Origin of the sequence: Albidovulum sp. (assembly GCF_008933605.1) — a bacterium.
In the GTDB taxonomy this organism is placed as follows: Bacteria; Pseudomonadota; Alphaproteobacteria; order Rhodobacterales; family Rhodobacteraceae; genus Albidovulum.
On the sequence record NZ_WBUS01000002.1, the window covers coordinates 1 to 55668 of the forward strand.

57 protein-coding genes and 1 pseudogene (1 of these 58 only partly in view) are annotated in these 55668 nt (G+C 68.7%); 33 read left to right on the forward strand and 25 right to left on the reverse strand.

Features of this window, described 5'->3' with window-relative positions:
- From F9K34_RS00410 to era, 4 genes are all read right to left on the reverse strand, one after another.
- Positions 1-957, reverse strand: a 957-nt coding sequence (locus tag F9K34_RS00410; protein ID WP_291334488.1) for an MFS transporter, incomplete at its 3' end; no start/stop codon positions are given.
- Between the two features lie 78 nt (positions 958-1035).
- The gene (gene recO / locus F9K34_RS00415; RefSeq protein WP_291334489.1) at positions 1036-1758 is read right to left on the reverse strand and encodes a DNA repair protein RecO; all 723 of its coding nucleotides are present in this window, start codon (positions 1756-1758) and stop codon (positions 1036-1038) included.
- Positions 1759-1857: 99 nt separating this feature from the next.
- Entirely contained in the window at positions 1858-2193 is a 336-nt protein-coding gene (locus tag F9K34_RS00420; RefSeq protein WP_291334490.1) for a DUF1491 family protein, read from the reverse strand.
- A 99-nt stretch (positions 2194-2292) separates the two neighbouring features.
- Complete coding sequence (era, locus tag F9K34_RS00425; RefSeq protein ID WP_291334491.1) at positions 2293-3201, reverse strand: GTPase Era; 909 nt, start codon at positions 3199-3201, stop codon at positions 2293-2295.
- Positions 3202-3377: 176 nt separating this feature from the next.
- On the opposite strand from era, the gene F9K34_RS00430 reads away from it, so the two are divergent.
- Positions 3378-3863: a thermonuclease family protein gene (locus tag F9K34_RS00430; RefSeq protein WP_291334550.1), complete on the forward strand. Its 486-nt coding sequence runs from the start codon at positions 3378-3380 to the stop codon at positions 3861-3863.
- Here the strand turns inward: F9K34_RS00430 and rnc are convergent.
- From rnc to F9K34_RS00450, 4 genes are all read right to left on the reverse strand, one after another.
- Entirely contained in the window at positions 3860-4549 is a 690-nt protein-coding gene (rnc, locus tag F9K34_RS00435) for a ribonuclease III (protein ID WP_291334492.1), read from the reverse strand. The two genes, F9K34_RS00430 and rnc, sit on opposite strands and share 4 nt — an antisense overlap.
- Positions 4546-5322: a signal peptidase I gene (gene lepB, locus F9K34_RS00440; protein WP_291334493.1), complete on the reverse strand. Its 777-nt coding sequence runs from the start codon at positions 5320-5322 to the stop codon at positions 4546-4548. The genes rnc and lepB overlap by 4 nt, the downstream gene beginning before the upstream one ends.
- 62 nt (positions 5323-5384) lie before the next feature.
- Positions 5385-5801 carry a holo-ACP synthase gene (gene acpS / locus F9K34_RS00445; protein WP_291334494.1) on the reverse strand — a complete coding sequence of 139 codons (417 nt, stop codon included), beginning with the start codon at positions 5799-5801 and terminating at the stop codon, positions 5385-5387.
- A gap of 75 nt (positions 5802-5876) precedes the next feature.
- Positions 5877-6395, reverse strand: coding sequence for a MarR family winged helix-turn-helix transcriptional regulator (locus tag F9K34_RS00450; RefSeq protein WP_291334495.1), 519 nt, complete (start codon positions 6393-6395; stop codon positions 5877-5879).
- 73 nt (positions 6396-6468) lie between these two features.
- On the opposite strand from F9K34_RS00450, the gene F9K34_RS00455 reads away from it, so the two are divergent.
- Positions 6469-7188 (forward strand): hypothetical protein, encoded by a 720-nt coding sequence (locus tag F9K34_RS00455; protein WP_291334496.1) that lies wholly within the window; start codon positions 6469-6471, stop codon positions 7186-7188.
- Positions 7189-7198: 10 nt separating this feature from the next.
- Positions 7199-7765, forward strand: a complete 567-nt coding sequence (locus F9K34_RS00460; RefSeq protein WP_291334497.1) for a redoxin domain-containing protein — start codon at positions 7199-7201, stop codon at positions 7763-7765.
- Here the strand turns inward: F9K34_RS00460 and F9K34_RS00465 are convergent.
- The 5 genes from F9K34_RS00465 to folK form a co-directional block, all read right to left on the reverse strand.
- Positions 7754-8503, reverse strand: a complete 750-nt coding sequence (locus tag F9K34_RS00465) for a pyridoxine 5'-phosphate synthase (protein ID WP_291334498.1) — start codon at positions 8501-8503, stop codon at positions 7754-7756. The two genes, F9K34_RS00460 and F9K34_RS00465, sit on opposite strands and share 12 nt — an antisense overlap.
- 76 nt (positions 8504-8579) lie before the next feature.
- On the reverse strand, positions 8580-9266 hold the full coding sequence (locus F9K34_RS00470) for a DUF2062 domain-containing protein (RefSeq protein ID WP_291334499.1): 687 nt from the start codon (positions 9264-9266) through the stop codon (positions 8580-8582).
- A gap of 19 nt (positions 9267-9285) precedes the next feature.
- Positions 9286-11409 carry a RelA/SpoT family protein gene (locus F9K34_RS00475; protein ID WP_291334500.1) on the reverse strand — a complete coding sequence of 708 codons (2124 nt, stop codon included), beginning with the start codon at positions 11407-11409 and terminating at the stop codon, positions 9286-9288.
- 29 nt (positions 11410-11438) lie between these two features.
- The gene (gene rpoZ / locus F9K34_RS00480) at positions 11439-11792 is read right to left on the reverse strand and encodes a DNA-directed RNA polymerase subunit omega (RefSeq protein ID WP_291334501.1); all 354 of its coding nucleotides are present in this window, start codon (positions 11790-11792) and stop codon (positions 11439-11441) included.
- An 80-nt stretch (positions 11793-11872) separates the two neighbouring features.
- On the reverse strand, positions 11873-12454 hold the full coding sequence (gene folK / locus F9K34_RS00485; protein ID WP_366557748.1) for a 2-amino-4-hydroxy-6-hydroxymethyldihydropteridine diphosphokinase: 582 nt from the start codon (positions 12452-12454) through the stop codon (positions 11873-11875).
- Between the two features lie 111 nt (positions 12455-12565).
- On the opposite strand from folK, the gene F9K34_RS00490 reads away from it, so the two are divergent.
- From F9K34_RS00490 to F9K34_RS00515, 6 genes are all read left to right on the forward strand, one after another.
- The gene (locus F9K34_RS00490) at positions 12566-13138 is read left to right on the forward strand and encodes a LabA-like NYN domain-containing protein (RefSeq protein WP_291334503.1); all 573 of its coding nucleotides are present in this window, start codon (positions 12566-12568) and stop codon (positions 13136-13138) included.
- 104 nt (positions 13139-13242) lie between these two features.
- Positions 13243-14193, forward strand: a complete 951-nt coding sequence (gene ispH / locus F9K34_RS00495; protein WP_291334551.1) for a 4-hydroxy-3-methylbut-2-enyl diphosphate reductase — start codon at positions 13243-13245, stop codon at positions 14191-14193.
- Positions 14190-14786, forward strand: a complete 597-nt coding sequence (locus F9K34_RS00500; protein ID WP_291334504.1) for a class I SAM-dependent DNA methyltransferase — start codon at positions 14190-14192, stop codon at positions 14784-14786. The genes ispH and F9K34_RS00500 overlap by 4 nt, the downstream gene beginning before the upstream one ends.
- 52 nt (positions 14787-14838) lie before the next feature.
- Positions 14839-15441: a LysE family translocator gene (locus tag F9K34_RS00505; RefSeq protein ID WP_291334505.1), complete on the forward strand. Its 603-nt coding sequence runs from the start codon at positions 14839-14841 to the stop codon at positions 15439-15441.
- Positions 15442-15502: 61 nt separating this feature from the next.
- On the forward strand, positions 15503-15982 hold the full coding sequence (rnhA, locus tag F9K34_RS00510) for a ribonuclease HI (protein ID WP_291334506.1): 480 nt from the start codon (positions 15503-15505) through the stop codon (positions 15980-15982).
- The gene (locus F9K34_RS00515; protein ID WP_291334507.1) at positions 15969-16589 is read left to right on the forward strand and encodes a trimeric intracellular cation channel family protein; all 621 of its coding nucleotides are present in this window, start codon (positions 15969-15971) and stop codon (positions 16587-16589) included. The genes rnhA and F9K34_RS00515 overlap by 14 nt, the downstream gene beginning before the upstream one ends.
- A gap of 10 nt (positions 16590-16599) precedes the next feature.
- Here the strand turns inward: F9K34_RS00515 and F9K34_RS00520 are convergent, their stop codons facing one another.
- The 4 genes from F9K34_RS00520 to def (F9K34_RS00535) all read right to left on the reverse strand — a co-directional run bounded on the left by F9K34_RS00520 (position 16600) and on the right by def (F9K34_RS00535) (position 18892).
- Entirely contained in the window at positions 16600-16842 is a 243-nt protein-coding gene (locus F9K34_RS00520; protein WP_291334508.1) for a GlsB/YeaQ/YmgE family stress response membrane protein, read from the reverse strand.
- Between the two features lie 58 nt (positions 16843-16900).
- On the reverse strand, positions 16901-17797 hold the full coding sequence (fmt, locus tag F9K34_RS00525) for a methionyl-tRNA formyltransferase (protein WP_291334509.1): 897 nt from the start codon (positions 17795-17797) through the stop codon (positions 16901-16903).
- A gap of 73 nt (positions 17798-17870) precedes the next feature.
- Positions 17871-18374, reverse strand: coding sequence for a peptide deformylase (gene def, locus F9K34_RS00530; protein WP_291334510.1), 504 nt, complete (start codon positions 18372-18374; stop codon positions 17871-17873).
- Positions 18371-18892, reverse strand: coding sequence for a peptide deformylase (gene def / locus F9K34_RS00535; RefSeq protein WP_291334511.1), 522 nt, complete (start codon positions 18890-18892; stop codon positions 18371-18373). The genes def (F9K34_RS00530) and def (F9K34_RS00535) overlap by 4 nt, the downstream gene beginning before the upstream one ends.
- A 250-nt stretch (positions 18893-19142) precedes the next feature.
- On the opposite strand from def (F9K34_RS00535), the gene F9K34_RS00540 reads away from it, so the two are divergent.
- Entirely contained in the window at positions 19143-20315 is a 1173-nt protein-coding gene (locus F9K34_RS00540; RefSeq protein ID WP_291334512.1) for a MalY/PatB family protein, read from the forward strand.
- A gap of 57 nt (positions 20316-20372) precedes the next feature.
- Here F9K34_RS00540 and F9K34_RS00545 read toward each other — a convergent pair whose 3' ends face one another.
- The gene (locus F9K34_RS00545; protein ID WP_291334513.1) at positions 20373-20723 is read right to left on the reverse strand and encodes a hypothetical protein; all 351 of its coding nucleotides are present in this window, start codon (positions 20721-20723) and stop codon (positions 20373-20375) included.
- Between the two features lie 203 nt (positions 20724-20926).
- Between F9K34_RS00545 and F9K34_RS00550 the strand changes: the two genes are divergently transcribed.
- The 6 genes from F9K34_RS00550 to F9K34_RS00575 all read left to right on the forward strand — a co-directional run bounded on the left by F9K34_RS00550 (position 20927) and on the right by F9K34_RS00575 (position 28337).
- Positions 20927-22105 carry a lytic murein transglycosylase gene (locus F9K34_RS00550; RefSeq protein WP_291334514.1) on the forward strand — a complete coding sequence of 393 codons (1179 nt, stop codon included), beginning with the start codon at positions 20927-20929 and terminating at the stop codon, positions 22103-22105.
- 330 nt (positions 22106-22435) lie between these two features.
- On the forward strand, positions 22436-22912 hold the full coding sequence (locus F9K34_RS00555) for a formate dehydrogenase subunit gamma (protein ID WP_291334515.1): 477 nt from the start codon (positions 22436-22438) through the stop codon (positions 22910-22912).
- The gene (locus F9K34_RS00560; protein ID WP_291334516.1) at positions 22909-24426 is read left to right on the forward strand and encodes a formate dehydrogenase beta subunit; all 1518 of its coding nucleotides are present in this window, start codon (positions 22909-22911) and stop codon (positions 24424-24426) included. The genes F9K34_RS00555 and F9K34_RS00560 overlap by 4 nt, the downstream gene beginning before the upstream one ends.
- The gene (fdhF, locus tag F9K34_RS00565; protein WP_291334517.1) at positions 24423-27305 is read left to right on the forward strand and encodes a formate dehydrogenase subunit alpha; all 2883 of its coding nucleotides are present in this window, start codon (positions 24423-24425) and stop codon (positions 27303-27305) included. Before F9K34_RS00560 ends, fdhF begins: the two co-directional genes overlap by 4 nt.
- A 2-nt stretch (positions 27306-27307) precedes the next feature.
- Complete coding sequence (fdhD, locus tag F9K34_RS00570; RefSeq protein ID WP_291334518.1) at positions 27308-28129, forward strand: formate dehydrogenase accessory sulfurtransferase FdhD; 822 nt, start codon at positions 27308-27310, stop codon at positions 28127-28129.
- Complete coding sequence (locus F9K34_RS00575; RefSeq protein WP_291334519.1) at positions 28119-28337, forward strand: formate dehydrogenase subunit delta; 219 nt, start codon at positions 28119-28121, stop codon at positions 28335-28337. Before fdhD ends, F9K34_RS00575 begins: the two co-directional genes overlap by 11 nt.
- Positions 28338-28453: 116 nt before the next feature.
- Here F9K34_RS00575 and F9K34_RS00580 read toward each other — a convergent pair whose 3' ends face one another.
- The 6 genes from F9K34_RS00580 to F9K34_RS00605 form a co-directional block, all read right to left on the reverse strand.
- Positions 28454-30496, reverse strand: coding sequence for an FAD-dependent oxidoreductase (locus F9K34_RS00580; protein WP_291334520.1), 2043 nt, complete (start codon positions 30494-30496; stop codon positions 28454-28456).
- Between the two features lie 12 nt (positions 30497-30508).
- The gene (locus F9K34_RS00585) at positions 30509-31993 is read right to left on the reverse strand and encodes a trimethylamine methyltransferase family protein (RefSeq protein ID WP_291334521.1); all 1485 of its coding nucleotides are present in this window, start codon (positions 31991-31993) and stop codon (positions 30509-30511) included.
- Positions 31994-32250: 257 nt separating this feature from the next.
- Positions 32251-32469: a hypothetical protein gene (locus tag F9K34_RS00590; protein ID WP_291334522.1), complete on the reverse strand. Its 219-nt coding sequence runs from the start codon at positions 32467-32469 to the stop codon at positions 32251-32253.
- Positions 32470-32551: 82 nt separating this feature from the next.
- Positions 32552-33817, reverse strand: a complete 1266-nt coding sequence (locus tag F9K34_RS00595) for a glycerate kinase type-2 family protein (protein WP_291334523.1) — start codon at positions 33815-33817, stop codon at positions 32552-32554.
- A gap of 4 nt (positions 33818-33821) precedes the next feature.
- Positions 33822-34799 (reverse strand): HpcH/HpaI aldolase/citrate lyase family protein, encoded by a 978-nt coding sequence (locus F9K34_RS00600; RefSeq protein ID WP_291334524.1) that lies wholly within the window; start codon positions 34797-34799, stop codon positions 33822-33824.
- A 100-nt stretch (positions 34800-34899) separates the two neighbouring features.
- Positions 34900-35502, reverse strand: coding sequence for a response regulator transcription factor (locus F9K34_RS00605; protein ID WP_291334552.1), 603 nt, complete (start codon positions 35500-35502; stop codon positions 34900-34902).
- Positions 35503-35847: 345 nt separating this feature from the next.
- Here F9K34_RS00605 and F9K34_RS00610 point away from each other — a divergent pair, with 345 nt between their 5' ends.
- The 13 genes and pseudogenes from F9K34_RS00610 to F9K34_RS00670 all read left to right on the forward strand — a co-directional run bounded on the left by F9K34_RS00610 (position 35848) and on the right by F9K34_RS00670 (position 50829).
- A complete protein-coding gene (locus tag F9K34_RS00610) occupies positions 35848-37095 on the forward strand; it encodes an aminotransferase class V-fold PLP-dependent enzyme (protein WP_291334525.1) in 1248 nt (415 codons plus the stop codon).
- Between the two features lie 22 nt (positions 37096-37117).
- Positions 37118-38314 carry a malate--CoA ligase subunit beta gene (locus F9K34_RS00615; protein WP_291334526.1) on the forward strand — a complete coding sequence of 399 codons (1197 nt, stop codon included), beginning with the start codon at positions 37118-37120 and terminating at the stop codon, positions 38312-38314.
- Positions 38314-39207 carry a succinate--CoA ligase subunit alpha gene (gene sucD / locus F9K34_RS00620; protein WP_291334527.1) on the forward strand — a complete coding sequence of 298 codons (894 nt, stop codon included), beginning with the start codon at positions 38314-38316 and terminating at the stop codon, positions 39205-39207. The genes F9K34_RS00615 and sucD overlap by 1 nt, the downstream gene beginning before the upstream one ends.
- Positions 39208-39220: 13 nt before the next feature.
- Positions 39221-40189 (forward strand): 2-hydroxyacid dehydrogenase, encoded by a 969-nt coding sequence (locus tag F9K34_RS00625; RefSeq protein WP_291334528.1) that lies wholly within the window; start codon positions 39221-39223, stop codon positions 40187-40189.
- A 60-nt stretch (positions 40190-40249) separates the two neighbouring features.
- Positions 40250-42856: a phosphoenolpyruvate carboxylase gene (locus F9K34_RS00630; protein WP_291334529.1), complete on the forward strand. Its 2607-nt coding sequence runs from the start codon at positions 40250-40252 to the stop codon at positions 42854-42856.
- A 193-nt stretch (positions 42857-43049) separates the two neighbouring features.
- Positions 43050-43353 (forward strand): annotated as a pseudogene (gene glyA / locus F9K34_RS19095) (serine hydroxymethyltransferase); the annotation flags it as partial.
- Between the two features lie 131 nt (positions 43354-43484).
- Positions 43485-44429 (forward strand): ABC transporter permease, encoded by a 945-nt coding sequence (locus F9K34_RS00640; protein WP_291334530.1) that lies wholly within the window; start codon positions 43485-43487, stop codon positions 44427-44429.
- A complete protein-coding gene (locus F9K34_RS00645) occupies positions 44426-45238 on the forward strand; it encodes an ABC transporter permease (RefSeq protein ID WP_291334531.1) in 813 nt (270 codons plus the stop codon). Before F9K34_RS00640 ends, F9K34_RS00645 begins: the two co-directional genes overlap by 4 nt.
- Positions 45235-46839, forward strand: a complete 1605-nt coding sequence (locus F9K34_RS00650) for an ABC transporter ATP-binding protein (RefSeq protein WP_291334532.1) — start codon at positions 45235-45237, stop codon at positions 46837-46839. The genes F9K34_RS00645 and F9K34_RS00650 overlap by 4 nt, the downstream gene beginning before the upstream one ends.
- Entirely contained in the window at positions 46823-48283 is a 1461-nt protein-coding gene (locus F9K34_RS00655) for an aldehyde dehydrogenase family protein (RefSeq protein WP_291334533.1), read from the forward strand. Before F9K34_RS00650 ends, F9K34_RS00655 begins: the two co-directional genes overlap by 17 nt.
- Positions 48284-48292: 9 nt before the next feature.
- Positions 48293-49033: an SDR family oxidoreductase gene (locus F9K34_RS00660; RefSeq protein WP_291334534.1), complete on the forward strand. Its 741-nt coding sequence runs from the start codon at positions 48293-48295 to the stop codon at positions 49031-49033.
- 61 nt (positions 49034-49094) lie between these two features.
- Positions 49095-50090, forward strand: coding sequence for a P1 family peptidase (locus F9K34_RS00665; RefSeq protein WP_291334535.1), 996 nt, complete (start codon positions 49095-49097; stop codon positions 50088-50090).
- Positions 50083-50829, forward strand: a complete 747-nt coding sequence (locus F9K34_RS00670) for a class I SAM-dependent methyltransferase (RefSeq protein WP_291334536.1) — start codon at positions 50083-50085, stop codon at positions 50827-50829. The genes F9K34_RS00665 and F9K34_RS00670 overlap by 8 nt, the downstream gene beginning before the upstream one ends.
- A 3-nt stretch (positions 50830-50832) precedes the next feature.
- Here F9K34_RS00670 and F9K34_RS00675 read toward each other — a convergent pair whose 3' ends face one another.
- Positions 50833-51621, reverse strand: coding sequence for an alpha/beta hydrolase (locus tag F9K34_RS00675; RefSeq protein ID WP_291334537.1), 789 nt, complete (start codon positions 51619-51621; stop codon positions 50833-50835).
- Positions 51622-51706: 85 nt separating this feature from the next.
- Between F9K34_RS00675 and F9K34_RS00680 the strand changes: the two genes are divergently transcribed.
- The 4 genes from F9K34_RS00680 to F9K34_RS00695 form a co-directional block, all read left to right on the forward strand.
- Positions 51707-53185, forward strand: a complete 1479-nt coding sequence (locus F9K34_RS00680) for an NAD-dependent succinate-semialdehyde dehydrogenase (protein WP_291334538.1) — start codon at positions 51707-51709, stop codon at positions 53183-53185.
- A 96-nt stretch (positions 53186-53281) separates the two neighbouring features.
- Positions 53282-54712, forward strand: coding sequence for a PAS domain S-box protein (locus F9K34_RS00685; protein ID WP_291334539.1), 1431 nt, complete (start codon positions 53282-53284; stop codon positions 54710-54712).
- A 77-nt stretch (positions 54713-54789) separates the two neighbouring features.
- The gene (locus F9K34_RS00690) at positions 54790-55323 is read left to right on the forward strand and encodes a peptidoglycan-binding domain-containing protein (RefSeq protein WP_291334540.1); all 534 of its coding nucleotides are present in this window, start codon (positions 54790-54792) and stop codon (positions 55321-55323) included.
- A 90-nt stretch (positions 55324-55413) separates the two neighbouring features.
- Positions 55414-55668, forward strand: partial view of an RNA polymerase sigma factor gene (locus F9K34_RS00695; protein ID WP_291334541.1) — the start only. Its footprint extends 285 nt past the window's final position; 255 of the gene's 540 nt are visible here — the first part of the coding sequence; its start codon is at positions 55414-55416; its stop codon lies off the right edge, out of view.

The window sequence follows — 55668 nt, forward strand, 5'->3', positions numbered from 1 at the left end:
GAAGATCGACCCTGCCAGGAGCGCCAGGACGGCGACCGGCGGCCAGACGTGACCGAAGCCGGCAAGCGCGAAGCAGAGCGCGCCCCAGCCGAAGGCGGTGCGCACCGCGCGCCGGAGGCCCCGGCCGCGCATCCAGCGCATGATGAAGGGCGCGGCAAGAAGGAGCGCGTTCGACACCGAGAAGGCGACGCTCGCCACCCGGTCGCCAAGCCCCGCCTGGATGCAGAACATCGGCAGATAGACGACATAGACCCACCAGCCCGACGAGCGGAGGACCGCGAAGAGCCAGCCCGAGATCAGCCGCGGCTGGCGGAAGAAGCGGCCGAGATAGGCCAGGGGGTTCGGCGCCGGCGCGCGGGCCCGAGTGATGAGCCGCCCGTTGCCGAGCCGGAGATACCAGAAGGTCGCCAGCAGGAGCGCGGCGAAGCCGATCGCCATCAGGAAGGGCATCGCCGGCCACCACTTCCAGAGGAAGACCCCGGCCATCGGGCCGATCGCCCAGGAGATGCCGCTGTAGAGAAGCTTCTGCGTCTCCACCCGGCCGAGTTCATGTCGGGCGATGAAGTCCATGATGTAGGCGTTGGTGCAGATGAAGACCGTGACGGTTGCGAAATTCGCCAGCACCATGGCGACCGGCGTCGCCACCGCCCCGCCCCGGATCGCCAGGAGCGCGCCCGCGACATAGAGGCCCGCTCCGAGCGTATAGAGCCAGCGGCGCGGGACGCGGCGGTTGAGCCAGGGGACCATCAGTCCCCAGGAGAGCGAAGCGATTCCGACGGCGAAGTAGACGAGGCTGACGTGGGCGGCATTCTCGCCCAGCGCCTGATACATGACGAGCGGCCAGACCGAGACCAGGGTCCCGCGCAGCGAGGCTTCGATCCCCGCGAGGACGGCGAAACCGGTCACGCCCGGCGTGGGTGCGTGACGCAGATAGTCAGGGATGTAGCGGCTGATCATGAAACCTCTCGTCCGAGACATCGCGCGCGACCCGGGAGGGCGTCTGAGACGTTTCCGACAGGCGGAGTCGGATTGGACCTATCCCGCGCGGGCGATGAGCGCCACGAGGCGGCGCCGGGCCTCGGGCATCGGCCGGGAACCGAGGTCGGGAAAGAGCCGGTGCTCGAGGAAGTGCCCTGTGGTCCTGAGCGCCTCGGCGATCTCGTCCGCACCGGCCGGACCGTGGCCGAGCAGGCAGGGCGGCAGCGGCAGGAGCCGGTCCGCCCAGTCCCCCGCCGCGCCGCGCGCCACGGCGCGCCCGGATTTCGGGCTGACATAGGCAAGGTCTTCGCGGGCGCCCGTGACGGCGCAGGACGCCAGGTCGAGCCCGTAGCCGAGGTCCTCGAGGAGGCCGAGTTCCCAGCGGACGTAGGCGAGCGGCCAGTCCGGATCCTCGCCCAGCCGGTCGAGCAGGCCGATCGTCGCGGCGTAGAGCCCCGGATGCGGCTCCCGCTCCGGCAGCGCCTGGTGCAGGAGCGCACAGACCGCGTTCAGCGCGGCAAGCGCCCCGCGATCTCCAAGAAGGCCCGCCCGCGACCGCAACGGCTCCACCGTGAAGGTGCCGATATGGTCTTCGAGCCGCGCCCGCCAGGTCAGATCCAGCTGCACCCCCGGCTGGAGAAGCGGCGCGAGCCTGCGCGAGGCGCCGCCGGGCACGACACCGGCATGACGTCCATGCCCGGGCGTGAAGACCTCGATGATGGCGGCATTCTCGCCGTGCCGCCTGACCGCCAGAAGGGCGCCTTCGTCCCGCCAATCCATGCCGTTCCTCCGGGACGCGACTATCGGCCGCGGCGTCGGCGATGTCCACCGGCGGCGGGAACGTCGCCCCCCTGACGCACCACTCGCGAGCGAGAGGGGTCAGTCGGCGAGCCCCTCCTCGTCCAGAAGCGTCCGCCCCTCGCGGCTCTCGATCTCGATCACCCAGAGGTCGGGGTCCATCCGCCGCTGGCGGGCGACGGTGGCATCGACCTCGGTCTCGGCCCCGTCGGCGAGAACGACCCAGGTGCGCCCGCCGGTCATCAGGTCGACGCTGCGCTGAAAAAGCCGAGCCCGGCCGTCGAGCGTGGCGAGCTTCACCAGCACCGCGCCCGCCGTAGGATCGCCCCTTGCGGTGACATAGGCCGGCAGATGCGCCGCCTGAAGCCGGGCGAGATAGGCGCGCACCCAGAACTCGGCGGTGAGCCGGGCACTCATGCCCCCGGGCTTTCATCGTGGCGGGAAACACTCGCGCCGGAGGCTCCCGCAGGCTCCGACCGCGCAAGGGCGCGGACGTGGCGCGGCGTGGAGGTGAGGTCAGTCGCCATCCTTGAAGTCGAGCCCCATCTCGGTATAGCGCGCGCGGTCCTCCTGCCAGTTCTCGCGCACCTTCACCTGCAGGAAGAGATGCACGGGTCGGCCGAGGAACTCAGCGATCTCGCCCCGCGCCTCGCGCCCGACCGCCTTGATAGTCTCGCCGCCCTTGCCGAGGACGATCCCCTTGTGGCCGTCGCGGGCGACGTAGACCACCTGGTCGATGCGGGCGGACCCGTCCTCCCGCTCCTGCCAGTGCTCGGTCTCCACCGTCAGCTGATAGGGAAGTTCCTCGTGGAGCCTGAGCGTCAGCTTCTCGCGCGTGATCTCGGCTGCGATCATCCGCATCGGCAGATCGGCGATCTGATCCTCGGGGTAGAACCAGGGGCCTTCGGGCAGCTCGGCGGCAAGCCAGCGCTTCAGGTCCTCCACCCCGTGGCCGCGTTCGGCCGAGATCATGAAGGTCTTCTCGAAGGGGAAGGCCGCGTTCAGCTCCTGCGCCAGCGCCAGCAGCGCCTCGGCCTTCACCCGGTCGATCTTGTTGATGGCCAGCGCGACGCGGGTCCTGGCGGGCAGCTTTTCGCGCAGCGCGTCGAGGATCGCCCGCACCCCGTCGGTGAGACCGCGATGGGCCTCGATGAGCAGCACGACGATATCGGCGTCCGCGGCGCCACCCCAGGCGGCGGCCACCATCGCCCGGTCCAGTCGGCGGCGGGGGCGGAAAAGCCCGGGCGTGTCGACGAAGACGATCTGCGCATCGCCCTCCATCGCGATGCCGCGGATGCGGGCGCGGGTCGTCTGCACCTTGTGGGTGACGATCGAGACCTTGGCGCCGACCATGCGGTTCAGAAGCGTGGACTTGCCCGCATTGGGCTCTCCGATCAGGGCGACGAAACCGGCGCGGGTGGTCATGTCGTGTAGCGATCCTATGATTGATCTCCGCCCCATACGGGAAAGTTGCGGGATTTGCCAATTGGCAATTGCGATGCGGCGGACCATGGTAAGGGAATTGAACGAACGAGTCGCTTGCCATGGGTCTTTTCCGTTTACTGTTCCGCGCCTTCTTTCGCTCTAGCCGGCCCATATTGGTGGAGATCCGGCACGAGACGACGGTTCTGGAGGACGGAAGTCCCTGGCGCCGCCGGGTCGCAGTCGGGCAGTCGGCCGACATCAGGATCGTCGAGGTCACCGAGCTTCGCGGCCGGCCCTGGGTAATCGACGGTGACACCCTGGACATTGGCGGAATGCGCATCCGGCTCGCCGGGATCGACGCACCGGAGATGGACCACCCCTATGGCAGGACCGCCAAGTGGGCGCTCGTCAATCTGTGCAAGGGGCAAGAGATCAGGGCCGTCTTCGATGGCGATCTTTCGCATGACCGGACCGTGGCAACCTGCTACCTCCCGGACGGGCGCGATCTGTCGGCCGAGATGGTCGCCGCCGGGATGGCGATCGACTGGCCCAAGTTCTCGCGCGGGAAGTATTCCCGGCTTGAGCCGCAGGGAATTCGCAGGAAGTTCTGGCGCTGCGATGCGCGCCAAAAGGGGCGCATGCCGCCGCGTCGGCCTGACTAGAGGCTACTGCGTTCCATCCGCGCCAGCAGCGCCTTGGCCGCCGCCTGTTCCGCCTGCCGCTTCGCGCCGGCCTGCGCCACTTCCGCCTCGCCGGTGGCAAGCCGCACCTCGACGGTGAACATCGGCTGGTGGTCCGGCCCCTCGCGTTCCAGTTCGCTGTAGGCCGGGGGCGGCAGGCCGCGGCCCTGCGCCCATTCCTGCAAGGCCGTCTTGGCGTCGCGGGCATCGGCCTTGACGGTTCCGATCCGCGCATCCCAGAGTCTCAGGACGACGGCCTTCGCGGTCTCGAAGCCGGCGTCGAGATAGACCGCCGCGATCACCGCCTCCATCGCATCGGCAAGGAGCGCCTCCTTGCGCCGGCCGCCCGACATCATCTCCGACCGGCCGAGCTTCAGGACCTCGCCGAGGTCCGTCTCGCGCGCGACGGCGGCGCAGGTCTCCTTGCGGACGAGGGCATTGAAGCGCGGCGCGAGCTGGCCTTCGCTGGCCCCCCTGTCGGCGGCCAGAAGCGCCTCGGCCATGACGAGGCCGAGCACGCGGTCGCCGAGGAATTCGAGCCGCTGGTTGTCGGGGCGTGCCGGCGTGGCGATGGAGGAATGCGTGACCGCGCGCAGAAGAAGTTCGGGCCGGCGGAACTCATGCCCGATGCGGGCCGCGAAGGCCTGGAGGTCCGACGACAGTCTCACTCCACCGCCGTGAAGAAGCGGTCGGACCGCCAGGTCCAGAAGAAGAAGAGCGAGCGGCCGGCGGAGGAGAACATGATCCGGTCGGCCCGGCCGATGAGGTATTCGGCCGGCAGCATTCCCACCCCACCGGAGTTCACCGCGAAGCGGCTGTCCTGGCTGTTGTCGCGGTTGTCGCCCATGAAGAAGTAGTGCCCAGCGGGCACGGTGTAGATCGGCGTGTCGTCGGCCGGCACGTTGGCAATGTTGAGGACATCGTGGCGCACGCCGTTCGGCAGGGTTTCGATGAAGCGCTCCTTGACGCAGGTGCCGCCGATGCCGACGGGGTCGTTGGCACAGCGCGGCATGTTGCCCTGCGAACCCTGCGGCGCCTTGATCTCCTCGAAGGTGCCGGCGGCTTCCTGCGGCACCGGTTCGCCGTTCAGCCAGAGCTGGCCCGCCTTCATCTGCAGGGTATCGCCCGGCAGGCCGATCAGCCGCTTGATGAAGTCGGCCCCCGTGCCGGGATGGCGGAACACGACGACATCGCCGCGTTCGGGTTCCGAACCGAAGAGACGCCCGGTGATCGGGCAGGCCGCGAAGGGGCAGGAATAGCGCGAGTAGCCGTAGGCCATCTTGTTGACGAAGAGGAAGTCGCCGATGAGGAGCGTGTCCTTCATCGAACCGGAGGGAATCCAGAAGGGCTGGTAGAAGAGGGTCCGGAACACCCCCGCGATGAGAAGCGCGTAGACGATCGTCTTCACGGTTTCGACGATACCATCCTGCTTTGCCGCCACGATGCGCCCTGCCCTGTCCAGTTTCTTGTGCCCGCGCTACATGCGGCGGCGGCAGGGCCGAGTCAAGTTTCGGCTGCGCCCGCACGCGGCCGCGCCTCGATCACCACGAAGGCCTGCGCCCAGGGGTGATCGTCGGTCAGCGTAACGTGGACAATGGCCTCGTGCCCGGGCGGCGTCATCGCGGCGAGCCGTTCGGCCGCCCAGCCGGTCAGGTGCATGACGGGCTGGCCCGAGCGGAGGTTGGAGACGCCCATGTCCTTCCACGAGATCCCCATGCGCAGGCCGGTGCCGAGCGCCTTGGAACAGGCCTCCTTCGCCGCCCAGCGCTTGGCATAAGTGCCGGCCGTGTCGCGACGCCGTTCGGCCTTCCGCTGCTCGACCTCGGTGAAGACGCGGTTGCGGAAACGGTCGCCGAACCGGTCGAGCGTCGCCGCGATGCGGTCGATATTGGCAAGGTCCGTGCCGATGCCGAGGATCATCTGGGGTCGGCTCCACGCCGGGTTCCGGTCTCGCACAGGTATCGCATCGGCACCGGCCTTTTTCCAGACGCTCGCTCAGGCGGCATGCTCGCGGCAGATGCGGGTGGTTTCCGGAACGGCGAGCGCAAGGCCGAGCAGGCCGCAACGGTGGCTGCCATCCTCCAAGACCTGGTGGAAGCGGCAGGTGCCACAGATGCCGAAGCTGCGCCCGCCGCGCGCGGCGATCATGCGTGCGACCAAATCGCCCAGCGCGGCCTCGAGCGTGCCGCCATGATCGGCAAGCTCGGTCCGCGTCCGCAGCATGGCCCGGCCTTTCGCGGTCAGGTCATAGCGCAGGCTGCGGCGGTCGGCCGGGTCTTCCGCCGCCACGATCAGGCCCTTCCGCGCCAGGGCGCGCAAGGTCTGCGACACCGTGCCCCGCGTTGCGTCTAGATAATCCGCAACGGCGGAGGGACTGCGCGAGAAGGCGTTCGCCTGGTCGAGATAGTCGAGCGCGGAGAGTTGCGCATCGCTCAGGCCGGGCCGCCGGCGCGCGGCGGCATGCAGGCGCGACAGCCGGTCGATGAGGGAACCGAGGCGGGACGAGGCGGGCATGGACGAAAAATGCTTGCCAGATCGTAGCGAGTCAATATCAATAATCGTATCGAGTCGCTATCAGGAGTCCACCATGCCCCGCCCCTCCGTTTCCCTCTCGCTTGCCGCAATGCTCGCCGCCCCGGCCGCGTTCGGCGCCGGGATCACCTCGCCCGCCGACCCGGCGAAGCGCGCGACCTTCGACATCCTCGCCGCCGAGGCAAGCCGCGACGGCGACGCCGTCACCTTCCGCATGACGCTGGCCGCCACGGCGGGATCGGAGCAGCCGGCCCCGGTGGGCGCGCTCGCCGGGGCGCCGGTCCACGCCTATGTCTGGCCGACCTCGCTCGACCCCGCCACGGTCGGCTTCGAGGGCGGCACCGGCGTCCTGGCCCTGGCCGCGACGAGCCATCCGGATTTCGACGACACGCCGCTCGAGGACGAGGACGGCGATGGCGACCCCAAGAACGACGGCGGCCCCTGGCACAGCCACTGGGTCGTGCTGACCCCGTCGGAGGAGTGCGGGCCGGGCGCGCTGTCGGTCCGCGACATCCCCGAGGGCGAGACCCCCGCGCTGCCGAAGACCTGGCCGGGCCTGCCGCTCTTCATCGACAGCCCCGGCTATGTTCCCGCGCTCGATGCCGATACGGTGGCGGTGACGGTCACGCTGCCGGGCGCACCGGCGGATATCGGCTTCGACGGCGTCACCTCGGCGCTCCGCGTCAACGCCAATGTTCATGCGCCACTTCTCTGCGTCACCGACGTCTTCGACGTGGCCTCGGGCGACCTTTCCCTGCCCGGCAAGGTGGAATGAGAGGGCGGAGATGACGACGGAACGCCTCGACGACACCGCGCTCAGGCCAGCGCCGGAATGGTCGGTCAGCCAGTGGTTCAACACCGAGGGGCGCCCGACCCTTGCAAGCCTGCGCGGGCGCGTCGTGATGATCGAGGCGTTCCAGATGCTGTGCCCCGGCTGCGTCGCACATGGACTGCCGCTGGCGCAGGCGGTCCATCGGCTGTTCCCGCAGGATCGGGTGGCGGTGATCGGCCTGCATACGGTGTTCGAACATCATGCGGCGATGACCGCCGTCTCGCTGGCGGCATTCCTGCACGAGTACCGCGTGACGTTTCCCGTCGGCATCGACGACCCCGGCACCGGCGCGCTGCCGGTCACGATGGAGCGCTACGGCATTCGTGGCACCCCCAGTCTCATCCTGATCGACCGCATGGGCCGTCTCAGGGCGCATCACTTCGGCCAGGTGTCGGAACTCAGGCTCGGGGCCGAGATCGCGACGCTTCTGGCTGAAGAGGGTCCCGTCGCCGAAGAACTGTCCGCCGGCGCGCGCTACACCGGCGTGCACCGCACCCCATACGGCAAATCACGCGGATGATACCCGCGCCCTGTCCATCTGCCGGCGCATCCCGGCGATCGCCTCCTTCAGCCCGACGAAGATCGCCTCGCCGATGAGGAAATGGCCGATGTTGAGCTCGCGCACCTCGGGGAAGGCCGCGACGGGGGCGACGGTGTCGTAGGTCAGCCCGTGGCCCGCGTGTACCTCGAGGCCGAGCGAATGCGCAAGCCGCGCGCCTCCGGCCAGCGCGGCGAGTTCGGCGTCGCGGTCGGCAAGGCGCCCCTCGGCGTGGAGGTCGCAGTAGTGGCCGGTGTGAAGTTCCACCACTTCCGCGCCGATCCTCGCCGAGGCCTCGATCTGGCGCGGGTCGTGGCCGATGAACATCGACACGCGGCAGCCGGCGTCGCGGAGGGGCGCGATGTAGTCGGTCAGGCGGGCGACGTCGGCGGCGACGTCGAGCCCGCCCTCGGTCGTCCGCTCCTCGCGCTTCTCGGGGACGATGCAGACGGCGCGCGGCCGGTGGCGGAGCGCGATCGCCTGCATCTCGGCCGTCGCCGCCATCTCGAAGTTGAGCGGTCGTGTCAACGTGGCCATGAGCCGGTCGATGTCGCCGTCGGTGATGTGCCGGCGATCCTCGCGCAGGTGCGCGGTGATGCCGTCGGCGCCCGCGTCCTCCGCCAGCTTCGCGGCGCGCACCGGGTCCGGATAGGCCGACCCGCGGGCGTTGCGCACGGTGGCCACATGGTCGATGTTCACGCCGAGCCTGAGATGGGTCACCTGGGTCGCCTCCGTTCCGGTCGGCGCGGAGCCTAGCGGCAGGGGCCGTGACTGTGAACGGGACAAATCGTGCCGGTCACAATTTGCCGGAGGAGCTCTTGCCGGCCAGCGATTTCTCCGCGACCTGCTCGGCGCGGGCATGGAGCTTTGCCTTCAGCTTCTCGAAGCGTTCCTTCAGCCGCTTGCGGCGGTGCTTCTGGTAGGCGGCGATGACCGGCTCGGAGAGGTAGTACGCGACGACGCCGGCGACGATGCCGGGAAGGAAGCCGCCGACAAGGTAGGGCAGGAAGATCTCGTTCCAGAAGTTGTAAAGGTTCGTCCAGTGGGCCGTGTCGTCGGTGAACATTGCAGTGAAATTGTGCCTGAGATCCTCGCTCGCGCCGACAAACTTGCCGAAGATCGTCGCATGCTGGCTTTCGTCGAACTCCGTGCCCAGAATCCAGTGACCGAACTTCATCGAAGAGACGGCGATGATCGGGAATGTGAGCGGATTGCCGAAGAACGTGCCAAGGAGCGCCGCCAGCACGTTGCCGCGCACGATCCAGGCGGAAATGGCGGCCGAAATGAAGTGAAGCCCGAAGAACGGGGTAAAGCTCACGAACACGCCGGCCCCGACACCACGCGCGATCCGGTCCGGACGGTCCGGCAGGCGGCGGATGCGGTGTTTCACGTAGTGGAAGGCGCGGGTCCAGCCACCGCGCGGCCACAGGGCCTCCACGAACGTCCGGAAATAGGACCGCGGGTTGCGCCGCTTGAAGACCACGTCCGTTCCTTCCCACCCCTCAGGGCTTGCGGCTCAGGTCACGGTAGCGTTCGACCTGCGCCACATCGCTTTCTGCCTCGAGTGCTGTCAGCACCATATGGAGATGCTCGGCATCCCTCAGATCAACTTCCACGATAAGACGGTAAAAATCCGGCTTTCGATCGACGAAAGTGAGATCGGAGATATTGGCCTTCTGCTCGCCGATCAAGGTGCAGATGCGGCCGAGCACACCTGCGTCATTGGCGATCGTGAGGTTGAGCCCGATGGTATAGACCGGCGCGTGGCGGCCCGAATGCCAGTGCAGGTCGACCCAGCGTCCCGGCTGGTCCTCGAACTCGGCGAGGGCCGGACAGTCGATGGCATGCACGACCACGCCCTGGCCGCGGTAGGTGATGCCGACGATGCGTTCGCCCGGGACCGGCTGGCAGCAGTTGGCGCGGCGGAAGGACTGATCGGCCGTCAGCCCGACGACGGGCCGTCGGGCATCGACTTCCTCGACGGAGGCCTGGGTGGCAAGCTCGGGGTAGATCGCCTCGATCACCTCGCGTGCCGTGAGCTCGGCCGAACCGAGCCGGGCGAGCACGTCCTTCTCGTCGGCGAGGCCGAGCGTCCTCGCCGCGGTCCTCAGCGCCTTGTCCGTCGCCTTGCGGCCGATATGCTCGAAGGCCACGCGGGCGAGTTCCTGGCCGAGCTTGACGAACCGCTCGCGGTCCTCCTCGCGCAACGACCGCCGGATCGCGGCCTTGGCGCGGCCGGTGACGACAATGTCGATCCAGGTCGCCTGCGGGCGCTGGCCGGTGGCGGTGATGATCTCGACCGACTGGCCGTTCTTCAGCCGCGTCCAGAGCGGAACGCGGATGCCGTCGACCTTGGCGCCGACGGTGGAGTTGCCGATGCGGGTATGGATCGCATAGGCGAAGTCGAGCGGCGTCGCCCCCTTGGGCAACTGCACCACGTCGCCTTTCGGGGTGAAGCAGAAGACCTGGTCGGAATACATCTCCAGCTTCACGTTCTCGAGGAAGTCCTCGTGGTCCTCGCCGGTGTCGAACCGTTCCGTGAGCGTCGCGATCCAGCGCGCCGGGTCGACGGCGAAGGGGTTCTGCGCCCGCTCGCCGTCGCGGTAGGACCAGTGCGCGGCCACGCCCGCCTCGGCCACCTCGTGCATCTGGCGGGTGCGGATCTGCACCTCGACCCGCTTGCCGTCGCGGCCCGAGACCGTGGTGTGGATCGACCGGTAGCCGTTCGACTTCGGCTGGCTGATATAGTCCTTGAACCGCCCCGGAACCGCGCGCCAGCGACGGTGGATCGCGCCGAGGATGCGGTAGCAGTCACGCTCGTCGGAGCAGATCACCCGGAATCCGTAGATGTCGGAGAGGCGCGAGAAGGCAAGCTGTTTCTCCTGCATCTTGCGCCAGATCGAGTAGGGCTTCTTGGCGCGGCCGAAGACGTCGGCCTCGACCCCGTCCTTTTCCAGTTCCGTCCGGATGTCGGTGGTGATCTTGGGGATCACGTCGCCGGATTCCTTCTGAAGGATCACGAAGCGCCGGATGATCGAGGCGCGTGCCTCCGGATTCAGGACCTTGAAGGAAAGGTCCTCAAGTTCCTCGCGCATCCACTGCATCCCCATGCGGCCGGCGAGCGGCGCGAAGACATCCATCGTCTCGCGCGCCTTGCGGGCCTGCTTCTCGGGCGGCAGCGAGCGGATCGTGCGCATGTTGTGAAGCCGGTCGGCGAGCTTCACCAGGATCACGCGCAGGTCCTTCGACATGGCCATGAAGAGCTTGCGGAAGTTCTCCGACTGCTTGGTCTCGGTCGAAGAGAGCTGGAGGTTGGTGAGTTTCGTGACCCCGTCCACCAGTTCGGCGATCTCTTCGCCGAACGTCGCCGCGATGTCGGCCCAGGTGGACTTCGTATCCTCGATCGTGTCGTGCAGGAGGGCGGTGATGATCGTCGCGTCATCGAGCCGCTGCTCGGTCAGGATCGCGGCGACGGCAACGGGATGCGTGAAGTATGGCTCCCCCGAGCGGCGGCGCTGGCCCTCGTGCATGTGCGCGCCGTAGTCGTAGGCGCGGCGGATCAGCGCGGCATTGGTGCGGGGATTGTAGTTGCGGACCAGCGCGATCAGGTCTTCGACGTCGATCATTCCGGTCCGCGTGCCTTCGTCTGGCGGGCTCAGCCCTGGCCCTGAGCTTCCATGAGTGCCCGGAGGAGTTTTTCCTCGGACATGTCGTCCTCGCTCGGGCGGTCGACCTCGGCGCCCATCAGGAGGGCCATCGCGTCGTCCTCGGCCTCGTCGACCTCGATCTGCGTCTGCTGGCTCTCGATCATCCGCTCGCGCAGGTCGGAAGCCGCCTGGGTCTCGTCCGCGATCTCGCGCAGCGCCACGACAGGGTTCTTGTCGTTGTCGCGGTCCACCGTGAGGCCGGAGCCGGAGGCGATCTCGCGCGCCCTGTGCGCGGCGAGCATCACGAGCTCGAACCGGTTCGGGACCTTGTCAACGCAATCTTCGACCGTCACGCGGGCCATCGGGAACTCCAATCGGAATGGGAGGCATGGAGACCGCTATTTAAGTGCTCGGTCTGCTATTGACAAGCGAAGAATCCCTGTCAGAGCGGGCAAACCACGGCTTTCTCGGCCTTGGGGAGCGCCGCTGCCATCTCGGCGACCGTGCGACCGGTCAGCGGGTGGCGCCAGTCCGGCGCGATCTCGGCCAGGGGAATCAGCACGAAGGCGCGGTCCTGCAACCGCGGATGGGGCAGGATCAGACGGTCGGGCGCGCGATCGCGCTGGTCTGCGGCCGGAAGATCCATCCACTGCCGCAGGGTGGCGGCGTCGGGCAGCACGCGCTCTCCCATCGAAAGCAGGTCGAGGTCGAGCGTCCGCGCGCCCCAGCGCACCTGGCGCACACGGCCAAACCGGGCCTCGATACGGTGCAGGACATCCAGGGTCTCGGCAGGTTCGAGCGTCGTGGCTGCCACCACGGCCGCATTGACGAAATCCGGGCCGCTACCCGGCGGGTAGGCAGGTGTCCGGAAAAAGCGGGAAACCGCGACAATCGGGCCGATGTCCCGCGCAATGTCCGCGAGAGCAGCCGCAATGGTTTTGGCCGGATCACCTGCGGGAGAAGTTGAATTGCCGCCGAGGGCGATCGCTGCTAGCCTGTCTTTTTGGATACATAGGAAATCCACTGGCAATTTGCCAAGTCCCTGCTACCACACCCGAACGCCCGTCGACTTTTCAGTTTGCCCACCCAAACACAAGAAGGAATTTCGACGGTTCATTTCTGGAAGGAACAATTGATGTTCTACAAGGACGAACGGCTCGCGCTGTTCATCGACGGGTCGAACCTCTACGCAGCGGCAAAGGCGCTGGGATTCGACATAGACTACAAGCTTCTCAGGCAGGAATTCGAGCGCCGGGGCAAGCTGTTGCGTGCGTTCTACTACACCGCGCTGCTGGAGAACGACGACTACTCGCCGATCCGACCGCTTGTCGACTGGCTTCACTACAACGGCTTCTGCATGGTCACGAAGCCGGCGAAGGAGTACACCGACAGCCAGGGACGCCGGAAGGTCAAGGGCAACATGGACATCGAGCTTACCGTCGATGCCATGGAGCTTGCGCCGCGGCTCGACCATATCGTGCTCTTCTCCGGCGACGGCGATTTCAAGCCGCTCGTCGAAAGCCTGCAGCGGCAGGGGGTGCGCGTCTCGGTCGTCTCCACGATCCGCTCGCAACCGCCGATGATCGCCGACGAACTGCGCCGCCAGGCCGACAACTTCATCGAGCTGGACGCGCTGCGCGAGGTGATCGGCCGCCCGCCGCGGGAAGCCCGGGTCGAGCGCGAGGAAGAGACGGCGAGCGGCAAGTAACGCCGCCACGCAGCGAGTCGGACCGCAGGCGCCCGGGGGCGCCTGCGTTCGGTTGTCCACACCCGGGCATTCGACTACCGTGCCGCCGCGACGCGAGAGGACCGATCATGCCCCAGCCCCTGACACTCTATCTCGCCGCGCCGCGCGGTTTCTGCGCCGGCGTGGACCGCGCGATCAAGATCGTCGAGATGGCGCTGGTCAAGTGGGGGGCGCCGGTCTACGTGCGCCACGAGATCGTGCACAACCGCTTTGTCGTCGACGGCCTGCGCGCCAAGGGCGCGGTCTTCGTCGAGGAGCTGGACGAGGTGCCCGGCGACCGGCCCGTGATCTTCTCGGCCCATGGCGTGCCGAAGGCCGTGCCGGCCGAGGCGGCGCGGCGCAACATGATCTACGTGGACGCAACCTGCCCCCTCGTCTCCAAGGTCCATATCGAGGCCGAGCGGCATCACCAGAACGGCCTCCAGATGGTGATGATCGGCCATGCCGGCCACCCCGAAACGCTCGGCACCATGGGGCAGCTGCCGGAGGGAGAAGTGCTCCTGGTGGAGACGGTCGCGGACGTGGCGACGCTTGCCCCACGCGACCCCGAAAGGCTCGCCTTCATCACCCAGACAACGCTTTCGGTCGATGACACCGCCGGCATCGTCGCCGCGCTGAAGGCGCGGTTCCCGGCCATCGTCGGTCCGCAAAAGGAAGACATCTGCTACGCCACGACGAACCGGCAGGAGGCGGTGAAGGCCATTGCACCCAGGATCGAGGCGCTCCTCGTCATCGGCGCGCCGAACTCGTCGAACTCCCGGCGCTTGGTCGAGGTCGGGCGCGCCGCCGGCTGCGGATACGCCCAGCTTGTGAGCCGCGCGACCGACATCGACTGGCGCGCGCTCGGGGCGCTGAAAACGGTCGGTGTCACCGCCGGTGCCTCAGCCCCGGAAGTATTGGTTAACGAGGTCATCGACGCCTTCCGCGCGCGCTTCGACGTCACGGTCGAGATGGTGGAAACGGCGCGCGAGAGCGTCGAGTTCAAGGTCCCCCGCGTCCTTCGGGAACCGGTATGAGCGCGGATGCCCGCACCATTGCCGCCTATGACGCGCACGCGGGCGACTACGAGGAGCGGTTCCACAGCGACGGCCCCGGCCGCCATCTCCGCAGCTTCATCGCGGCGCTGCCCGAAGGTGCCCGGGTGCTCGACCTCGGTTGCGGGCCCGGCGAAGCGTCGGCCTTCCTGCGTGCCGCCGGGATGCGGCCCGAACCGGTCGATGCCTCGGCGGCGATGGTTGCGCTTGCGAACGAACGCCACGGCCTCGGTGCCCGGCTCGCAACGTTCGACGATATCGAGGCCCTGGCCGAATATGACGGCGTCTGGGCGAACTTTTCGCTGTTGCACGCGCCGCGCAAGGACCTGCCCCGGCACCTTTCAGCGCTGCACCGTGCGCTGAGGCCCGGCGGTCTGCTGCATCTCGGCATGAAGACCGGGGTTGGCGAGGGGCGCGACGCGCTCGGCCGCTTTTACTGCTACTACGAGGTCGATGAGTTGCACGGGCTGCTGGCCGATGCCGGCTTCACCGCACTCTCCGAACGGCGAGGCGAGGAAAAGGGCCTGGCCGGAACGCTCGATCCTTTCGTGATACTCCTCACCCGGCGCGCTTGACCGGACCCGGCCGCGCGGGCACCCTCTCCGAATCCGCTGCCGAAGGTTCCCCATGTCGCCCGAGTACCTGCTGACCACGTTCGTCGTCTGCCTCGCCCCCGGGATCGGCGTCGTCTACACGCTGTCGGTCGCGCTGGCGCAGGGTATGCGCGGCGGATTCTGGGCTTCGGTCGGCTGTACGCTGGCGACCATCGTTCACATGGCCGTCGCCGTGGCGGGCCTTGCGGCGATCCTGCATTCCTCGGCCGTCCTCTTCCAGACGGTGAAGTTCGCGGGCGTCGCCTACCTGTTGTGGATGGCCTGGGGCACGCTGAAGGGCGCGGGCGGACTTTCCCTCCAAGCCGCCGTCCCGCAACCGGCGGGCCGGATCGTCTGGCGGGGAATCGCGCTAAACCTTCTCAACCCCAAGATCCCGATGTTCTTCCTGGCCTTCCTGCCGCAGTTCCTGTCTCCCGGCGACGGAACGCGCACCATCTTGGAACTGGGTCTAGGCTTCGCCGTCATGACCTTCGCGGTCTTCCTCGGCTACGCCGCGCTCGCCGCCTCGGGGCGCGAGGCGGTCCTGTCCCGCCCCGCCGTCATGGCCTGGCTGCGCCGCGCCTTCGCCGCCTCCTTCGCGGCCCTCGGCCTCCGCCTCGCAATGGAGCGCGCCTGAGGATCGGTTGACCGCCCCCGCCCCCCAGCCTATCCCCTGAACGAACCGAATGGGGGGGCAGATGCCCGAGCTTTTCGCCTATACCGACGGAGCGTGCTCCGGCAATCCCGGCCCCGGAGGCTGGGGCGTGCTGATGATCGCGCGCGAGGGCGACGCGGTCGTCAAGACCCGCGAGCTGTCGGGCGGCGAGCCCGACACGACCAACAACCGGATGGAGCTTCTGGCCGCGATCTCGGCGCTGGAAGCCCTGAAGCGTCAGAGCGCGATCACCATCGTCACCGACAGCGCCTACGTGAAGAACGGCGTCACCACCTGGATCCACGGGTGGAAGCGGAACGGCTGGAAGACGGCCGACCGGAAGCCCGTCAAGAACGTCGATCTCTGGCAGCGCCTCGACGCGGCACAGTACCGCCACGAGGTGACCTGGGAATGGATCAAGGGCCATGCCGGCCACCCCGAGAACGAACGCGCCGACGAATTGGCGCGGGCGGGCATGGCGCCCTTCAAGCCGAAGAAGGCGCGGGCCGATGACGCTGCTTGACGCGCTCGACTATGCCTCGGTCTTCGTCTTCGCGCTGACGGGTGCGCTCGCCGCCAGCCGGGCGCAGCTCGACATCGTCGGCTTCGCCTTCGTCGCTTCGCTGACCGCCGTCGGGGGCGGCACGGTCCGCGACGTGATCCTCGACCGCAATCCGGTCTTCTGGGTGGCCGAGCCGGCATTCATCGGCGTCGCCGTGACCGCGGCGGTCATCGTCTTCTTCACCGCGCACCGTTTCGAAAGCCGGCTCACGGTCCTTACCTGGCTCGACGCGCTGGCGCTCTCGATCGCGGTGCCGGCCGGCGTGGGCGTGGCGCTCGCGGCCGGCCAGCCCTGGGGCGTGACGCTTCTGATGGGGATGGTGACTGGCGCCTTCGGCGGGCTCATGCGCGACGTGGTCTGCAATGAGGTGCCGCTGGTTCTGAAACAGGGCGAGCTTTACGTCACCGCGGCCTTCGCCGGGGCCGTTGCCGCAGTCGCGGCGCTTTTCGTGCTCCCGGCGGGCCCGGCGTTGCTCCTCTGCGCGGGCGTCACCTTCGCGCTCCGCGCCGGCAGCCTTCACTTCGGCTGGCGGCTGCCGGTCTACCGCTCGCGCCCGCCGCGCCGCTGACCCGCCGCCGTCAGCGGCGCTTCGGCCCGTAGGTCTCCCACAGCCAGATCAGCGCCATGGCGCCGAGGATCGCGCCGACGAAGCCAACCGCGAGGCCGGTGATCGCCAGCAGGAACCGCAGGACGAGACCGCCCACGAGCGCACCGAGCACGCCGATGGCGATAGTGGTCACCAGATCGGTCTGAAGGTTCATGAGACGCGTGGCGATGAAGCCCGCCGCCGCGCCGATGATGATGAGGGCGAGAATGGCCATGTCTGACTCCGGGTTGCCACCCGGCCAATATGGCCCCCCGCACGGCATTTGGGAACGCTCAGCCGAGCCTTTCGGGCAGGACGAGTCCGCGCAGCACCTCGTCCGCGGGCATCGGCCGCTTGCCCTCGCGCTGTGCCTCGGTGATCTGCACCGCACCGGAGCCGCAGGCGACGGTGAAACCCGCAAGCACCGCGCCCGGCTGGCCTTGCCCCTTGGCAAGGCGGGAGCGCAGGAGTTTCACCCGCTCGCCGTCGATCTCCACCCAGGCGCCGGGAAAGGGCGAGAGCCCCCGGATCAGCCGGTCCACCTCCTCGGCCGGCCGGGTCCAGTTCACCCGGGCCTCGGCCTTGTCGATCTTGGCGGCGTAGGTCACGCCGGCCTCCGGCTGCGGTACCGGAACAAGCCCGTCGAGCCGGCGGAGCGCCTCGAGGATGGCCGCAGCCCCCATTGCCGCGAGCCGGTCGTGCAGGGCGGCCGTGGTTTCCTCCGGCCCGATCCGTGTCCGCTCCGTCAGAAGCACGGGCCCGGTGTCGAGCCCAGCCTCCATCCGCATGATCGAGATGCCTGTCTCGGCATCGCCCGCCATCACCGCGCGATGGATCGGCGCCGCCCCCCGCCAACGCGGCAGGAGCGAGGCATGGATGTTGAGACAGCCCCTGGCCGGCGCATCGAGGACCGGCTGCGGAAGGATGAGCCCGTAGGCCACCACGACCGCGACATCGGCCTTCAGCGCCGCGAACTCCGCCTGTGCCTCGGGCGTTTTCAGGCTCGCGGGATGGCGGACCGGCAGGCCCAGCGCCTCGGCCCGCGCCTGCACGGGGCTTGGCCGGTCTTTCTTTCCGCGCCCGGCGGGTCGGGGCGGCTGGGTATAGACGCAGACGATCTCGTGCGCGGCATGGACCGCGTCAAGGGCGGGAACCGAGAACTCCGGCGTTCCCATGAAGATCACGCGCATGTCGTCCCTCCGCCTGCTTCTTCGTTGCCCAAATGCCCCGCAGGGGCTCCGGGGACGCGAAGTCCCCCGGCCGCTATCCGCGCTTGCGCAGCTTTTCCGCGCGCGCAACCAGCATCCGCCGCCGCACCGGCGAGAGATGGTCGATGAACATCCGGCCGTTCAGGTGGTCGATCTGGTGCTGCACCGAGGTCGCCCAGAGCCCGACGAAGTCGCGGTCCTCGACCGCGCCCGCCTCGTTGAGGAAGCGCACCGTCACCGCCCGGGGCCGCTCGATCACCGCCGAGACGCCGGGCAGGTTCGGGCTCGCCTCCTCGTGCCGGCGCATCTGTACCGAGGCGTGAAGCACCTCGGGATTGGCCATCCTGACCGCCTGCCCGCGCCGGTCGGAACAGTCGACGACGGCGAGGCGCAACATGATCCCGATCTGTGGCGCGGCAAGGCCGTAGCCCGGCATCGCGTCCATCGTGTCCACCATGTCGTCCCAGACCATGCGGACCGTCTCCGTGACCTTGGCCACGGGCTCGGCCGGGGTCCTCAGCCGCTTGTCCGGATACGGGACGAAGGGCCGTACCGTCACAGCCGCGCCCGCTCGCGCTTCAGCTTCTCCATCTTGCGAGTGATCAGCTGGCGCTTCAGGGCGGTGAGATAGTCGATGAAGAGACGCCCGTTCAGGTGGTCGATCTCGTGCTGGACGCAGGTCGCCCAGAGGCCGGCGAACTGTTCCTCCTGCGTCTTGCCGTCAAGGTCCATCCAGCGCACCTTCACCTCGGCGGGCCGCGTCACCTCGGCGTACTGGTCGGGGATCGAGAGGCAGCCCTCCTCGTAGGTGTTCATCGCCTCGGAGGTCCAGGTGACCTCGGGGTTCAGTAGCACCATCGGACGCGGCGGGGCATCCTTGTCCTTCACGCAATCCATCACGATGATGCGCGACATGAGGCCGATCTGGGGCCCCGCGAGCCCGATTCCGGGCGCGTCATACATGGTCTGCAGCATGTCGTCCGCGGCTGCGCGCAGGTCCTTCGTGATTTCGCTCACGGGGTCGGCGCGCTTCTTCAGCCGGGGGTCAGGGTGGATGAGGATCGGTCTCAGCGTCATTGCGCCGATTTAGGCGAAGGCCTCGAATCTTGCAATGGCGCTGCCCGGTTTGTGCATGATGGAACAATTTTCTATCGTAACTTATGATATCATTACAATGTTCCCGCTAATATGCAAACTTCAGGATGATGTTCCGATCTTGTGGCGCGATATGGAACGATATCACGAACGCCCCGAAAACGGCCGGGATGACCGCACTTGCGCGGCGGCAATCGCTGGAACAGGGTCGGTCAAGTCCAAGGGAGACGCCATGAATTTCGACGAGATCATCGACCGGACCGGAACCCATTCCTCGAAATGGGACATGATGGAGCCGCTCTACGGGGTGGGTCCGAAGGACGGGCTTGCCATGTGGGTCGCCGACATGGATTTCCGCCCGCCGCAGAGCGTGCAGCGGGCGCTGGAGGCGATGACGGCACATGGAATCTACGGCTATTTCGGCGATGATCGCGCCTATCTGGAAGCGATCTGCTGGTGGATGCGCGAACGCCACGGCTGGCAGGTCGATCCGAAATGGATCTTCACGGTCCACGGCCTCGTGAACGGGACCGGGCTCTGCGTCGAGGCCTTCACCGCGCCGGGCGATGGCGTCGTGCTGATGACCCCCGTCTATCATGCCTTCGCCCGTGTCATCAAAGCCGCAGGCCGCCGCGTCGTCGAATGTCCGCTGGCCAATGAAGACGGGCGTTACGGCCTCGACATCGCGGCCTGGGACGCGATGATGACGGGTTCGGAACGGATGCTGATCCTCTGTTCGCCGCACAATCCCGGCGGCCGGGTCTGGACGGCCGGCGAACTGCGCGCCATCGCCGATTTCGCCAAGCGCCACGACCTCGTCCTCGTCTCGGACGAGATCCACCACGACCTCGTCTTGCCGGGCGCCCGGCACCGGGTGATGGCCACGGCCGCACCCGACATAGCCGACCGCCTGGTGACGATGACCGCGTCCACGAAGACCTTCAACATCGCGGGCGCCCACATCGGCAACGTCATCATCGCCGACGAGACGCTGCGCGCCCGCTTCGCCGCGAAGGTGAACGCGCTCGGCATCTCTCCGAACAGCTTCGGCATGCACATGGCGACGGCCGCCTATTCACCGGAGGGCGCGGCTTGGGTCGACGCGCTGGTGGCCTATCTTGACGGCAACCGACAGGTCTTCGACGCCGGGGTTGCCGCGGTCCCTGGCCTCGCATCGATGGCGCTCGAGGCGACCTACCTCGCCTGGGTCGACTTCGCCGGCACCGGCATGGCGCCCGCGGAGTTCATCGCGCGGGTCGAGAAGGACGCCGGGATCGCCGCCAACCACGGCGCGACCTTCGGCAAGGGCGGCGAAAGCTTCCTGCGCTTCAACCTCGCCACACCGCGGGCACGGGTGGCCGAAGCGGTGGAGCGGTTGCAGTCGGCCTTCGCCGACCTCCAGTAGGGAACCGGCGTGCCGGCCGGCCCGCCCGGTCGTCGCGTCCAGCGGTGAGGCCCCGGCTCAGGTGCGGGGCAGATAGCCCACCGGCGCGTCCTCGTCGCGGACGTAGTCGAGCGGCGCCCTGTCCTGCGCCGCCGTGGAGCGTTTCATCGTGCAGATGAGCTCGCCCGCCTCCACGCCCGATGCGACGATGAGCGACTGCCAGAGATGGCGGCCGCCGTCGTAGATATCCACAAGCCCGCGCAGATGCTGCACCTGATCGGCATCGAGCGCGAAGCCCGTGCCCCAGAACCGCAGGATCGGGTAGACCTCGTCCCCGGCCAGGACCCTGAGCCGCGAACGCCGCCTCAGGTCGCGCTTGCGCGCAGCGTCGAGCCCCTCTTGCACGTCCTTCGGCAGAAAGTCCGTCATCACACACCTCTTCCCCATCCCAAGCATGTGCCTTTGTTGGGAAAAATCAAGTTGACCCTGCCGACAGGGCCTCCGGCGTGGCAGATCAGCACCGCGCAGGCCGCATTCCGGACGGACCGGCGACAATCCCGCGGGCCACCCCCGGCGCGGTTGCCTCTGCCGGAGGGGGCGTTAGTGTCGGCTTGACGCCACCGGAGGTTCCCATGGCCCGCACCGCCGCCCTCGCCCGCCTGCTCGCGCTTGGCCTTGCCGCCCTGCCCGTCCCGGCCGTCTCCTGCGGCGGCGACTTTGATGCCTTCGTCGCGGGACTGGCGGAGGAGGCCCGGACGCGCGGCATTCCGTCCGAGGTGGCGAAGGGCTTCCTCACCGGCGCCCGACAGGACGGGCGCGTCCTGAAGGCGGACCGGGCGCAGGGCGTGTTCCGCAAGGACTTCATCGAGTTCTCCCGTTCGCTCATCAGCGCGGGACGGCTGGCCAACGGTCAGGCCATGGCGAAGAAACACGCCGAGGTGTTCCGCCGGATTGACCGCGACTACGGGATTTCACCGGGGGTGCTCCTCGCCTTCTGGGCGTTCGAGACCGACTTCGGAGCGGTGCAGGGGGACTTCAACACGCGCGACGCGCTGGTGACGCTCGCCCACGACTGCCGGAGGCCCGGGCTTTTCCGGCCGCAGGTCTTCGCCGCGATGGAGCTTTACGCCCGCGGCGATTTCGATCCGGCGCGAACCCAGGGTGCCTGGGCCGGCGAGATCGGGCAGGTGCAGATGCTGCCGGAGGACATCCTGCGCAACGGCGTCGACGGCGACGGCGACGGGCACGTGCGGCTGAAGACCTCGGCCGCCGACGCGCTGACGAGTGCCGCGAAGATGCTCCACGGTCTCGGCTGGCGGGCGGGCGAGCCCTGGCTGCAGGAGATCACGGTTCCCGACGATCTCGACTGGTCGAAGACCGGTCTGAACCACGCCCGCCCGGTGGCGGAGTGGGAGGCGGCCGGGGTGCGTGGACGGTCCGGGCCCCTTGCCCGGGGGCTTCAGGCGGCGGTCCTTCTGCCGATGGGGCGGAAGGGTCCGGCCTTCCTCGCCTATCCGAACTTCCGCGTCTACTTCAGCTGGAACAAGAGCTTCGTCTATGTGACGACGGCGGCTTACTTCGCCACCCGTCTGGAAGGCGCGCCGGTCTATGACCCGGGCGCCCCGGAGGTGGGGCTTTCGGCGAAGGAGATGGTGGCGCTGCAGAAGAAGCTTGCCGCGAAGGGCTATGACGTCGGCGCCATCGACGGGATCCTCGGCGAGAAGACGCGCGAGGCCGTGCAGCGGGAACAGGCGCGGCTCGGTCTGCCGGCGGACGCCTGGCCGACACGGGCGCTGCTCGGCCAGCTATGACGGGCTGCGAGAGCCGGTCAGCAGCCGGCCGAGAAGAATTCGGCGACGGCACCGGCCTTGCAGGTTTTCGCGGCCTGCGCATGGCCCGGTTCGAGTCCGGCGAACGCGAGCAGGAGGAACATGGCGGCGAGGGAGACAACTTCACGCATGGGACGTCCTTTCGGTTTGTTCACGTCCCGTTCTAGTCGTTAACCATTAAGCGCGGGTTATCGGGCCGGTTGGTTCCCGCACCCGTATTGATAGACTTTCTCGATCAAACGACGAAAATAGAATATTGATTGCCTATCGAAACCCGGGCATCCATCGCACCAGACCAGCGGGAGGCCAGCCATGTCCCATTCTACCGCGGAGGCCCCCCAAGGGGATCTCTCTGCGCTGATTTCCGAGCATTCGGGCGGCGAAGGTCCGCTTTTGCCGATTCTGCATGCCATCCAGGCGGCCTACGGGCACATTCCGCAGGCGGCGATTCCTGTTATCGCCGACGCGCTGAACCTGACGAAGGCGGAGGTTCACGGGGTTGTGACCTTCTACCACGACTTCCGCGAGAAGCCCGCGGGACGACATGTCATCAAGCTCTGCCGCGCCGAGGCCTGCCAGTCGGTCGGCGGGGCGGAACTGGGCGAACGGGTATTGGCAAGGCTCGGGCTGGACTGGGGCGGCACCACGGCAAACGGCGCCGTGACGGTGGAGCCGGTCTACTGCCTTGGCCTTTGCGCCTGCGGGCCGGCCGCGATGGTGGACGGCAAGGTCGTGGGCCGCGTCGATGACGCGCGGATGGCGAAGATCCTGACGGAGGCGGGCGCATGAAGATCTACATCCCCCGCGACGCGGCCGCCAAGGCGCTTGGCGCCGACGAGGTGGCGTCGGCCGTGGCGACGGAGGCCGCGAAGCGCGGTCTCGACGTGCAGATCATCCGGAACGGCACCCGCGGCATGATCTGGCTGGAGCCGCTTGTAGAGGTTGACGACGCGCGCGGGCGGCACGCGTTCGGTCCGGTCGCGCCGGCCGATGTGCCCGCGCTCCTCGACGGCAAGCTCGAAAGCCTCGGTGCGGTAGAGGACATCCCGTTCTTCGCCCGCCAGACCCGGCTCACATTCGCGCGCTGCGGGCTGATCGACCCGTTGAGCCTTTCCGACTACGAGGCGCATGGCGGGCTTGCCGGCCTGCGCCGCGCGCTCGGGATGGCGCCGGGCGAGATCGTGGCGGAGGTCACGGCCTCGGGGCTGCGCGGCCGGGGCGGCGCGGGCTTTCCCACCGGCATCAAGTGGAAGACAGTGGCCGAGGCAACGGCCGACCGGAAATACATCGTCTGCAACGCCGACGAGGGCGACAGCGGCACCTTCGCCGACCGCATGATCATGGAGGGCGACCCCTTCACCCTGATCGAGGGCATGGCGATCGCCGGGGTCGGCACCGGGGCGACGAAGGGGTATGTCTATATCCGTTCCGAATACCCGGACGCCATCGCGGTGATGGAGGCGGCAATCCGCATTGCCCGCGTCAGCGGGCTGCTCGGGGCGTCCGTCCTGGGCTCGGGCCACCCCTTCGACATGGAGGTGAGGGTGGGCGCCGGCGCCTATGTCTGCGGCGAGGAAACCTCGCTTCTCAACTCGCTCGAGGGCAAGCGCGGGATCGTGCGCGCAAAGCCGCCGCTGCCGGCGCTCGAGGGGCTTTTCGGCAAGCCCACCGTCGTCAACAACGTGCTCAGCCTCGCCACCGTGCCGGTGATCTTCGAGAAGGGCGCGGCGCATTACGCGGGCTTCGGGCTCGGCCGGTCGAAGGGCACGATGCCGATCCAGATCGCCGGGAACGTGAAGCATGGCGGGCTTTTCGAGACGGCGTTCGGCATGCCGCTCAGCGACCTCGTTATCGACATCGCCGGCGGCACCGCCTCGGGCCGGCCGGTGAAGGCGGTGCAGGTCGGCGGACCGCTTGGCGCCTATATTCCGGTGTCGCAGTTCGACACGCCCTTCGGCTACGAGGAGTTCGACCAGAAGGGCGGGCTGATCGGCCACGCCGGGATCGTCGTCTTCGACGACACGGCCGACATGCTGAAGATGGCGCGCTTCGCGATGGCGTTCTGCGCCGTGGAAAGCTGCGGCAAGTGCACGCCCTGCCGCATCGGTTCGGTCAGGGGGGTCGAGACGATCGACCGTATCGCCGCGGGCGATCCGGCGGCGACGGTGATTCTCACCGACCTTTGTGATACAATGCGCGACGGTTCGCTCTGCGCGCTTGGCGGATTCACCCCGTTTCCGGTCATGTCTGCGCTGAGGCATTTCCCGGACGATTTCGCACGCCGGAAGGAGGCCGCGGAATGAAGGACTTCATCATCCCCTGGGACGACCGCGACATGGGAACGCCGGAAAGGCAGGGTGCGCCGGTCACGCTTTCAATCGACGGGTTCGAGGTGACGGTGCCCGAGGGCACGTCGGTCATGCGCGCGGCGGCCGAAGCGGGCATCGAGGTGCCGAAGCTTTGCGCGACCGACAGCGTCGACGCCTTCGGATCGTGTCGCCTCTGCCTGGTGGAGATCGAGGGGCGCAAGGGCACGCCCGCCTCCTGCACCACGCCGGTGGCCCCCGGCATGGTCGTGCACACGCAGTCCGAAAAGGTGAACCGCCTGCGCAAGGGCGTGATGGAACTCTACGCCTCCGACCATCCGGCGATCGGGCTGACCGACGCCGCCAACGGCGACAGCGAGTTGCAGAAGATGGCGGCGCGCGTGGGCCTGCGCGAGGTGCGCTACGAGCCGCTCGCCGACCATGTCCACCGGCGGCTGGCCGATGGCACGGCGAACCCCGACTGGCGCCCCGTCGACGACTCCAACCCGTATTTCACCTACGATCCGGCGAAATGCATCGTCTGCTCGCTCTGCGTGCGCGCCTGCGACGAAGTCCAGGGCACCTTCGCGCTGACGATCGAGGGGCGGGGCTTCGACAGCCGGATGTCGGCCGGAACCGGTCTTGACGACTACCTCTCCTCCGACTGCGTGTCCTGTGGCGCCTGCGTCCAGGTCTGCCCGACAGGCAGCCTGCAGGAGAAATCCGTGGCCGAGATGGGCCTGCCCGAGCGGAGCGTCATCACTACCTGCGCCTATTGCGGGGTCGGCTGCTCGTTCAAGGCCGAACTGCGCGGCGATGAACTCGTCCGCATGGAGCCCTACAAGGGGGGCAAGGCGAACCGCGGCCATTCCTGCGTGAAGGGCCGTTTCGCCTGGGGCTATGCGACCCACAAGGACCGCATCCTGAGCCCGATGATCCGCGAGACGATAAACGAGCCTTGGCGCGAGGTAAGCTGGGACGAGGCAATCGGCTTCGCCACAAACCGGCTGAAGGCGATTCAGGAACGGTACGGTCGCAAGTCCGTGGGCGTCATCACCTCGTCGCGCTGCACCAACGAGGAGACCTATCTCGTCCAGAAGCTGACGCGCGCGGTGTTCATGAACAACAACACCGACACCTGCGCCCGGGTCTGCCACTCCCCCACCGGCTACGGGCTCGGCCAGACCTTCGGCACCTCGGCCGGAACGCAGGACTTCGACAGCGTCGAACACACCGATGTCGTCATCGTCATCGGTGCGAACCCGACCGACGGGCACCCGGTCTTCGCCTCGCGGCTGAAGCGACGGCTCAGGCAGGGTGCGCAGCTCATCGTGATCGACCCGCGCCGGATCGACCTCGTGAAGTCGGCCCATGTCCGGGCGGCACACCACCTCCAGCTCCGCCCCGGCACCAACGTGGCGGTCGTCTCTGCACTCGCCCACGTGATCGTGGCCGAGGGACTTGCCAACGAGGCCTTCATCCGCGAGCGCTGCGACTGGGACGAATACCTCACCTATGCCGAGTTCATCCGCGATCCGCGCCACAGTCCGGAGGCGACCGAGGCTCTGACCGGCGTTCCGGCGGCTGAATTGCGCGCGGCCGCGCGGCTCTTCGCCAAGGGCGGCAACGGGTCGATCTACTACGGGCTCGGCGTGACCGAGCACAGCCAGGGCTCCACCGCCGTCATGGGGATCGCCAACCTCGCGATGCTCACCGGCAACATCGGCCGCGAAGGCGTGGGGGTGAACCCGCTCCGCGGCCAGAACAATGTGCAGGGTTCCTGCGACATGGGGTCCTTCCCGCACGAACTGCCGGGCTACCGCCATGTGAAGAACCCCGATGTGCGGGCGATCTTCGAGAAGGCCTGGGGCGTCGCGATCGACCCCGAGCCGGGCCTGCGGATTCCCAACATGCTCGACGCCGCCGTGGACGGCTCGTTCAAGGGCCTCTACTGCCAGGGCGAGGACATCCTGCAGTCGGACCCCGACACCAGGCACGTCGCGGCCGGCCTCGCGGCGATGGATTGCGTGATCGTCCACGACCTCTTCCTGAACGAGACGGCGAACTATGCGCATGTCTTCCTGCCGGGGTCGTCGTTCCTCGAGAAGAACGGGACCTTCACCAACGCCGAGCGGCGCATCAACATGGTGCGCAAGGTGATGGCGCCGAAGAACGGCTACGAGGACTGGGAGGTGACGCAGCTTCTCGCCAACGCGCTCGGCGCCGGCTGGAATTATACGCATCCTTCCCAGATCATGGACGAGATCGCGGCCACCACGCCGTCGTTCGCCGGCGTGACCTATGACCTCATCGACCGCATGGGATCCGTCCAGTGGCCCTGCAACGAGAAGTCGCCCGAGGGCACGCCGCTGATGCACGTCGACGGTTTCGTGCGCGGAAAGGGCCGGTTCATCGTGACCGAGTATCTCGCCACGGATGAAAAGGCCGGGCCGCGCTTCCCGCTCCTGCTCACGACGGGGCGAATCCTCAGCCAGTACAACGTCGGCGCGCAGACAAGGCGCACGGCGAACACCGTATGGCACGATCAGGACCTGCTGGAGATCCATCCCCACGACGCCGAGAACCGCGGCATCAAGAACGGCGACTGGGTGCGGCTCGCCTCGCGTTCGGGCGAGACGACGCTCAGGGCGAAGGTGACGGACCGGGTTGCCCCGGGCGTGGTCTACACGACCTTCCACCACCCCGACACCCAGGCCAACGTCGTCACCACCGACTTCTCCGACTGGGCGACGAACTGCCCGGAATACAAGGTGACGGCGGTGCAGGTGGGCCGGTCGAACGGGCCGTCCGACTGGCAGGAGGACTACGCAGCGCAAGCCGCCAACTCGCGCCGCATCCTGCCCGCGGCGGAGTAGCGATGGCGTTTGCGCCGACGGTCAGCGCGAAGGGCGTCGCCGTCCATCCGGACGGCACATGCGCCGTGACGCGAACCTTGCCGGAGGAGGTGCCGGTTGCCTTTGTCTTCGACGGCACCACCCAAGCGGTGATGATGGCGACCCCCGCCGACATCGAGGACTTCGCGGTCGGTTTCGCGCTGTCCGAAGGCATCGTGGCACATGCGGCCGAGATCACCGAGATCGAGGTCGTCGAGCACGGACCGGGCATCGAGGCGCGGATGTGGCTCACCGACGACCGGGCCGAGGCGCTGGCCAGGCGCCGCCGCGCGGCGGCCGGGCCGGTCGGTTGCGGGCTCTGCGGTATCGACAGCCTTGACGAGGCCGTCCGCCCGCTGCCGCGGATCGCCGCCGGGCCGTCGGTGCTGACAGCAGCCGAGCTTGCCGGTGCCGCCGATGTATTGCGCGCGCGCCAGCCGCTCCACGACCAGACCCGCGCCGTCCATGCCGCGGCCTTCCTCGCCCCCGGCGAAGGCATCGTCGCGGTACGGGAGGACGTGGGCCGGCACAATGCCCTCGACAAACTGGTCGGCGCGATGGCGCGGGCGGGACGCGCCATGGCCCGCGGCGCAGTGGTGATGACCTCGCGCCTTTCGGTCGAACTCGTGCAGAAATGCGCGCTCGCCGGATGCCCGGTCATCCTTTCCGTCTCCGCCCCCACCGCGCTTGCCCTCAGGCAGGCGGAAGCCGCCGGGATCACGCTTGCAAGCTTTGCCCGCACCGGCGGGTTCGACCTTTATTCACATCCTGAACGCATCAATGCCGGAGCCGCCGATGTCGCCTGAGAAGATGGTCCACATGGCCAACCAGATCGCCGCCTTCTTCAAGAGCCAGCCCGGCGCCGACGCGGCCGAGCGGGTCGCCGCGCATCTTTCCGATTTCTGGGAACCGCGGATGCGGGCGCAGCTTCTGGCCTACATTGCCGAGGGCGGGGCCGGGCTCGATCCCGTGGCTATCGCGGCGGCGCAACGGCTGAAGCCCGTCGCGGCCTGAGCCTGCCAGGCGCCGTTCACGCGCTCGCACGCCGGCTGCGATCCGGGGAGTATGCGACGGTCTGACCGGAAGCCGGCTTCCCGTGCACCGCGACATGCCCCGGCGACGTGCGGCGCCTATCGCTGCGATGCACCCGTCCCGCCAACGACCACGTGTTCGCGCCAGATCATGAGATCCTGCGGCCGGGCGAGATGGGCGCGCCCGGCGCGGTGGCCATCGTGGACGGCATGGGCGATCAACCCCGGCGCACGCGCGTCGCCCACCCGTTCCAGAGTTGCAAGTCCTGCATCCCTGAGTGCCAGCCACAGCCCGTCGCGCGGCTCGCGCGAGGTGACGGGGACGAAGCCCGCGCAATCGATCTGCGACCGCTGCCCGGTGAACGCGCAGGCCAGTTCGGCCACGCCCGGCGTCAGGCCCGTGACGATGCTCGACGTTACGATCCGCACCCCGCGCTCGAGCAGCAGAGCCTGGAGCCGCGGCTGTTCTGTGGTGAAGACCGACCATTCGGCCGCGACCCCGCCCGGCGTGACATAGGTCACTTCCAGCCCCTCGCCCGCCAGCAGCACGGCGATGGCGGCCGCGATATGGTACTGCTCGTCGTCGAAGATCACCGCCGGCCCATCCGGCCGCGCGCCGCGCAGGATCTGGTCGGGCGTGAGGGTGCGCGGGCCGGCGAAGCTTGCGACCCCGGCCGGATGGCTGCGGCCGCGCCCGTCGGCGCGCCAGAGGCTGCCGGTCGCCACCAGCACGTGCCGCACGCCCGTCTCCAGCACCGCGGTGCGGTCCATCTCGGAGGCCCGGTAAAGCTCAACCTGTGCCAGCTTGCCGATCTGGTGGACGCGCCAGTCGCGGACCCGCGCCCATTCGGAAAGCCCCGGCAACGAGGATTCGAGCGTTACGCGCCCGCCCGGTTCGTCCGCCGCCTCGGCCAGCATCACCGGCACGCCGCGGCGACCGAGCGTCAGCGCCGCCTCGAGCCCCGCAGGCCCGGCGCCGACAACCAGCACCGGATCGGCACGACCCACCGCCGCGGGCGCCTTCTCCGGGTGCCAGCCGCGCCGCCATTCCTCGCCCATCGTCGGGTTCTGGGTGCAGCGGATCGGTGCGCCGAGCCAGTCATGCGCATAGCAGATATTGCAGCCGATGCATTCGCGGATGTCGTCGAGCCGGCCCTCGCGGATCTTGGCCGGCAGGAACGGATCGGCGATCGAGGGGCGCGCGGCGCCGACGAAGTCGAGGATGCCGCGGCGGACCTGGCCCAGCATCGTCTCCGGGCTGGTGAAACGACCGACGCTGACCACGGGTTTCCCAGTCACCGCCCTGACATGGGCCACGTGGTCCTCCAGCGTCGCCTCCTTCACGAAGCGCGACGGACCCATCTCGTGCCCGTAGTCCGGAACCGTGACGTCGAAGAGGTCGACGAAGGGGGCGATCTGCGCGAGGAGGGCGGAGCGTTCCTCCTTGCCCACGCCGGCCTCGTCATAGACCTCGATCCGCGTCGCAAGGGCGGCGCGATCGCCAAGCACCTCGCGGGTCTCCGCCACGAGATCGAGATAGAGACGCGCCCTGCCCGCCGCGTTGCCGCCGTAGTCGTCCGTCCGCCGGTTGGTCGAGGCGTCGAGGAACTGGGTCACCAGATAGGTGTGCGCGGCATAGACATAGATGATGTCGAACCCGGCCGCGAGCGCACGCCGCGCCGCCGCCCGGTGCCAGTCGCGGAGGTTCGTAATGTCCTGCCGGTCCATCCGCTGGCATTGCCAGGGATTTCGCTCGGCCATCGTGCTGTCCGGACCGAGCGGAGTCTCGCGGGTGAGCGCGTTCGACGACCGCTGGCCACCGTGCCAAAGCTCCACTCCCGCAAGCGCGCCATGCGCATGGACCGCCTCGGTCATGGCAGCGTGGTTTCTCACGTCGCCCTCGTCCCAGAGCGAGGCATAGGGTGCGTGCGTGTCGTCCGATGTGGGATGGATCGAACAGTATTCGCTGTTCACCACGCCCCAGCCACCCTCGGCCTTCAGCCCTCGCATGGCGGCAAGAGTGTGCGGGTGGATGTTGCCCATGCCAGTACAGTGCGGCACCTGGTAGAAGCGGTTCGGCGCGGTGACGGGGCCGATCCGCACCGGCTCGAACAGGATGTCAAAGCGAGGGTCGCGGGTCATCCGGTTTCCATTCTAAGGTGTCGCATGCGCTTCGTGGATCATGCGGAGCCGGGCGAGCAGACCGGCCGGCAACGGTTCCGGCCCCGGCGCCGAAAGCCGCTGCCTCAGGTCGCGGTCGATCCGCTGAAAGAGGGTCTCGTCGGGCTTGTCCGAACTTGAAACCGGTTCGTTTCCGGCGAAGTACCGGCTGGCCCAGAGGTTCTTCCGGCAATGCCGTGCGGTATGCTCGTGGCCAAGCACGGTGCCCGTCAATCCGACCTCACGCAGAAGGTCGAGCGCCAGCGTGTCGTCGCTGACCTCGGTCCCCGTCCAGAGGGTTCGCAGCATCCCGGCGTAATCGTCGCAGAGCAGGAGCGCGTGCAGCGAGTACGTGATCCCCTGATCGAGCGATCCGAGGTAGTCGCAGGTCGCCGGCCGGGTGTGGAAGAACTGGCCCATCAGCGTGGCGATCTCGAAAACCGCATCCTGGCCGAAGCGGCGCGCCCGCGCCTCGCCGCCGATCCCGGTGAGGGAGGGAAGGCCCAAGTGCCGGCGCGCCTGGCAGATGAGTTGCTCGGCCAGCATCGTCTGCGGCATATTGCCGATGCCGCCCGTCGCCGGCTCCATGAAATAGGGGTTGGTGGAGCCGATGCAGAAGCTGCCCTCGCGCGCCGCCTGACCCAGCACCATCCCCGCGAAATCGGTGGCGAGGCACTGCACGACCGTGCCCGCCGTGGTTATCGGCGTCGAGGCTCCGCCGATGGCGAGTGAGCCGACGCTCAACGGCACGCCGGCGCGCGCTGCGAGGATCACCTGCTCGACATGAGTCTCGGCGTAGTAGAGCGGCAATGGCGTGACGATGTGCAGGAAATAGGGCATCTCTGCGAGCCTGTCGTGCCCGCCCCTGAGCGCCGCCGCCATCTCGATTGCGGCTTCCAGCGAGCGGGTCCATTCGCAGAGGTATTCGAGCGGCTTGGTGGTGTGCTCCATCATGCAGAGGAATTCGCCGATCTCGCCCCGGAGGGTCGACTCCGGAACGTCCTTGCAGGCCACGCAAACCGCGTCGATGTTGTCGAGCCCATCGGCGATGCGGCTGATCGTGGCGAGGTCCGCGCGCGTGCTGTCGCGCGGTTCGCCGGTTGCCTCGTCGAACACCTTGATGCAGGTCATGCCGGGCATGAACCAGGTATGATGCGCGTCGATGTCGATGGCGCGGGTTCCGTCACGGTTCCAGAGCTGGACGGCCTTCGCCACGGTCGCAAGCGCCCGCCGGACGACGACCGCAGGCATTCGCACCACGCCGTCGGGCAGGACCGTGCATCCGGCCTGCGCGAGCAACGCGTCCGCCTCGGTGCCCGGCTCGAAGCGCAGGCCGATTTCGGCAAGCAGCGTCAGGGCGGCATCAACGACCCGCTCCGTGTCTGCAGGCGCGATCGTGTCATACGGGCGGCTCGAAATCGAATGGAGGCCGCGAACATGTGTTGCAGCGGCTTCCGGCGCGTTGCGTTGGCGTTGCATGGCGCGGCGCATGACTCGTCCCTCCATCGGGTTGCAGTCATGTTGATTATCAGGTCAGTCAAAATATAACAATCCACATCGTTGCGGGCCGCAGACGCGTCGTCCGTTCAGTGTGCCACACGGGAATCTGGGCCAGTCGTCTCCGCCGCGGCTGCATGGACAGCCCGCCGACCGCAGTCGAGGCCAGCGCACAGCGCGCGCCGGACCCTTCCGCTGGCTGGGTCGATAGAGCATCCCCAACCCCACCGGGGAGGATTTCACATGCCGTCTACCGCTCGGGTCCGGCTGAACCTGCTGCCGCTGTCGAGCCGAGGGGTCGTGGAACCGTTGCCGAACCGCGGCCCATTCGTCGCCTCGCTCACGGTTGAAATGGCGCGCGCGATGATCGAGCCGAATGTCGCCCGGCCAGCCGCCGAGCGCGCGACAGCAAGAAGGCTGCCACGCCGGTGGCGCTCCACCTCGTCGATATCCAGCACTACCTTGAGCTCGGCAGTCGCGCGATGCGCCGACAGACCGCGCCCCGATATGCCGCAGGCGGAGCTGGTATCGCGGGACCGATCATCGGTCTCGCGGCGACATCCCGGGCGGTCCGAGGAGCAGGATCTGAACGTCGGCCACGTTCGTTCCCGTCGGTCCCGTGACCAGCAGGTCACCCGCCAAGGCCAGTGCCCGGTGGCTGTCGTTGTCGGCCAGGAGGGCATCGACATCCGCGCCGGAACCGGCGATCCGCGCCAGCGTGCCCGCATCGACGACCCCGCCCGCGGCATCGGTCGGCCCGTCGCGCCCGTCGGTCCCGCCAGAGAGGAAGACCCAGTCGCGTCCGAGATCGGGCATCGCCCGCGCGACCCTGAGGGCCAGTTCCTGATTGCGGCCGCCCTGCCCGGTTCCGCGCAGCGTCACGACGGTTTCGCCGCCGAAGATGAGACAGCGCGCCTGCCCCGCCTCGCGGGCCGCAGCGACGATCGCTTCGGCGGCATCGCCAACGTCCCCGGTGAGGGAATCGGAGCAGATTGCGGCCCCCGGTCCGGCGGCGCGCACCGCCTCGAGGCTCTTCAGGTTCGACCCGATCAGGACATTGGTCAGAGCGGGCAAGGGCTCGGCCGGGTCGGGCCGGCTCAGCGCGGCCTGCACGCTGCGGGGCAGGCCGGACCAGAGGTCGTGGCGCCGCAGCATCGCGCGCGCGTCGGCCCGGGTACCAATGGGCGATACCGTCAGCCCCGAGGCGATGACGCGCAGGTCGTCCCCGATCACGTCGGAGAGGATATAGGCCGTGACCGGGGCCGGCGCGGCGACCCTGAGGAGCCCGCCGCCCTTCAGCCGCGAGAGTGACTGGCGCACCATGTTCATCCCGGCGATGTCGAGCCCGCCCGCCAGAAGGAGGCGGCTCGCCGCCGCCTTGTCGGCCAGCGACACCCCCGCGACCGGCGCAGGCAGGAGCGCCGAGCCTCCGCCGGAAATCAGTGCCACCACGCGGTCGGCCGCCGATGCCCCCCGCAGCAGCGCCTCGACCGCCTCGGCCGCCCGCGCGCCGTTCTCGTCGGGCACCGGATGGCCCGCCGCATGAACCTCGGCCCCGGCGACGGGTCGGGCGTTCTCGTAGTTCGTGACGACGATCGCCGCGACTTCGGTGCCGCCGCAGGCCCGAAGCAGGGTTTCGGCCATCGGCACGGCCGCCTTGCCGACGGCGATGACAAGCAGCCGCCCGCCCGGGTCCGGGCGGGGCAGCGGCGTCTCCTCCAAAGCGCGGGACAGCGCGACACCTGGATCGGCCGCCCAGCAGGCGACCGAAAAGAGTTCGCGTATCCTGGCGCGCAAGTCCTCCATCGGCTCAGGCCCCGGCGATCTGGCGGGCCTTCTGGACCAGCACCTCCGCCTGCCGGATCGAGGCATAGTCGATCAGCCGGCCGTCGAGCGAGACCGCTCCCTTGCCCTCGGCCGCAGCCTTTTCCATCGCCTCCAGGATGCGCTTGGCCCGTGTGACCTCGGCCTCGGACGGGCTCATCACCTCGTTCGCTAGCGTGATCTGGCTGGGATGGATCGCCCATTTGCCCTCGCAACCCAGCACCGCCGCGCGCTTCGCCGCCGCGCGGTAGCCGTCGGGGTCGGAGAAATCGCCGAAGGGGCCGTCGACCGGTCGCAAGCCGTTGGCCCGCGCCGCGACGACCATGCGCGCCAGCGCATAGTGCCACATGTCGCCCCAGTGCACGGCCCGGCTGCCGTCGGCCAGCGGATCGGTCAGCACCGTGTAATCCGGGTTCACGCCACCGATGATCGTCGTCCGCGCCCGAGTCGATGCCGCATAGTCGGCCACCCCGAAATGCAGGCTTTCGTTGCGTGGCGAGGCCGCGGCGATCTCTGACACGTTCTGCATGCCGAGCGCGGTCTCGATGATGTGCTCGAAGCCGATGCGCTTCTTCAGGCCCATGGCGTCCTCGATCTGCGTCACCAGCATGTCGACGGCATAGACATCCGCGGCGGTGCCGACCTTCGGAATCATGATTAGATCAAGCCGCGCCCCGGCCTCTTCCACCACTTCGACCACGTCGCGGTACATGTAGTGCGTGTCCAGCCCGTTGATTCGGACCGACATGGTTTTCGTGCCCCAGTCGATCTCGTTCAGGGCCTTGATGATGTTCTTGCGGGCCTGCGGCTTGTCGTCCGGGGCGACGGCATCCTCGAGGTCGAGGAAGATCACGTCGGCGTCCGATTTCGCCGCCTTCTCGAACATCTGCGGGGCGCTGCCGGGAACGGCGAGTTCACTCCGGTTCAGGCGCGCGGGCGCCTGCTGGATCACGTGGAAAGACATTCATGGCTCCTGTCAAGTCGAGGAGCTGCACCCGGACACAGGCATCGACCAGACGGGACGGTCCCGTCAAGTGCCAATTCGCCTTCGCCTGCCGCCGGTGTCAGGGTTCTCCGCGCATGGCCCGGCTCGCGTAGAAGAAGGCGATGGCTTGCGCGCGGTTCTTGACCGACAGTTTCTCGAAGAGGTTCGACAGGTGGAACTTCACCGTGTTGGTGCTGATCCCGAGCTCGCGCGCCAGTTCGCGGTTCGTCAGACCCTTCGACAGCGCCTCCAAGAGCGTGCGCTCGCGCCTCGACAGCTGCTCGATCGGATCCTGCCTCAGGCTGCGCACGTCCAGGAAGGGAAACGCCATCTGCCCATTCGCCACCGCAAGGCAGGTCTCAAGCAGACGCTCGACCGATTCGGACCTTGCGGTGAAGCCCGCAGCACCCGCCGCCATCGCCTTGCGCGCCGTATCGCCGGTGTCGTCGGCATAGACCACCAGCCGCGGGGCGCTTGGCTGGGCGCGCAGGACGTCGATCAGCCGCGCCCCGCCGAGGGCCGGCAGGTTCCAGTCGATGACGCCGATCAGCACCGGCATCCGCATCGCGGCGCCCAGGAAGCCCTCGGCCGTCGCCGAGGTGGCGACGAGCGAAAACCGCGGATCCCGTTCGAAAATCTCGGACATGGCGGTCAGCATCAGCGGATTGCCGTCGGCGACCATGACCGTGACGGGGCCTTCCTTCGGTCGCGGTGCGGGTGCGGCCATTTCTCCTCCTCCCTACCCGAATTGGCGGGTCACACTTCGCTGCATCGCGGCGAGACCACCCATTAGGGTGGGATATTCCCCGCCAGAATAGATTTCCAAAAGCAGGATATAGGAGTGTTGCGACCCGTGTCCAGAACCGCTTTCCTCAGCGCCAGGACAGCCGGTTCCGGTATGATCCGCGACCGGTTCTCCGCTGCACCCGGGCCGGTCGCGGCACCTGCCCAGGCGGCCGTCCGGCCCGATTCCGGCCCCGTCCGGTGGGGGCCAGGCGCGAGATTCTTGACCAGCAAGGGTTGCACGATGACCGAGTCCGATATCTTCCCGCAACTGACGATCCCGGAAACCCTCGCCGCGGGCCCAGGCCCCGGAAACACCGATGCGCGGGTGCTGGCGAGTTTCGCCAGTGCCGGCCTTGCGGACCACATGCAGGCCGACGTTCTGCGCGGAATGATCGAATGCAAGCTGATGCTCCGCAGGGTCTGGGGCACGCGGAACGTCCATACCTTCGGCGTCGCCGGCACCGGCTGGAGCGGGCTCGACAGTCTCTTCAGCGCGATCCTGCCGGGCGACACGGTCGTGGCCTTCGTCAACGGCACCTTCAGCGGCATCGACGCGCTTACCGTGCGGATGAAGGCGGCCGGTCGCGCCGACCTTGCCGCCGCCCCGCTCGACCCGCGGCCCGCCAACGTCACCGTCATTACCGTGCCGCACGGCCAGTCCGTGACCGCCGATGTGATCGAGACGGCGCTGGCCGACAGGAAGCCGACCTGGGCGGTCATGGCGCATTGGGAGACCGGCTCGGGCCGGATCAACGACCTGCGCGCCTTCTCGGACGCCTGCGAACGGCACGGTGTCATGGGACTTGTCGATGCGGTCTCCTCGCTTGGCATCGCCGATTTTGATATCGACGACTATCCCGGTGTCGCGGGCTGGGCATCCTGCCCGCAGAAGGGTGTGCTCTGCCTGCCGCTCACCTATGCGCCCGTCAGCTTCACCGACCGCTACATCGCGCATCTGCGGGCGAACGGCTGCCACAGCTACGTCCACCACCCCGTCCTGGAGGCCCGTCACTGGGGCATTCTCGACGGCAAGGACGCCGCCGCGGGCACCTATCACCGCACCCATTCCGGCTACGCCGTGGCCGCGTTCCACGAGGCGCTCAGGATCAACCTGCAGCACGGCAAGGCGCAGAAGGCGCGAGACTATGCCTGGCACGAAGCGGCTCTCACGAAGGCGGTGAAGGCGCTTGGCTGCAACGTCACCTCCAACATGACGAGCCTTGTCGTGCTGAACCTTCCGCCGGCGCTTGCGGGGCGCGAAAAGGAGCTTGTGCAGATGTGCCGCGCCCGGGGCTTCGGCATCTGGACGACCCTGTCCGAGCCGGTGCAGATCAGGATCGGCATCCTCAACCAGCTCAGCGAGGCCGCCATCACCGACATCGTCGAACGCTTCGCCGCGGCGATGAACGCGATGGGCGCGGGCGCCGACACTGCCGCCGCGCGAGAGGCGCTGCGCGGCCACTACCTGACGAGAATGGCCGCCGAGTGAGCCGGGGCCGAGGGAGGCGAGAATGGACATTCACGAATACCAGGCCAAGGAAATCCTGGCGAAGTTCGGCGTTGCGGTACCGCCAGGTGCGCTCGCCTACAGTCCCGAGCAGGCTGCCTACCGTGCCCGCGAACTTGGAGGAAACCGCTGGATCGTGAAGGCGCAGGTCCATGCCGGCGGCCGCGGCAAGGCCGGGGGCGTCAAGCTCTGCCGGTCCGAGCACGAGATCCAGGACGCCACGAACGAGATGTTCGGCCGAAAGCTGGTGACGCACCAGACGGGAGCCGAGGGCAAGGGCATCTACCGGGTCTATGTCGAGGGCGCCGTCGAATTCACCCGCGAGATCTACCTCGGGCTGGTGCTCGACCGTTCATCGCAGCGGGTGATGATCGTCGCCTCCTCGGAAGGCGGGATGGAGATCGAGGAAATCTCGGCCAAAAGGCCCGACTCCATCGTCCGGTCGACCGTCGAACCGGCCGTGGGTCTGCAGGAATTCCAGGCGCGCGAGATCGCCTTCTCGCTCGGGATCCCGGCCGCGCTCATCCCGCAGATGGTGCGGACCCTGCAGGGCTGCTACCGCGCCTTCCGCGACCTTGACGCCACCATGGTGGAGATCAACCCGCTGGTGATCACCGCCGACAACCGCATCCTTGCGCTCGATGCGAAGATGACCTTCGACGGCAACGCGCTGTTCCGTCACCCCCAGATCGCCGAACTGCGCGACAAGAGCCAGGAAGACCCGCGCGAAAGCCGGGCGGCGGACAGGGGGCTGGCCTACATCGGCCTGACCGGCAACATCGGCTGCATCGTCAACGGCGCGGGCCTTGCCATGGCGACGATGGACACGATCAAGCTGGCCGGGGGGGAGCCCGCCAACTTCCTCGACATCGGCGGCGGCGCCACGCCGGAACGGGTGGCCAAGGCCTTCCGTCTCGTCATGTCGGACGAGAACGTCGAGGCGATCCTCGTCAACATCTTCGCCGGCATCAATCGCTGCGACTGGGTGGCGGAAGGTGTGGTGCAGGCGCTGACTGCGAACCCGGTGGACGTGCCGGTGATCGTGCGCCTCTCTGGCACCAACGTCGAGGAAGGCCAGAAGATTCTCGCCAAGTCCGGCCTGCCGATCATCCGCGCCAACACGCTGATGGAAGCGGCGGAGCGCGCCGTGACCGCGTGGAAGAACGACCGCAAACAGAACACCAGGATGAGGGCCATCTGATGAGCATCCTTCTCGACCGATCCAGCCGCGTCGTGGTGCAGGGCATCACCGGCCGCATGGCGCAGTTCCACACCAAGGAGATGCTCGACTACGGCACCAATGTCGTCGCCGGCGTGGTGCCCGGCAAGGGCGGCGAAACGGTCTTCGGCGTGCCGGTCTTCAATACGATGAAGGAGGCCGTCGCCGCGACCGGCGCCGATTCCAGCCTGGTCTTCGTGCCGCCGCCCTTCGCCGCGGACAGCATCATGGAGGCGGCCGACGCCGGCATCCGCTACTGCGTCTGCATCACCGACGGCATCCCGGCGCAGGACATGATCCTGGTGAAGCGCTACATGTTGCGCTATCCGCGCGACCGCCGGATGGTGCTCACGGGGCCGAACTGCGCCGGCACGATCAGCCCCGGCAAGGCGCTTCTGGGCATCATGCCCGGCCACATCTACCTCGCCGGCAATGTCGGCATCGTCAGCCGCTCGGGCACGCTCGGCTACGAGGCGGCACAGCAGCTGAAGGACCGCGGCATCGGCGTCTCGACCTCGGTCGGGATCGGCGGCGACCCGATCAACGGATCGTCCTTCCGCGACATCCTCGAACGCTTCGAGACCGACCCCGAGACCCGCGTCGTCTGCATGATCGGCGAGATCGGCGGGCCGCAGGAGGCCGAGGCCGCCGCCTATATCCATGAGCACATGACGAAGCCGGTCATCGCCTATATAGCGGGCCTGACCGCCCCCAAGGGCCGCACCATGGGCCACGCCGGCGCGATCATCTCGGCCTTCGGGGAAAGCGCCTCGGAGAAGGTCGAGATCCTGACCGCGGCGGGCGTCACGGTGGCCGAGCATCCATCGGTCATCGGCGAGACGGTGGCGCGGGTACTCGCCAAGCGGGCAGCCTGAAGGGGAGGACGCGATGACGAAACCCAAGGTCCTGGTGACGCGGCGGTGGCCCCGGGCGGTCGAGCGGCGGATGGAAGAGGTCTTCGACCTCGACCTCAACACCTCCGACGCGCCGCTGACAGAGGCCGACCTGTGCGCGGCGCTGGGCCGCTACGACGCGATCCTGCCGACCGTCACCGACCGCCTTCCGGCGGCGGTCTTCGACGCCGCGCCGCGCACGCGGATACTGGCCAATTACGGCGTGGGCTTTTCGCACATCGACACCGAGGCCGCAAAGGCGCGCGGCATCGCCGTGACCAACACGCCCGACGTCCTGTCGGAATGCACCGCCGACATCGCGATGACGCTCCTGCTCATGGTCGCCCGCCGCGCCGGCGAGGGCGAGCGGGAACTCCGCGAAGGCCGCTGGACCGGCTGGCGACCGACGCACATGATCGGCACCAAGGTTTCCGGCGCGACGCTCGGCATCATCGGGTTCGGCCGCATCGGGCAGGCGATGGCGCAGCGGGCGCATCTCGGCTTCGGCATGAAGATTCTCGTGCAGAACCGCTCTCCGGTCCCGGCCGAAATGCTGGCGCGTTACAGCGCCGTGCAGGTTCCGACGGTGGAGGAGCTCTTGCCCCAGTGCGATTTCGTTTCGCTGCACTGCCCCGGCGGCAAGGCCAATCGGCACCTGATCAATAGTCGCCGGCTCGACCTCATGCGCCCCGGCGCCTTCCTCATCAACACCGCGCGCGGCGAGGTCGTGGACGAACACGCACTGGCGCAGGCGCTGTGGTTCGGCACCATCGGCGGCGCCGGTCTCGACGTCTTCGAGCGCGAACCGCGAATTCCCGAAGAGCTTCTCGGCGCCGACAACGTCGTGCTGCTGCCGCATCTCGGCTCGGCCACGCGCGAAACGCGCGAGGCGATGGGCTTCCGCGTGCTGGAGAACCTGACCGACTTCTTCGGCGGCCGCGCACCGCGCGACCGGGTCGCCTGAACCGTGCTCGCCGTTTCGCAGCCGGCGGAGCTGCAGGGGACCGGCGCCGGGGACCATGGCATGGCGCTGCGCGGCGAGATGCGCCGGCTCTGGCGCCGGGTCATCGAACGGCGCGCCCCGCAGGTGCTGGACCTCGTCCTGGACGCCACAGCGTCGCTGCCGCCCGGGGAAGCCGCGATCCCCTGCCTACAGGCGGCCAACATCTGGTTCCAGCTCGCGCGCATCATCGAGGAGAACTCGGCCATGCGCGCCCGCCGCATGGTGGAGGCCGCCGAGGGCCCGGAAGCCATCGAGGGCAGCTTCGCCCGCGTCATGGCCGAGTTCGACCCCCAGATGACTCAGGCGGATTTTGCGGCGCTTGCGCGCAAGCTTGCCGTCGGCCCGACGATCACCGCCCATCCGACCGAGGCCAAGCGGGTGACGGTGCTGGAAATCCACCGCCGCATCTACCGGCTGCTCGTCTCGCTGGAAACCGAGCGCTGGACGCCGCGCGAACGGGAGGACATCCTCTGCGAAATCGAAGGCGAGATCGATCTTCTCTGGATGACCGGCGAGCTGCGGCTGGAACGTCCGAGCCTTCAGGACGAGATCGAATGGGGCCTGCAGTTCTTCCGTGATGCCGTCTTCGACGCCGTGCCCCAGCTTTTCGAACGCTTCATCGCGGCCGGCACGTCCCGCTTCGGCGCGGGGGTGGAGGCCACACCCTGCGTTCGCTTCCATTCCTGGATTGGCGGCGACCGCGACGGCAACCCCAACGTCACGGCCGCGGTGACGCGCGAGGCGTTGGCGCGCGCGCGCCGCGCCATCCTCGGCCGCTATCTCGACGCCATCGACGCGGCGGCGGCCCGGATCAGCATCACCTCCAGGATCGTGCCGCTTCCGCGGGCCGAGGCCGGGCGCGTCGCGGCGATCATCGCCCGGAGCCCGCGCGCCGAGGCGCTTGCTGCGCGCCATCCGGGCGAGGTCTTCCGCCAGGCCCTGACTGCCATCGGCGACCGGCTGCGCGCCATGCGTGACAATGGTGCCGGCGGATATGTCTCGGTCGGCCACTTCATCGCCGACCTGCGGGCGCTGGAGGAGGCGCTCCTGGCCATCGGCGCCGACCGGCTCGCCCTGCGGTTCCTGGCGCCGCTGCGCTGGCAGGCCGAAACCTTCGGCTTTCGCACCGCGACACTCGACATCCGCCAGAACTCCACCGTGACCACCGCGGTGCTCGCCCGCATCTGGGGCCTCGGCGGCCCGGCGCCGGCCCCCAGCTCGTCCGGATGGTCGCGCCGCCTGCGCGCGGAACTGGGCCGGCCCGACCTTCTCCATGTCGACCGGAGCCGGCTTGACGGCGAGGCACGCGAGCTTCTCGACCTGCTCGGCGTCATGCATGAGGCGCGCCTGTCGGACGACCCCGAGGCCGTCGGCCCGTTCATCCTGTCGATGACGCGGTCGGCGGACGACCTGCTCGGCGTCTACCTGCTCGCCCGTTACGCCGGCTTCGGCGCGGAGAAGCTCGACCTTCGGGTGGTGCCCCTGTTCGAGACGATCGAGGACCTGCGCCGCGCGCCCGAGGTCTTCGACGACCTCCTGCAGGTTCCACTGGCGGAGCGCAGCCTCCGCACCCGCGATGCCGCCGTCGAAGTCATGCTGGGCTATTCCGACAGCAACAAGGACGGCGGTTTCCTGTGCTCAACATGGGAGCTGAACAAGGCGCAGCGGCGGATGACGCAATCGCTGGCGCGTCACGGCCTGCGGCCGGTCTTCTTCCACGGCCGCGGAGGTTCGGTCAGTCGCGGCGGCGCGCCAACCGGCCGGGCCATCGCCGCTCAGCCGGTGGGAACCGTTCAGGGGCGGCTGCGCGTGACCGAACAGGGCGAGGTCGTCTCGTCGAAATACGCCAACCGCGGCACCGCGGTGAACCAGCTCGAGCTTCTCGTCTCCTCCGTGCTCGGCCACCTACCGGTGCATGCCGAACCGGTGGCCGACCCGGAACAGGTCGACGCGCTGGAGGCGCTGTCGGGCCTGTCGCAAACGGCCTACTGCACCCTTCTCGCGCAGCCCGGTTTCATCGACTACTTCCAGCAGGCGAGCCCGGTCGAGGAACTGGCGATGCTCAGGATCGGGTCGCGTCCGGCCCGCCGGTTCGGTGCCCGCTCGCTCGCCGACCTGCGTGCCATTCCCTGGGTCTTCGCGTGGTCGCAGAACCGGCACATGATCTCCGGCTGGTTTGGCTTCGGGTCCGCGATACGGGCCTTCCGGCGGGTGCGGGGGCCGGCCGCGGACCGGCTGCTGGCCGGGATGTTCACCCGTCACCCGCTGTTCCGCCTGATGGTGGACGAGGTCGAGAAGTCGCTGATGCTCACCGACATGGAGATCGCCGCGCTCTATGCCGAGCTTGTCGCGGATCACAGCATCCGCGAGACGATCCTCGGCCGGATCCGCGACGAACACGCCGCCTCGGTCGCGGCGGTCGCCGCGCTGACCGACTCCGTGACGCCTGGCGCCCGCTTTCCGATGATGCGCGAAAGATTCGACGCGCTGCGACCGCAGCTCGACAGGATCAACCGGCTTCAGGTGGCGCTTCTCCGCCGGGCACGGAGCGAACCGGGGGCAAGGACCACCGTCCCCCTCATGCAATCCATGAACTGCATCGCCGCCGGTCTGGGATGGACCGGCTGACCGAAGGACCCGACCATCAACGCCCCGCACGGCGACGCCGGTTCCTTCACCGAAGCGCTCGCCAGCCGCGACCCCGAGCTTTTCGGCGCGATTGAAAGGAGCTCGACCGCCAGCCCCACGAGATCGAGCCGATCGCCACCGAGACCATCGTGATCCGCGCCGTGATGGAGGCCCAGGGCCCGGTGATGACCAAATCGCCGACGGCATCGGCACCCCGCTGCTCTTGGGCATGGCACATTTCGCCGGGCTGGTCGTGGCGGGGCTTTGCCCCTCGCCCTTCGCGCATGCCCATGTCGCCACCGCCACCACCCACAAGACCCTGCGCGGCCGGCGCGACGGCATGATCCTGACCCACGACGAGGAGATCGCCAGGAAGGTCAACGCCGCTATCTTCCCCGGCATCCAGGGCAGCCCCCCTGATGCTCGTCATCGCCGCGAAGGCGGTGGCCGTCGGCGAGGTGCTGCGGCCCGAGGTCCAGGGTGCCGTCGCCGGGATCGACCTGCGGCGGCGGTCGGGGTTCGGTTTCCGCCGTCGCGGCCTTGTCGAGGCGAGCTTGCCCCGCGTTCGCCCCCCCTCTGGACCGCCGCGCCCCTTCGCCCTAGCCTCGGCGCCAGGAAGGGGCCCGGCATGCTGCGCTATCTCCTCGGACGTCTCGTCTCGCTCGCCCTCAGCCTTGTAGCGGCGAGCCTCGTCATCTTCGCCGTGATCGAGATCGTTCCGGGCGACCCGGCTTCCTACATGCTCGGACTGAACGCGAGCGCGGACACGGTGGCCGCGCTGCGCCACCGTCTCGGCCTGAACGAAGCCCTGCCGCTTCGCTACCTCCATTGGATCGCCGGCATGGCAACGGGCGATTTCGGCCAGTCCTACACCTACAAGGTACCGGTGGCGGACCTCGTGGCCCAGCGGCTCGCCGTCTCGCTGCCGCTCGCCCTCTATGCCCTCCTGATGGCCGTGCTGATCGCCTTCCCGGCGGGGCTCCTGGCCGCCGCGCGCCGGGGACGATCGGCGGATGCGGCGGTGATGGGGGCGACGCAGATCGGCATCGCGCTGCCGAATTTCTGGTTCGCCATGCTCCTCGTCCTCGCCTTCGCACTGCACTGGCAGCTTTTCCCGGCCGGCGGCTTCCCGGGATGGGGCGACCCGCTGGCGGGCATCAGGGCGTTGACACTTCCGGCCGTGGCGCTTGCCTTGCCACAGGCCGCCATCCTTGCCCGCGTCCTGCGGTCGGCGCTGATCGAGACGCTCGGGCAGGACTATATCCGCACCGCCCGCGCGAAGGGCCTTACGGTGGGCCAGACGATGCTGCGCCATGCCTTGCGCAACGCGATGATCCCGGTCCTCACGATCATGGGCATGCAGTTCTCCTTTCTCCTTGCAGGCGCGATCATCATCGAGAACGTCTTCAATCTGCCGGGCCTCGGGCGGCTGATCTTCCAGGCGATCACCCAGCGCGACCTGATCGTGGTGGAATCCGTGGTGATGATCCTCGTGTTCGCGGTGATCCTCATGACCTTCCTCGTCGATCTCGCCTATGCGGCAATCGACCCCCGGCTGAGGAAGCGGGCATGAGGGTCTCGTTCGCGCTCGGTCTCGCGCTGACGCTCGCGGCGCTTGCGGCGGCGCTCCTCTCGCTGGTCTGGACGCCCTACGATACCGCCACGCTCGCCATCGCCGAGAAGCTGCGGCCGCCCTCGGACGCCCACTGGCTCGGCACCGACCACTTCGGCCGCGACATCGCCTCGCTGCTGATGGCAGGGGCGAAGACCTCCATCGCCGTCGCCCTGGTGGCGGTGGGCATCGGCATCGGCGCGGGCGTCCCGCTGGGACTGCTCGCCGCCGCCACGCGGGGGAGCCTTGCGGACGAGGTGGTGATGCGCGGCAACGACCTCGTCTTCGCCTTCCCCTCGCTCGTCATCGCCATCCTCATCACCGCGGTCTTCGGGCCGTCGGCGACGAACGCGATCATCGCCATTGGCATCTTCAACATCCCCGTCTTCGCCCGCGTGACACGCGGCGGCGCGCTCAGCCTCTGGACGCTCGACTTCATCCGCGCGGCGGAAGTCGCCGGCAAGGGGCGGGTCCGCATCTCGATCGAACACATCCTGCCCAACGTCCTCAACCTGCTGATCGTCCAGGGAACGATCCAGTTCTCGCTGGGCATCCTCGCGGAAGCGGGGCTTTCCTACGTCGGTCTCGGGGCGCAGCCTCCGACGCCATCGTGGGGACGGATGCTGGCCGAGGCGCAGACGATGGTGACGCTCGCCCCCCATGTCGCGATCTTCCCCGGCCTTGCCATCGTGCTGACCGTCCTCGGGCTCAACCTCCTCGGCGACGGGCTGCGGGATCACCTCGACCCTCGCTCAAGGCGCGCCGCATGAGTCTCCTTTCCGTCCGCGGCCTGTCCGTTTCGATCCTTGGCGCGCCGATCCTGTCCGGCGTCTCGCTCGATCTGGCTGAGGGCGGCACCTTCGGCCTCGTCGGCGAAAGCGGGTCCGGCAAGTCGATGATGGCACTGGCGCTCATGGGTCTCCTGCCGCACGGCGCCTCGGTCTCCGGCCGGGCGGAGTTCGGCGGCCGGGATCTCCTCGCCCAGTCCGAACATGCGCTGGCCGGGATCCGGGGCAAGGAGATCGGCATGATCTTCCAGGAGCCGATGACGGCGCTGAACCCGATGAAGACCATCGGCGACCAGGTCGCAGAGACGCTTCTCGTCCACCGTGCGGCAAGCCGGGCCGAGGCGCGGGACGCCGCGCGCGACAAGCTTGCGCGCGTCGGCCTTCCCGACGACCGCTTCCCGCTTTCGCTTTACCCGCACGAGTTGTCGGGCGGCCAGCGCCAGCGCGTCGCCATCGCCATGGCCATCGCGCTGCGCCCCCGGCTGCTCATCGCCGACGAGCCGACAACCGCGCTCGACGTGACGACGCAGGCGCAGATCCTCGACCTGCTGAAGGGCCTGACCCGCGACGAGGGCATGGCGCTTATGCTCATCACCCACGATCTCGCGGTGGTCGCGGGCATGGCGGGACACGTCGCCGTCATGAAGGCGGGACGCATCGTCGAAACGGGCCCGACCGAGACGCTCTTCCGCACCCGGGCACATGACTACACCCGCCGTCTTTTCGCCGCGTCCGAACACCGGCCGGTCCGCCGCCCGCAGACCCGCGCGGGATCGCTGCTTTCCGTCGAGCATGCGGTGCGCGAGTATCTCCTTCCCCGGCCCTCGGCCTTTGCGCCGCATCGCCGGCTCCGGGCCGTGGACGGGGTGAGCCTGGCCATCCGTCCCGGCGAAAGCGTCGGCCCGGTGGGCGAATCCGGCTGCGGCAAGTCCACGCTGGCCCGTGCGATCCTCGGCCTCGACCCGCTCGAGGAGGGGGCGATCCGACTCGCCGGACAGGCGGTGACGGCGGGTCACACGATGCCCCGCGCGCTCCGCGCGCGCATCCAGGCCGTGTTCCAGGACCCCTATGGCAGCTTCAACCCCCGCCACCGTGTCGGACGGCTTGTGGCCGAACCCTTCCACCTGGCCGGCACGCCGCGCGACGCGCGAGACCGCGTGGCCGCGGCGCTGGAAGAGGTCGGGCTTTCCGCCGCCGATATGGGCAAGTACATCCACGAGTTCTCCGGCGGCCAGCGCCAGCGCATCGCCATCGCCCGCGCGTTGATCATCCGGCCCGACCTCATCGTGCTCGACGAGGCGGTCTCCGCGCTCGACGTCCGGGTCCGGGCGCAGGTCCTCGACCTGCTCGCGGCGCTTCAGGAAAGCCACGGGCTCGCCTATCTCTTCGTCAGCCATGACCTTTCTGTCGTGCGCCGGGTCACCGACCGTGTGCTCGTCATGCGGAAGGGCCGCATCGTTGAGGAAGGGCCGACCGAGGCGGTCTTTGCCCACCCCCGGGATCCCTACACGCAGGCGCTGCTCGCCGCGACACCCACGATCCCCGAAGACTGGAAGGAGCCAGCCCATGCCGCTGCCGACTGAGATCCCGGGCCTCTGGTTCGATCCGGCCGAAATGCTGATCGGCGGGACCTGGCGCCCGGCCTCGCAGACGCTGCCGATCGAGGACCCCTCGACGGGGGCGGGGATCGGCGCGCTCGGGCGGGGAACAACCGGAGACATCGACGCAGCCGTCGCCGCCGCCGACGCGGCGCGGTGGGGCGATTGGGGGCGGACGACGGCCACCGAGCGCGGCCGCATCCTTGCCCGGATCGGCCGGATGGTGCTCGCCCGCGCCGACGACCTTGCCCGGCTGGAGGCTGCCGACGTAGGCAAGCCGCTGAAGCAGGCGAAGGCGGATGCGGTCGCCCTTGCCCGCTACATGGAATTCTACGGCGGCGCGGCCGACAAGGTCATGGGCGAGACGATCCCCTACCTCGACGGCTACACCGTCTACACCCTGCGCGAACCGCACGGGGTCACCGGCCACATCGTGCCGTGGAACTACCCGATGCAGATCGTCGGCCGTTCGGTCGGGGCAGCCCTCGCCATGGGCAACGCCTGCGTCCTCAAGCCGGCCGAGGAGGCCTCGCTCACCGCGCTCGCCTTCGCCCGGATCGCGACGGAGGCCGGCCTGCCGCCGGGCGCGCTCAATGTCGTGACGGGGCTGGGGGAGGAGGCGGGCTCGGCCCTTGCCTCGCATCCGGGGGTCCATCACCTCAGCTTCACGGGCTCGGTCGCGGTGGGCCGTATGATCCAGGCGGCGGCGGCCGCGAATGTGGTGCCGGTCACCCTGGAACTCGGCGGCAAGTCGCCGCAGGTCGTCTTCGCGGACGCCGACCTCGACGCGGCTCTCCCCTTCCTCGTGAACGCCGGCATCCAGAATGCCGGCCAGACCTGCTCGGCCTCGTCGCGAATCCTCGTCGAACGCAGCCGCTACGACGAGGTCGTTGCGCGCATGGCGGACCGCTACCGCGCGCTGAGGGTCGGGCCCGCGATGGCCGACCTCGAGCTCGGGCCGCTGATCTCGGCGCGGCAGAAGGCCGTGGTGGAAGGGTTCCTTGCCACGGCGCCGGAAGCCAGCGTGGCCGCGCGCGGCAGCATCGTCGCGGACGCGCCGGCCGGCGGCCACTACGTTGCGCCCATGCTCGTCGCCGGCCCCGCCCCCGATCATCCGCTGGCACAGGACGAGATCTTCGGCCCGGCGCAGGTGGTCATCCCGTTCGCGGACGAGGACGAGGCGGTGGCGATCGCCAACGGCACCCAGTACGGTCTCGTTGCCTCGGTCTGGACGGACAGCGGCGCGCGCCAGATGCGGCTTGCGAAGAGGCTCCGCGCGGGGCAGGTTTTCCTTAACAACTACGGCGCGGGCGGGGGCGTGGAGCTACCCTTCGGCGGCGTCGGCAGGTCCGGCCACGGACGGGAAAAGGGCTTCGAGGCGCTCTACGGCTTCTCCGTCCTCAAGACCGTCGCGGCGCGGCACGGCTAGGGAGGACCGATGCGGCTCAGGGACAAGTCCGCCGTCGTCACCGGTGCGGGATCGGGTTTTGGCGCCGGCATCGCGCGGAAGTTCGCGGCCGAGGGCGCGCGGGTGATGCTGGCGGACATCAACGAGTCGGCCGCGAAAGAGGTGGCGGCCGGGATCGGCGGCATCGCGCAGCAGGTGGACGTCGCCAGCGGCGAGAGCATCGCCCGGATGGCGGCCGAGGCGGCGGCGGCCTTCGGCAGCATCGACATCCTGGTGAACAACGCCGGAGTGACGCACCTGCCCGCGCCCCTCGAGGACGTAAGCGAGGCCGATTTCGACCGGGTCCTCGCGGTCAACTGCAAGTCGGTCTACCTGACCGCGCGGGCTCTCGTGCCGATGATGAAGCGGGCCGGAAGCGGCGCGATCCTCAACGTCGCCTCGACCGCCGGCCTTTCCCCCCGCCCACGGCTCAACTGGTACAATGCGTCCAAGGGCTGGATGATCACCGCGACGAAGGCGATGGCGGTGGAACTCGCGCCCGCGGGCATCCGCGTGAACGCGATCTGCCCGGTTGCCGGCGAGACGCCGCTCTTGAAGAGCTTCATGGGCGAGGATACGCCGGAGATGCGGGCGAAGTTCCTCGCCACGATCCCCATCGGCCGCTTCTCCACGCCCGAGGACATGGGCAATGCCGCCTGCTTCCTCTGCTCGGACGAGGCGTCGATGATCACCGGGGTCGCGCTCGAGGTGGATGGCGGGCGCTGCATATGAAGGCGAGCCGGGGCCAGCCCCCCGGCCCCCGAGGTGTTTCCGCAACGCAGAAGGATGACAGATGCGGCCGGGACCGAGAAACCTGATCACCGATGTCGCGGGCCTCAGGGTCGGCAATGCCGAGGACCATCGCGTCAGGACCGGCGTCACGGTGCTGGCGGGAGAGCGGCCCTTCACCGCCGCCGTCCACGTGATGGGTGGTGCGCCGGGGACGCGGGAGACAGACCTGCTCGCCCCCGACCGGCTGGTCCAGGAGGTCGATGCGCTGGTCCTCTCGGGGGGTTCCGCGCTCGGGCTGGACGCGGCCTCCGGTGTCGCCGATTCGCTCCGGGCGGCAGGGCGAGGCTTCGCGGTGGGCGACCAGCGGGTGCCGATCGTGCCGGCGGCGATCCTCTTCGACCTCTTGAACGGCGGCGCGAAGGACTGGGTGGAGAACCCCTATCGACGGCTCGGCCGCACGGCGCTTGCGGCGGCTGGCGAGGACTTCGCGCTCGGCACCGCCGGGGCCGGCACCGGGGCCGCGACACATGGACTGAAGGGCGGGCTCGGATCGGCATCTGCGGTGCTGGCGAACGGGCTGACGGTGGGTGCGCTCGTCGCGGTCAACGCACTCGGCTCGGTCACGGTCGGCGGTGGGCGCGAGTTCTGGGCGGCCCCCTGGGAGCTTGACGGTGAGTTCGGGGGCCTCGGCCTGCCGGCCACTTTCCCGGCGGCGGGGGAGCCCGTGCCGGCCAAGCGTCTCGGCGAGGCGACGACCATCGCCATCGTCGCCACGGACGCGCGGCTCTCGCAGGCCGAGGCGCAGCGGCTGGCGACGGCGGCCCATGACGGAATGGCGCGTGCCATCGTGCCCTCGCACACGCCCTTCGACGGCGACCTCGTCTTCGCGGCGGCGACCGGGGCAAGGTCCCTGCCCGATCCCGTCGCCGATCCGTTCGTCCTCGGTCACGCGGCCGCATGCTGTCTCGCCCGCGCCATCGCCCGCGCGGTCTACGAGGCGGCAGCGCGGCCGGGCGACTTCATGCCCACTTGGCGCACGCGGTTCGGGGATGGCTGAGGACCGGCTCTATGCGGACCCGGCGCTGGCACGGTTCTACGACCGCGACAACGGATGGACGGCGGACCGGGCCTTCTGCCTCGGCTTAGCGGCCGGCCGGCGCCGGGTGCTCGACCTCGGCTGCGGCACCGGGGAGCTTGCGATCCGCATCGTCTCCGAGCATGGCGCGGCGGTAACGGCAGTCGATCCGGCGGGCGCGATGCTCGATCTCGCGCGAGCCAAGCCCGGGGCGGAAGAGGTGCGCTGGGTCGAGGCGGACGCCCGGTCGCTGCGTCTGGGCGAGCGTTTCGACCTGATCGTGATGACGGGCCACGCGTTCCAGACGCTGCTTTCGCCCGGGGACCGCGCCGCCGGCCTTGCGACGATCGCCCTCCACCTTGCGCCCGGTGGCCGCTTCGTCTTCGACAGCCGGAACCCCGCCGTGCGGGAATGGGAGGACTGGAGACCCGGCCCGTCGTTGCGCCGGATCGACGACCCGGTCCTCGGCCCTGTCGCCGCATGGGACGATGCCGCCTGGGACGAGGCTTCCGGCGTCGTCACCTACGAGACCCACTACCGGGTCGAAGCCGACGGCCGGCACCTTGGTGGCACCTCTCGGATCGCGTTTCCGGCGTTCGACGCCCTTGCGGGCGCGATTTCCGCGGCCGGGCTCCGGGTGGACCGCTGGATGGGCGACTGGACCGGCGCGCCCCTGACCGAAGGCAGCCCCGAATTCATCCCGCTTGGCCGCCTTGCGTGACTTTCAGCCGAGAAGCGCCTCCACGAGCGGGCTTTCCGGCGCTTCCAGCCCCTCGATCACGTCGAAATGGTGCCGCCCCGGCTCCACCGTCACCGGACAGGCCCAGGCATTTCCGAGCCGTCTCGCCTGGTCGAGGAAGGCGGGCCGTTCATCCCCGCCCACCCAGACGTGGACAGGCAAGCCAGGCCGGCGCGGCAGGAGCGCGGGGCTTTCGGCCCGCGCCTCGGCCGTGTCGAGCGCGAGTGTCGCATTCATCTCGGTCTCGCGCAGCGGACGGAGGTCCGCGAGGGGCGAGATCGGGACGATGCGCGCGAGGCGGCAGAGCACCGTGCCGGGCATGGCCGCATCCGCGCAGGCCAGCCGGGCGGAGAGGTGGCCGCCGGCAGAGTGGCCGGTCAAGACCATCGGCCCCGCCACCTCCTCGGCCGCCGCCGCCACCGCCGCCGCGATCTGGCGGGTCATGCCGCCGATCCGCGCCGCGGGCGCAAGCGTGTAGGCGGGCATCGCCACCGCCCAACTCCGGTCGAGCGCGCCCGCCGCGAGGTGCGAGAAGTCGCGCGGGCCAAAGGCCATCCAGTAGCCACCGTGGACGAAGACCATGAGCCCTTGGGACGCCGCCCCGGGCAGGAAGAGGTCGAACCATTCCGCCGGTGCAGGACCGTAGCGCAGGCCCAGCCGCGCCCGGACCCCAAGCGCGGCGCGAAACGCCTCCGAGGCCGCCGCCCAGCGCAGCGGGAACGCATCGCCACCCTGAATGTATTTTGCATTCCGGTAGGCATCGTCATATCTCATGGGCGCAATCCCGGTCAGCCGCCCGGCTGGACAACGAGTCGCGCTTCGGGCATTTGATCAAATTATGAAACACGAGGGGGTTCCCATGCTCGATTCCGTCACAGACCTCAGGTCCCGGCTGAAGGATCCATCGCTTTTGGTAACGCAGGCCTATGTCGCCGGGCAATGGGTCAACGCCGACGACGGCGCCACCTTCCCGGTGACCAACCCCGCGCGCGGCGACGTGATCTGCACCGTGCCGGACTTGGGCCGCGCCGAAACCGCGCGCGCCATCGAGGCGGCGGACAAGGCGCGCCACGAATGGGCGGCGCGCACCGGCAAGGAACGCTCCGCAGTCCTGCGCAAGTGGTTTGACCTTATGGTCGAGAACGCCGACGACCTCGGCGCGATCCTGACGGCCGAGATGGGCAAGCCCCTGCCCGAGGCGAAGGGCGAGGTGCTTTACGGCGCTTCCTTCGTCGAATGGTTCGCCGAGGAAGCCAAGCGCATCTACGGCGAGACGATCCCCGGCCACCAGCGCGACAAGCGCATCACCGTTATCAAGCAGCCGATCGGGGTCGCGGCGTCGATCACGCCGTGGAACTTCCCCAACGCGATGATCGCGCGGAAGGTGGCGCCGGCGTTGGCCGTGGGCTGCGGCTTTGTCGCGCGGCCTGCGGCCGAAACGCCGCTCTCGGCGCTCGCCATGGCCCTTCTGGCCGAACGCGCGGGCGTACCGGCCGGCCTCTTCTCGGTCGTCACCTCGACGAAGTCCTCCGCCATCGGCAAGGAATTCTGCGAAAACCCGATCGTGCGGAAACTCACCTTCACCGGCTCGACCGAGGTCGGCCGTATCCTCTTGCGCCAGGCGGCGGATCAGGTGATGAAATGCTCGATGGAGCTTGGCGGCAACGCGCCCTTCATCGTCTTCGACGACGCCGATCTCGACGCCGCTGTCGAGGGCGCGATGATCTCCAAGTTCCGCAACAACGGCCAGACCTGCGTCTGCGCGAACCGCATCTATGTCCAGGCCGGCGTCTATGACGCCTTCGCGGAGAAGCTCGCCGCGGCGGTCCGGAAGCTCAATGTCGGGGACGGGCTGAAGGACGGCGTGACCACCGGCCCGCTGATAAACGAGGCCGCCGTCGAGAAGGTCGAGGAACACATTGCCGACGCGCTCGCCGGTGGCGGGCACATCGTCACCGGCGGCAAGCGCCACGCGCTCGGCGGCACGTTCTTCGAGCCCACGGTCGTCACCGGCATCACCTCCGAGATGAAGGTCTCGACCGAGGAAACCTTCGGCCCCCTCGCTCCGCTCTTCAAGTTCGAGACCGAGGAGGAGGTCATCCGGCTTGCCAACAACACGATCTTCGGCCTTGCCTCCTACTTCTACGCGCGCGACATCGGACGCATCACCCGCGTCCAGGAGGGGCTGGAATACGGGATGGTGGGCGTGAACACCGGCCTCATCTCGACCGAGGTCGCGCCCTTCGGCGGCGTGAAGCAGTCCGGCCTTGGCCGCGAAGGCAGCCACCACGGGGTCGAGGACTATCTGGAGATGAAGTATATCTGTCTGTCGGTCTGATCGCGCTTTACGGGTGTTCCGGCCGCCGCTATCGTCCTGCCGAGCGCTGGCCCCGCAGCCCATTGCGGGGCCGTTTCATGCAGGGGTCGCGTCACAATGGCCGCCGCTTTCGGTGACTTCCGGCAGGTGTTCGACAGCCTGGAAGACCAGATCGCCATCGTCGACAGCCAGGGGGTCATCGTCGCCGCCAATGCGGCCTGGCGACAGTTCAGTTCGGACAACGGCGGCGAACCCGACGGGTATGTCGGGCGTAACTACTTCGACGTCTGCCCCGCCGAGAGCGAGGATTCGATTGCGGTGGCTCATGGCCTTCGTCGGGTGATCCGGGAAGGCGTGGAGTTCCGCCACGAATACCCCTGCCACAGCCCGACCGAGCGGCGCTGGTTCGAGCTTCTTGCCAGGCGCCTCGATGACCCCAAGGGGCCCCTTGCCGTGGTCGCCCACCGCAACGTGACCCGCCGGGCGCTCGACGGCATGCAGGCCCGCGCGGCACGGGTCAACGCCGCGCTCTTCTCGGCACTCGTGGCCTCCTCGAACGACGCGATCCTCAGCTACGACCTCGACGGCAACATCATGACCTGGAACCCGGCGGCAGAACGGCTCTACGGGTACCGGGCCGAGGAGGTGATCGGCCGGTCGCTCGAGATCATCTATCCCGCTGGCTGGCCGAAGCGGATCGGCGAATACCGCGACGAGATCGTTTCGGGCGCACTCAAGAGTTTCGAGGTGGTGCGCCGCACCAAGTCGGGCCGGGAGCGCCAGATCTGGGTCAGTGCGGCGCCGGTTTTCGATGCGGCCGGACAACTCGTCGCCGTCTCGAACATCCACCGCGACATTACCGAATGGCGCCGCCACGAGCAGTCGCGCCGCATGGTTGCGGAAGAGATCGTGCATCGCTCGAAGAACATGCTGACCGTGATCGCGGCGCTGCACCGGCGCACGGCGGCCGCGAGCACGAGTCTCGAGGATTTCAACCTCCGCTTCGGCGAGCGCATTAAGTCGCTCGCCACCTCGACGGACTTCCTGACCGCGGGAAACTGGACGGCTGTGCCTCTCGCCGCGCTGGTCCGGTCTCAGACCGCGCTCTTCGATATTGCCGGAAGCGACCGGATCGAGATCGCGGGGCCGGAGATCGACATCCGGCCGCAGGCGGTCAAGGTCATCGGCATGGCCCTGCACGAGCTCGGGACCAACGCGCTGAAGCACGGCGCGCTTGCCACCGACGAGGGCCGCGTGCGCATCGCATGGGCGCTGGAGGATGGCCCCGACGGGGTGGGACTCGCCTTCGAATGGCAGGAGGACGGACCCGCGTTCGACGCGGCACCCGCCGGACGCGGCTTCGGCCACACCCTCCTGACCAACCTGTCGGGAACGCTCCTGGAAACCTCGGCCGATTACCGCTTCGACCGGTCGGGCGTGCGCTGGCGCATCGTTCTTCCCGGGAAGTTCTTCGCGGCCGCCGGCGCCGCGCCGTCCGAGACCGGGCCCGGCGGCTGGCCCGCCGTCGAGGCGGATGTTATCGCCTAGCGCGCCACCGATTTTGCCTAGCGAACGGTCCTATCGCATGTTGCGGGCATCGACCCACCGCAACACGGGGACACGACATGCTGCCCAACGTCCGCAAGACTGCCACCGCCGCCATTGCCGCCCTCTCACTCGGCCTTGCCATGCCGGCCCCTGCCTTTGCCTGGGGCGAAAAGGAACAGAACGCGCTGGCCGCGATTGTCGCCGCCGGCGTGATCGGCACGCTCATCATGAACGAGAACAAGCGCCGGCAGGCCGCGCCCGTCGCCCGCGCACCGATCCAGGCTGGGCCGGGCTACTACCAGCCGCGTTACCAGGAACGCTCCGAGACGCGCTACCAGGATTCCTACGGGACGCCGCGCTACCAGCCTTCGGCGCCGTCGGGCATCTATGCCACACCCGCCGCCCGGGCATTCAACAGCTACAGCCCCACCCAGCGCCGGGCGATCCAGTCGCGGCTGGCCAACGCGGGTTACTACCACGGCGGCCTCGACGGCGCCTTCGGTCCGATGACCTATCGCGCGATCATGGCCATCGCCGGCGATTCCACCGGCACCGCGCAACTCGACTCGATGGGTGGCGCGCACGAGTTCTATGACGCGATCCTCGGCTGATCCCACGGACGCCGGAGGGGGCCTGGGCCCCCTCATTTGATCATCGCCCAAGGATTGACCCCCGGCTCGCGTCAGAGTTTCGTCATGCGCATGCAAACCCCGGACGAGGCTCTGGCCAGTGCCGCCGCAGGAGGAGACCGCGACGCCTTCGCGGTGCTTCTCGAGCGGCATTACGAGCGCATATTCGGGCTCTCGTTCCGGCTCACCGGCACCCGTGCCGAGGCCGAGGACCTCACCCAGGACATCTGCCTCGCCCTTCCCGCAAAGCTCGGGTCCTGGCGGGGCGAGGCGCGCTTCACCACCTGGGTCTACCGCGTCACGGTCAACGCCGCCCATGACCGCCGC

What these genes read in the sequence shown, in the direction of transcription:
- F9K34_RS00545 (WP_291334513.1), bottom strand. Translation starts at nt 20,723, where the DNA reads ATGACGGACTTTCTGCCGAAGGACGTGCAAGAGGGGCTCGACGCTGCG.
- F9K34_RS00520 (WP_291334508.1), bottom strand. Translation starts at nt 16,842, where the DNA reads ATGGCCATTCTCGCCCTCATCATCATCGGCGCGGCGGCGGGCTTCATC.
- F9K34_RS00650 (WP_291334532.1), top strand. Translation starts at nt 45,235, where the DNA reads ATGAGTCTCCTTTCCGTCCGCGGCCTGTCCGTTTCGATCCTTGGCGCG.
- F9K34_RS00615 (WP_291334526.1), top strand. Translation starts at nt 37,118, where the DNA reads ATGGACATTCACGAATACCAGGCCAAGGAAATCCTGGCGAAGTTCGGC.
- F9K34_RS00670 (WP_291334536.1), top strand. Translation starts at nt 50,083, where the DNA reads ATGGCTGAGGACCGGCTCTATGCGGACCCGGCGCTGGCACGGTTCTAC.
- F9K34_RS00655 (WP_291334533.1), top strand. Translation starts at nt 46,823, where the DNA reads ATGCCGCTGCCGACTGAGATCCCGGGCCTCTGGTTCGATCCGGCCGAA.
- F9K34_RS00455 (WP_291334496.1), top strand. Translation starts at nt 6,469, where the DNA reads ATGCCCCGCCCCTCCGTTTCCCTCTCGCTTGCCGCAATGCTCGCCGCC.
- F9K34_RS00580 (WP_291334520.1), bottom strand. Translation starts at nt 30,496, where the DNA reads ATGACCCGCGACCCTCGCTTTGACATCCTGTTCGAGCCGGTGCGGATC.
- F9K34_RS00450 (WP_291334495.1), bottom strand. Translation starts at nt 6,395, where the DNA reads ATGCCCGCCTCGTCCCGCCTCGGTTCCCTCATCGACCGGCTGTCGCGC.
- F9K34_RS00625 (WP_291334528.1), top strand. Translation starts at nt 39,221, where the DNA reads ATGACGAAACCCAAGGTCCTGGTGACGCGGCGGTGGCCCCGGGCGGTC.
- fdhF (WP_291334517.1), top strand. Translation starts at nt 24,423, where the DNA reads ATGAAGGACTTCATCATCCCCTGGGACGACCGCGACATGGGAACGCCG.
- acpS (WP_291334494.1), bottom strand. Translation starts at nt 5,801, where the DNA reads ATGATCCTCGGCATCGGCACGGACCTTGCCAATATCGACCGCATCGCG.
- sucD (WP_291334527.1), top strand. Translation starts at nt 38,314, where the DNA reads ATGAGCATCCTTCTCGACCGATCCAGCCGCGTCGTGGTGCAGGGCATC.
- F9K34_RS00550 (WP_291334514.1), top strand. Translation starts at nt 20,927, where the DNA reads ATGGCCCGCACCGCCGCCCTCGCCCGCCTGCTCGCGCTTGGCCTTGCC.
- F9K34_RS00560 (WP_291334516.1), top strand. Translation starts at nt 22,909, where the DNA reads ATGAAGATCTACATCCCCCGCGACGCGGCCGCCAAGGCGCTTGGCGCC.
- rnhA (WP_291334506.1), top strand. Translation starts at nt 15,503, where the DNA reads ATGCCCGAGCTTTTCGCCTATACCGACGGAGCGTGCTCCGGCAATCCC.
- F9K34_RS00600 (WP_291334524.1), bottom strand. Translation starts at nt 34,799, where the DNA reads ATGTCTTTCCACGTGATCCAGCAGGCGCCCGCGCGCCTGAACCGGAGT.
- F9K34_RS00575 (WP_291334519.1), top strand. Translation starts at nt 28,119, where the DNA reads ATGTCGCCTGAGAAGATGGTCCACATGGCCAACCAGATCGCCGCCTTC.
- F9K34_RS00660 (WP_291334534.1), top strand. Translation starts at nt 48,293, where the DNA reads ATGCGGCTCAGGGACAAGTCCGCCGTCGTCACCGGTGCGGGATCGGGT.
- F9K34_RS00490 (WP_291334503.1), top strand. Translation starts at nt 12,566, where the DNA reads ATGTTCTACAAGGACGAACGGCTCGCGCTGTTCATCGACGGGTCGAAC.
- F9K34_RS00605 (WP_291334552.1), bottom strand. Translation starts at nt 35,502, where the DNA reads ATGGTCGCCGACGGCAATCCGCTGATGCTGACCGCCATGTCCGAGATT.
- F9K34_RS00685 (WP_291334539.1), top strand. Translation starts at nt 53,282, where the DNA reads ATGGCCGCCGCTTTCGGTGACTTCCGGCAGGTGTTCGACAGCCTGGAA.
- rpoZ (WP_291334501.1), bottom strand. Translation starts at nt 11,792, where the DNA reads ATGGCCCGCGTGACGGTCGAAGATTGCGTTGACAAGGTCCCGAACCGG.
- F9K34_RS00475 (WP_291334500.1), bottom strand. Translation starts at nt 11,409, where the DNA reads ATGATCGACGTCGAAGACCTGATCGCGCTGGTCCGCAACTACAATCCC.
- F9K34_RS00675 (WP_291334537.1), bottom strand. Translation starts at nt 51,621, where the DNA reads ATGAGATATGACGATGCCTACCGGAATGCAAAATACATTCAGGGTGGC.
- F9K34_RS00665 (WP_291334535.1), top strand. Translation starts at nt 49,095, where the DNA reads ATGCGGCCGGGACCGAGAAACCTGATCACCGATGTCGCGGGCCTCAGG.
- F9K34_RS00420 (WP_291334490.1), bottom strand. Translation starts at nt 2,193, where the DNA reads ATGAGTGCCCGGCTCACCGCCGAGTTCTGGGTGCGCGCCTATCTCGCC.
- F9K34_RS00645 (WP_291334531.1), top strand. Translation starts at nt 44,426, where the DNA reads ATGAGGGTCTCGTTCGCGCTCGGTCTCGCGCTGACGCTCGCGGCGCTT.
- recO (WP_291334489.1), bottom strand. Translation starts at nt 1,758, where the DNA reads ATGGATTGGCGGGACGAAGGCGCCCTTCTGGCGGTCAGGCGGCACGGC.
- F9K34_RS00595 (WP_291334523.1), bottom strand. Translation starts at nt 33,817, where the DNA reads ATGGAGGACTTGCGCGCCAGGATACGCGAACTCTTTTCGGTCGCCTGC.
- F9K34_RS00690 (WP_291334540.1), top strand. Translation starts at nt 54,790, where the DNA reads ATGCTGCCCAACGTCCGCAAGACTGCCACCGCCGCCATTGCCGCCCTC.
- fdhD (WP_291334518.1), top strand. Translation starts at nt 27,308, where the DNA reads ATGGCGTTTGCGCCGACGGTCAGCGCGAAGGGCGTCGCCGTCCATCCG.
- F9K34_RS00640 (WP_291334530.1), top strand. Translation starts at nt 43,485, where the DNA reads ATGCTGCGCTATCTCCTCGGACGTCTCGTCTCGCTCGCCCTCAGCCTT.
- F9K34_RS00630 (WP_291334529.1), top strand. Translation starts at nt 40,250, where the DNA reads ATGGCGCTGCGCGGCGAGATGCGCCGGCTCTGGCGCCGGGTCATCGAA.
- F9K34_RS00460 (WP_291334497.1), top strand. Translation starts at nt 7,199, where the DNA reads ATGACGACGGAACGCCTCGACGACACCGCGCTCAGGCCAGCGCCGGAA.
- F9K34_RS00505 (WP_291334505.1), top strand. Translation starts at nt 14,839, where the DNA reads ATGTCGCCCGAGTACCTGCTGACCACGTTCGTCGTCTGCCTCGCCCCC.
- F9K34_RS00500 (WP_291334504.1), top strand. Translation starts at nt 14,190, where the DNA reads ATGAGCGCGGATGCCCGCACCATTGCCGCCTATGACGCGCACGCGGGC.
- fmt (WP_291334509.1), bottom strand. Translation starts at nt 17,797, where the DNA reads ATGCGCGTGATCTTCATGGGAACGCCGGAGTTCTCGGTTCCCGCCCTT.
- def (WP_291334511.1), bottom strand. Translation starts at nt 18,892, where the DNA reads ATGACGCTGAGACCGATCCTCATCCACCCTGACCCCCGGCTGAAGAAG.
- era (WP_291334491.1), bottom strand. Translation starts at nt 3,201, where the DNA reads ATGACCACCCGCGCCGGTTTCGTCGCCCTGATCGGAGAGCCCAATGCG.
- F9K34_RS00585 (WP_291334521.1), bottom strand. Translation starts at nt 31,993, where the DNA reads ATGCAACGCCAACGCAACGCGCCGGAAGCCGCTGCAACACATGTTCGC.
- F9K34_RS00610 (WP_291334525.1), top strand. Translation starts at nt 35,848, where the DNA reads ATGACCGAGTCCGATATCTTCCCGCAACTGACGATCCCGGAAACCCTC.
- F9K34_RS00555 (WP_291334515.1), top strand. Translation starts at nt 22,436, where the DNA reads ATGTCCCATTCTACCGCGGAGGCCCCCCAAGGGGATCTCTCTGCGCTG.
- F9K34_RS00540 (WP_291334512.1), top strand. Translation starts at nt 19,143, where the DNA reads ATGAATTTCGACGAGATCATCGACCGGACCGGAACCCATTCCTCGAAA.
- F9K34_RS00515 (WP_291334507.1), top strand. Translation starts at nt 15,969, where the DNA reads ATGACGCTGCTTGACGCGCTCGACTATGCCTCGGTCTTCGTCTTCGCG.
- F9K34_RS00680 (WP_291334538.1), top strand. Translation starts at nt 51,707, where the DNA reads ATGCTCGATTCCGTCACAGACCTCAGGTCCCGGCTGAAGGATCCATCG.